The following is a 57,671-nucleotide window of genomic DNA, read 5'->3' on the forward strand; positions in this document are numbered from 1 at the left end:
CAGTGGGGGAGAGGCGACTGGTGACACTCGCATGTTTAGCCCCACCCATCCTTTGACCATTCCATATTTTGACCAACTCATATTTTGACCAACTCTTTTTTGCAGCCAACCTAGCTTTGCCCCATCTGTTTGCCCCGCCCCCTCGGTCACTCAGGTCGTCGCGGAAGCGGCTGTTCGTCCTACGTGCCGGCGTTCCATTGGTCCAACTTGGACGCGATAAAGTCGATCACGGCTTGTTGCTGCCGGTCGCCGCGGCCTTCGATGGTGATCGGTTCTCCGAACGCGAATCGCACTTTCTTTTGCGGGTCGATCGGACCGAGGTCCTTGAACCATTTGCCGTTGCCCCACGCATCGGTCTGCAAGGCGATCGGCACGACCGGGACCTTGGCCCGAGCCGCCAGCTTGACGCCGATCGAATTGAACGTCCCCGGATCAAAGGTGTCGCTACGGGTGGTCTGGGGAAACACGACGATCGAGATGCCTTGGGCAAGTCGCTCGGCCCCCTCCGTCATCACCCGCTTGAAGTCTTCGCGTGGGTTGTCACGTGAGACAGCGATGGGATTGCGTGTCCGCAGGATGTGGCGAAACACCGGATAGTCCATCAAGCTTTGTTTGACCACGAACGTCACGTCGCGAATCGGTTGGATGATGGCGGGCAGGACGATCGTCTCCAGCATGCTCATGTGGTTGCCGACAAACACGCAGGGGGTTGCCAAGTCTTTCACATGCCGCAGCCCCGTGATTTCGAATCGAACGCCGACCGATTCGAGCGTTTGCATGACTTCCAAGCTGGTTTCGCTCCAGCGCCGGTTTCCATACTTTCCCTGACGGGCGACGCGACTGGATCGATAAACGTTCCACGCGAACTGGCGATAGAAGCTGACGGTCGGAAAACTCCCTGCGATCCAGCGTTTCTTCCCATCGGCGGTCCGGTAATCACCGTCCTGATCGGACAGCAATTCATTGCAGTGTGGTGTCTCTGTTCCTGTCATGGTCATCAACGCGGGCGGCTATCGATCGTCCTGTGAAGCCGGGGCCGATGAAGCGGGTTGGTGAGCCCGGTCTTGGGTCGGCAGATCACGCGCTGAATCAGCGTCATGCTTCGTCGGTTCCCCTGGCTGCACCAGTTGAACCGTTCGCCGCTGACTTGGCAACGCCGCCGTCGGTCGTGACGTCTGCCCTGCCGTCTGGGCTGGACTGCCAAACAGCCGTCGCGCCAAACCGGCCTTGGCTTCCAACAGCAGACTGAACAGTGTCGGCACCAAAACCAGCGTGAAGATGGTGGACACCAACAGCCCGCCGAGCACGACGCTGCCCAGGCCGCGGTACAGTTCGCTCCCTGCACCGGGGAACAAGACCAGCGGAAACAATCCGAGCACGGTGGTCAACGTCGTCATGAAGATCGGACGAATCCGTGTCCGTACGCTCTCCAGAATCGCCACCCGCGGCGACATGGCGTCCTCACGCATGTGATTGAGCGACTGGTGCACAATCAGAATCGGATTGTTCACCACCGTACCGACCAGGATCACGAAACCGAGCATCGTCAGGATGTCCAGTTGCTGCGTCAGCTGGCCGGTCATCGACAAATAGACGTTCAACAGGTTGAGCCCCAGGATGCCCCCGACCGCCCCCAGCGGCACCGTCAAGATAATCACCAACGGATACAACCACGATTCGAACAATGCCGCCATCAGCAGGTACGTGATCAGGATCACCAACACAAACTGGCTGGTCAACACACTGATCAAGCTGTCAAGATTCCAGCCCGACCATTGGCCCAGGAACGTCGCCTGCATCTTGCTCAGCTTATCCGCGGTGCCGGCCAAGTTGACTTGATAACCGCCTCCGAGTTGACCGCTTTCGGTCAGCGGCTGCACGATCTCGCGTCTGATCTGCGCCATCGCATCTTCCAACGCGATTTCGGGCGGCGGAGACACTTCGATGGTGATCGCACGGACGCGTTCGCGGTGATTGACCTGTTCGGGACCGCTGGCCAAGTCGACATCCGCGAGGGCGGCCAACGGAATCAATTGTCCTGCCGGCGTCGCGATCGGCAACGCTTCAATTTCTTGCGTCGTGTCGGCGTATTCCAATTCACCGATGATCGTCAGGTCAATTTTCTTTCCATCCAGGTAGTAATCGCCGGCATAGGCACCGTCGATCAGACAGTTGGCCGAGAACCCGAGGTCACGACTGCTGACACCCATTTGGGCCGCCTGGACCAATTTGGGCGTGATGTGGATTTCCGGGCTGGACAAATCCAGGCTCGGAATCGGCCGTGCCTGAGCGGTCGGCATGATCTGCTTGACCTTGCCGATCGTCTGTCCCCCCAACGCGACCAACTTGATCAAATCCGGTCCGGTGATCTCAATCTCGATCGTCCGTCCGGCGGTCAGCCCTTGTTCGAACAGACTCGATTGCTTGGCGACGGCAAAGGTCCCCGGCATCGAAGCACCGACTTGTTGCACCAGCGGAACGAGTTCACCGGCGCGCTGGCCATCGTAGGCCCGAATGCCCATGAACACCTGCCGTCCGCGGGCGACAAAGAAAAAGTCACCGATGGCGGGGAAGTCCAATGCGGCGGCTTCGGGACTTTCGGGATCCACATCCCAGTAGGGACGCAGTGCGGTTTCGACGGTCTTGCCGGCTGCGGTCAACTGATCCAGGTTGTATCCCGGCGGCGGCAGCAAAATCCCGAACACCAGGTTGCGGTTTCCGGTCGGCAGATACTCGACCTTGGGCCAAAACGACCAACTGATTCCCACTGCCAGCAGAACCAACGTCGCAGCCACCCCAAGCCGGCGCAATACGCCGCGTTGGATCCAGTCATTGAATCCGACGGTGCCCCGAACAAAGGTTTCGCCCAACGCATGGACCGGCCACAAGATGAATTGTGTGATGCGATGGGTGTTTTGCCGCGAGGATGGGTCCGACAGGTCGTCACGATCGGGTTGGGACTGAAACAGCCGCGAGGCCGCGGTCGGAATCACCGACATCGAGATCAGCAACGACAACGCGACCGCGGCGCTGATCGCCAATGCGATGTCCCGGAACAGTTGCCCGGCTTCTTCCTGGACAAACACGATGGGCAAGAACACGGCAACCGTCGTGATCGTCGAGGCGGCGATCGCGCCCCAAACCTCTTGGGTTCCCCGCACGGCCGCGGTGACTGCGGATTCGCCCGATTTGAAATGGCGGTAGACGTTCTCCAGCACGACCACGGCGTTGTCGACCAGCATGCCCACCGCAAACGCCAACCCGGCCAAGCTGATCACGTTCAATGATCGGCCCAGCACACCCAGCACCAGGAACGATGCGATGATACTGGTCGGGATCGCCAACGCCACCACCAGCGCACCGCGGGCGAACCAGAACCCGGCAACCAGAATGATCGCGATACAGATCAAAAAGAACCAAGGCGACAGGTAGGCCGCCGCCAACGAGCTTGCGATGATCAACGGGATCGTCACGATCGTCCGCACGCCCAAGTGCAAAAACAGCATCAACACGATCATCGTCAACGCACCGCCGATGAAGATGTTCTGTTGCACCAACTCGATCGACGAGTAGATGTATTCGGTTTCGTCGTAGACCTGAGTCAGTTGCAGCCCCCGCGGTTTCAAAATATTTTCATCGATGTCCTGATTGGCGGCGCGTAAGCCGTCCATCACTTCCAACACGTTGGCATCGGTTTCGCGCAAACAGTTGATCGCGATACTGGACTCACCGAATCGTCGCACCAGTCCGTCGGGCTTCTTGTAACCCAATTCGACTTTGGCGACATCGCGGACGAAGACGGGTGCCCCGTTGGTGACCGACAACAACTGTTGCTCGACCTGTTCCGGGCTGCGGAATTGGCCCATCGCACGCACGACCCACCGCCGTTTGCCTTCCCAGAAATCTCCCGCCGACGTGTCTTTGTTTTGACCCTGCAAGACGTTCCGGACATCGGCCAACGTCAACTGCCTGGCGGCCAGTTTTTCGGGATCGACGATGACTTGCAATTCGTCTTCCAATCCGCCGATCACGTTGGACTGCGAAACGCCGGGAACCCGTTCAAACCGGGCTTCGATTTCGTCTTCGGCAAACCGTCTCAGCTTGGTCACGTCCAGACCCTCCGGCGGCAACAGTTCCTTGACCTCGGGGTGCTCCTTGGCCAACAACCTTAGCCTCAGCATGACCAGTCCCACATTGTGGGCGTGGCGTGCCGGCGCGAGTTTTTCGACCAATTCGGGATGCCGGTCTTCAAATGCCTGGAACTGTTCGTCGGTCGGGCGCCGCGTGCTCAAGATGAACCAGGCGATCGGCCGGTCGGAGGCATTGGCCGTCGTGATCACCGGTTCGTCGGAATCCTCGGGATACTCGGGCACCTGTTGCAGTCGGCTATTAACCTTCAGCAAGGCCTCTTCCATGTTGGTGCCGACCAGGAATTCGAGGGTGATGGTGCCTTTGGAATCTGCGCTCTCGGACGTCATCTTCGTGACACCTTCGACGCTCTTGAGCTGTTCCTCCTGCTCCATCGTGATTTCTTGCTCGACCTCTTGCGGGCTCGCCCCCGGCCAAGTCGTCTCGATGGTGATCGTGGGGATCTGGACTTCCGGCGTCAATTGCATCGGCATCCGCGTCAGTGCGACGACGCCGAACAGGGAGACCAGCAACACGGCGACGCTGACTTTGACCGGGTTTTTGACAAAGGCTTCAATCAGTGCCATGCTCGTTGCCTCCGTTTAAGTCGGCTCGAGCGGGCTGTGAAGGGGACGCAACGACGCGTGAGATCACGACGCTTTGCCCCGGCCGCAGGCGTTCGTTGCCTTCCACGACAACCCGCTGCCCCGCTTCGAGCGGACCTTTGGCTTGGATCAGATTCGGCATCGCGACGCCGACCTCGATCGGGACCGGCCGCACGCTGCCGCCGCGTTGATCGCCATCGACGACATAAACCAACGGCTGCGGGCCGCCCAAGACCAACGCGTTCTTGGGAACCATGATCGCACTCTGTTTCGGGCCGATGGGTAATTCGACGCGGGCATACATCCCGGCCTTGAGCAACGGCCCGTCGTCGGTGATCGTGTTCTTGACGCGAATCTTGACGGGAAAGGTTCTGGACTTCGCGTCGGCTTGGGGAATGACAATGGAGATCTCGCCGGTGAAGACCTCGTCGGGAAGCGCGGGCACATCGACGCGGACGGTCGCCCCCGGTTTGATGTGTGCGGCGTGTTGCTCGACGACGTAGGCCAGGACTTCGACTTCGTCCAACGCCACCACCTCCATCACCGGGTCGCCACTGGTGACCCATGTGCCTTCATCGACGTGCTCGACGACCACGTAACCGTCGAACCGCGACATGACAGTGTATTTTTTGATCCGGTCCTTGATGCGATCCACCATCGCTTGCTGATAAGCGACCTGTGCCCGCGCCTGGGCGATCCGCTCCGGCCGCGGCCCTTCGACGATCAGATCGTATGCGGCCTTGAGCTCCTGGTAGACCTGTTCGGACTGGCTGGCCCGAGCCTTGACCTGTTCATATTCTTCCGGCGATGCGGAATTCGATGTCCGCAGCTGTTGCAAGCGAGTCAATTGCGCCCGGCCGAACTCCATGTCCGCTTTAGCGCCCAACATCTTTGCCTTGGCTTGTTCAATCTCGTTGGGTCGCGACCCCGCCTCCAGTTCGGCAAGCTCTTGGTTTCGCAAATCCAGTTCGGCTTCGGCGGCGGCGAGTTCCAATTCGATCGTCGCGGTCAGCAATTTGGCCAGTGGCGCGCCCTCCGCGACGCGTTCCCCTTCGTGAACGACCAGTTCGACCACGCGTCCGTCGACGGCGCTGCCCACGACGGCACGCTTGAGCGGCATCACGGTGGCAACGAACGCTTGGCCGGCGGCGACATCCATCTGCACCACTTCGGCGACGGCCACCGGTGCGGGCGGCGGCTGTTGCGCGTGCGCGTCGTGCATGCCGACAGTCACCGCGAGCAAGAAGAGTGCAATTCGAAAGACACGAGAGCGTTTCATATTCATCAGCTCGGACAATTTGGATGCGTCATGGAACGTGGAAACATGCCGACGCCATGGGTGGTGGGGAATTCGCAGCCAGCTATCGGTCGGACAACTCCGTCGGCGGTGTCAGCAACAGGTTTTCGTGAACCCGGCCGAGTAGTTTTTTGAGCGTGGCTTGCTGTCGATCGGTCAATCCATCGGTGGCCCGTGCGCGAATGCCTTTGGCACACTCGACGATCTTGGCCCAAACCGGTTTCGATTTCGCCGTTGCGCCGATCAACTTGCGGCGACGATCGGTCGGGCAGGGGCGACGCCGGATCAACCCGTCGCGTTCCATCCGATCGAGAATGCGAACCAACGTCGGCGGCTCGATCATCATCTTGCCGGCCAACTCGGCCTGCGAAAGCTCGCCTTCCAATGCCAGCCAACCGAGCACTTGCGACTGGCGGAACGTGATTCCGTAGGGCACCAAGGCGTCATTGAACGCGCGGTGGTAACGCTGCGTCGTCACGGTCAGCCAGTAACCGATGCTCTCGTCAAAATCATAGTCCAACACGGGCCGACTCCGGAGCCGAGACAATTCGTTAGCCTGCTAACTATTAGCGTTGCGGCACAATCGCTTGTCAAGTCATCGCGCCCCGCTTTGGAGGGATTCGATTCGGTCCGTGGGATCGCCTCGGCGCTGAGTGCCGTCATCTGAATTGCCCGGTAAGCTACAATCCGGCCCCGAACGACATCCCACCGTCATCCAGGAGATATGACCATGAGCGACCGCCTGAAAGTTGTTGGAATCAATTTTGATCATTTTCACATGGGTGACCTGTTGCGTATGGCGCACGAGCATCCGGGGGTCGAACTGGTGGGGATCTGCGATGAACATCCCGAACGCATGCGGGATGCAATGAAGAGCTTCCAGATACCGCAGGACAGGGTGCATACCGATCCGCAAACGTTGTTTGATTCGACGCCGGCTGACTTGGCGATCCTGTGTCCGGCCGCTTCGAAACACGGTGATTGGGTGGAACGGATCGCGCCGTTCGGCTGCGACCTGTTGGTCGAAAAACCCTTCGCCGGATCACTGGCCGAGGCCGATCGGATGATCGCCGCGTGCCAGTCGGCCGACGTCCGCCTGGCGATCAATTGGCCCTTGGCCTGGGTCGCGTCTCACCGGATGGCCAAACGCTTGATCGACGAGGGGCGAATCGGCCAGTGCATTGAGGTGCACTACTATGGCGGCAACCGCGGCCCGCTCTGGCACGTGGCCGATAAAGTCGAACGGACGGCTGAGCAGGTCCAGCAAGCCAAACCGACCAGCTGGTTTTACAAGCAGAGTCACGGCGGAGGATCGTTGCTCGATTACCTCGGTTATGGCACCACGCTGGGAACCTGGTACATGGATGGGCGGCGACCGATCGAAGTCACCGCGATGGTCGACCGGCCCGCCGGATTGGAAGTCGACGAACACAGCGTGGTCGTGGCTCGCTATGAAACCGGGCTCTCCAAATTCGAGACCCGCTGGGGAACCTTCACCGATCCCTGGACGCATCAACCCCAACCCAAGTGCGGCTTTGTCCTGGTCGGCACCGAAGGGACGATCTCCAGCTACGACTATGAAACCTCGATGCGGGTGCAAACGCGTGATTGCCCCGAAGGCCGGTTGATCCAGCCAGATCGGTTGGTGGCGCCCCAGCAAAATCCGATCCAGTACATGGTGGACGTGATTCAGAACAACCGCCAAATCGACGGCCCCTTGTCGACCCGGATCAGTCGCATCGGCCAGCAAATCGTCGACGCCGCCGTGCTCAGCGCCCAGGAACAACGCACGGTTCCCCTGGCTGAGTGATCTCAACCTCGTCGACGTGGCCACGGGTGGTTCCGTCCTCACGACAATGATTTCCGACACTGCAGGAGGTTTTAGCGACAGAGCGAGATCTCAATACCGCTAAATCGACGGCCCGCTCGCGCCGTTCCGCGAACAACTTGGACACTTTGGAAGCGGAGTCGAATTGCACGCAAAATCTTCACATCGGGGAAGTTCTCGATTGCGGCATCAGCCCACGACCCGCAACAAGAGAACGACGGCGTTTATTCCGCCAGTCTCTGAAACGCCCTGATTCACGCATTGTTTTGATCGCCCAACGTGATTTAAATCGTTCTGAACGCAAATCAATCGATTGACGTGGCGGAGTCAATTTTCAAACGTGAGAAAAGACGGAAGCAATGGAATTACTCATGCCGAAGCGCCGGTTTCTTGACCGGCTCCCCGAGAAATCCAGTTCGCGGTCCCGAGTGGTCGCCTCACTGATATGGCGATTGCTGGAATCCGGTCCCGCCTCACTGGGGATCTGTTGCCTGCTGATCGCATTTGTCTCGGTGCACGATGCAGCGTTGATCGTCACGAATCATGAAGTGATCTATGAGATGGAACAGAACCCGATCGGGGTCTGGTTGCTCGATCTGCAAGACGGCCAGGTGTGGCTGTTTGTGACGGTCAAGTTGATCTGCACGGCGCTCGTTTGTGCCGTACTGATCACGCTGTACAAACACCAGCGGCGAATGGCGATGACCGTTGCCGCAAGCTTGGTTTGTTTTCAGCTGTCTCTGCTCTGTTACTTATCGGTTGCCTGAGAAGGTTTAAACCGATGCGAATACAGAGACCGTGGATGACCTGGAAACACGTGACGGACTTCGTCGCGTTGTGGGGTCTGCTGCTCGGCGGAGTACTCGTGCTCGCCGGCGCCGAAGCCATCGTGATTTGGGGGACCGGCTTTCGATATCAGCCCGTCACCGAAACTCGGTCGGTGTGGTTCGAGGACCTGTCCTTCAACCGGTCTACCGGCATGGCGGCGGTCGTCGTTCGTTCCAAATTGAACGCGCAGACCGAGGGGATCAAGTCGGATATCGTCTTGATGAACCTCAAGACGCACGAAGCCATCTCGCTTAACGCGTATCATCTCCAACCTTATGCAGTGGCGCTGTCCCCCGACGCGTCAACGATCGCGGTGGTCGGCGCCGACGCGAAGGTTCGGTTGTTGACCGGCGTGACGCCGATGGCCCATGCCAAGATGATGGCGGAAATCAAAACCATCGACGGGGCGACGATTCACGACCCCATCCAGGTGCTGTTCTCACCCGACGGCGAAAAACTGGCAGCCATCAACGACAATGATGTCTGGGTTTGGAGCTTGACCGAAAACCGTTTGCTTCATCAGTACCCCCATCGACACGTGACACACGCGGGAACCCAAAAGGCACTGGCCTTCTCCGCCGATTCCCAACGCATCCTATCAGGGAATGTCGACGGAGGCATTTCGATTCGAGACCTCAAATCGGGCAAAATCTTGAAGCGGATCGCATCGAGCGAACGTTCGATCTTCGACGCCGAATACTTTGAACAAGGTCGATTTCTGATGGTGATGAACAACGGCGCACCGCACGAAATTTCGCTCTATCCCGTTGAATCCGGGCCTGCCAATGCAGACAAACGCCGTTGGGCCTGCAGAGCATCCGCACCGGTCGTGGCGATCGACGAGCGGGGAGACTGGGCGGCCATCGCATCGTACCGTCACGGCAAGCACCTGATTTGCATCCTCGATCTGCAGACGGGAACCGAACAATGCGTTCTGCCAGCGCACACCACTCCGATCATGGGATTGGCAACCAGCGACCGAACGCTGTATTCCTGGGATTCAGGTGGGACCATCCTCGAATGGGACATGGATGCTAAAACTCGCACACGCTCCTTCTCGGTGCTCGAGTGGGTGTTGAATTCGGTTGAAACCACTCCGGCCGTGCCATGAACCTCGGCAGCCGGCCCCCCCTTAAAGACTAAACTGTTGCTCGGTCACCGGGCGGGGCTCCTCTGCACTACAATCGCCATCCAAAGACTTCGTCAATCACGAGGAGATGGGTCATGGCGCAGAGGGATCGCAGCAGGATGAAATGGTTGACCAACGGGCTGGCCATCGATTGGCGAATGCGATCCTTGGGCCGCCCACTTGCTGCCAGCCCACTTGCTGCCAGCCCGCGACGACGCCGACTCGTCGGCGAACCATTGGAACCGCGACATCTGCTTGCGATCCTGGCCGCCGCAACGAGCGGTGACGCCATGCCGGGACTGCCATTGAGCGCTGGGAAACCGTTATTCCTGGGTCTTCACCTGCAACTGCTGCAACCGCATCGCATGTTGACCGGCGAGCTTCGAGTGCCGAGCCGCCAGATCGCCACGCCCGCGTGACTGATAGATGGCGGCCAGAAAACGGTGCGCGCTGACGTGTTGCGGAGCCAGCTCAATCGTCTTGTTCAGCGATTCAATCGCCTGCTCGGTGTTTCCCGAGTTCTGCTCCGAAACACCCAATTGAAAATAGTCAAACGGCTCGCTCTGCAACTCCGTGACTTCGCGATAGTACTTCGCCGCTTCGGCGAATTCGCGGCGCTGGTAGGCGAGATTGGCGAGCAGACGCAGTGATTCCAATCGCGGACGCGAGGGCACTCGCTCACTGGCCACCACTTCCCTTGCCAGGTCCTGGGCGATCGCCGACTGTCCCTGCGAACGAGCCAACATGGCCAGGATGGTGGTCGCATCGGCGTCCGCATGGCCCGCGTTCTTGACTTCAATCAGGGCTTTGGCGGCTTCGATGCCATAGTCTCGGAAATTCGGATTGCCGGGATCTTCTTGGGCGACCTGGAACTTGGCGAGCGCTTCGCAACGTTTGCGAACCATGCCCGGCAACTCGGCGACATCCAAGACCGGGCTCAACCCAACCGCCGGTTCGACACTGGTTGCTTGCCCGCTGTGAATGCCGATGCGGTGGTGATGAAACGCCGTGTGGGGAACCTCGGTGCCCTGGGCGGGCATGTGGCATTGGCTGCAGTCGTTCTGCGCCTTTTCGACCCGTTTGGCATGCGGCTCACCACAGGACTGATCGGTGTGGCAAGACAAACAGATCTTTCGATAGTGCTCGATCGTCGATTCGGCCGGAACGGTTTGGTGCGGATTGTGACAGGTGATGCAGGTCAGCGACTCGGTTTGCTGATAGCACTTGCTCATGTGCAACTGCTCCACATGTCCCACGACGCGCATCGTGTCATCGCCGAGACGATATTGGTAATCGATCCGAAAGTCGGTCAACGGCAACCCGGGTCGATAGTCCCATTCATCTTTGTTGGCCAACATCGCTTTGCCGGCGGCCTGCAAATGACATTGTTGACAGATGGCTTCGGAAAGCTCGCGTGAGAGTCTGGACGGATTGACGATCGTGTTGTCTGCCCCCGCAAACTTCGGGTTCTCGCGGTATCGGGCGACGTGTTTTTCACCTGGTCCGTGACAACGCTCGCATCCGATTTTCTCTTCCAGAATCGAAAACTCATTCGGGTTGCCGTTCTTGCGATCGATGTCGCCGACGTGGCAAAAGAAACACTCCGAACTCAGCTTGCGTCCGAATCCGGGATGAAAGGGCACATCATAGCCGGGCGACATGGCCCACTTCCCCGTGTCCTGGTACCAAGACAACGGAGATTGGCCGAAATGCGATCCGTCATGATAGACATAGCTTTTTCCGTGCGTTCCCGAGCCGAGCGTGAAGACGATCGGGTGTTCGGTTCGGGCCAATTCCTCGCCGTCGGGACCGCGAAGGATCTCGCGATGAATCAGGTCGTCGCCGCGACGCAACACCTGATAGTCGTTGCCGGACGCTTCGTGATGAAACGTCGCCGAGGAAACCTCTTTGTCCGGATCGACTCGCTCCATCGATTCGCTGTGCTTGGTATCCAGATACGTTAAGTGTTCGGCCTCATGGCACTGAGCGCACGTTTTTGTCCCCACATACCCGACGGCCGGATCCGTGTTGGTCGGTGGTTCGGCAAGACCGCGGACGGAAATGCCAAAGAACACGATGAATACGCCTGAGATGATTCGGGCAATCAAGGGTATCGATCCGCGGATGGAAGAAAAGCGACAGAAAAAGTAAACCGCAAGTCTAACAGCTGGAAATTCGACATCTCAAGTTTTTTGTTGCCGACTTCGATGAAGTGTTCCGCCACACTCGCCCGATGAGACATCCGGGCACACAGCCTTTTGCAGGGCCACTTGCGATCTGCCCAGCAAAAACGCCCGGTCCTTGGGGGCCCTGCCGTTGAAGGATCACGCCATCGGCGGGAACGAAGAATCGGGCGAGAGTACGTCCTAAGACCCAATGCCGGCATACATTTGCAACACCAGAATTGTATCCATGTATCCGTGCGCAAGAATCGTGACCCAGAGATTCCGCCGAACCACGACGTAGGAAATCCCCAACGCCAATCCCATGAAGCTGGCCTGGACCATTCCGGCGAGCCCCCAGTCCGAGTGGACCAGGCCGAACACGATGGAACTGGAGACGATGGCCAACCACCCAGCCGTCCTTCCACCTGCCCCCAACTCGGATATTCGTGTGATCATGAATCCCCGATAAATGACTTCTTCAGCGAATGTCGAGACGATGTACACAGATGCCAAGGCGAGGATCGTCAAGGTGAGATTGCCGCGGAGGTAATCGTACTGACTCATGTCTGCCCGCTCCGGAATGCCAAGCAGATTCGCCATCAGAATCGCGGCAAACACAAAAGCTACAATCGCGGCAACAAACACGACAATCGATTGCAAGAAGACACGGATCGCGGAACGCCAGCGAGAAAGACTTTGGTCCAGCCCCAAGTGCGTCCAACTTTGCCCGCGCAATCGCAGTCCCCAGTACACGATCGCCAGCATCAACAGATTGGCAGCCCAGACGCTGCCGATCGATGCGACCGGAGTCTGCCCGAATGTGTTGCTGGCAAGTAAGATCACCGCGATGCCGCTCGCAAACACGACAGCCACTTCAACCAAGCCCGCCCACTTGCTGGCAACCAGCACCCGACCGAGCCGTGTCGCGCCCACACTTGTGTCTTGCATCGCATCGCCCATGGTCAAAGGTCGTCAATCACCGCTCGCGTTGGTCTGCAAATTTGGCGAGCCGTTCCGACTTGTCAAATTGAGTTTTCAGCAGGACATTTAGCGACTCAAGTTTTCCAGCACTTCGTCACACCATGCCAACCTTGCCTCGATCGCATGAATGCCGTGTCGCAACGTCAGTAGAAAGATGTTGCAGTGCACGGCCCGACTCTTGTCCGAGGAATTCGCTATCTCGAAAATTCTGCTTAGATCATCTGGGTACGTTTCATCGCGAATCGCCTGACGAAGCACGTTCTCTGATTGTCGATACTCATCGAGCATGCCCTGCTGTTGTGCTCGATATTCGTTGATCAGCCGAACACTCTGGTCGGCCGGCAACTTACAACTCAAAAAGAACTTCAGTTGCAACTCATTCCGAACGATCGGCGCGTCAGTCGGTTCGCTCAGCCAGTCGCTGAAGGCCCGTTGTCCCTTGCGGGTGATGGCATACACAAATCGCTGTCTCTGGCCGGTGATCCGTTTTTCTTTTTTTGTGGCCATACCGTCTCGAACCAACTGTTCCAACGTTGGATAGATCTGGCCGTAGTTTTCATTCCAAAAGTGCGACAAGCCGACATCGACCATTTTCTTGATGTCATAGCCCGACATCGGCTTCCAGGTCAGCAGCCCAAGCACCGCGAATTTTGTTTTTTGTTTCGACGCCATTCGCCCAGTATATATCAAACTGATATATCATGCAATCGCGCTCCGGCAGAAGACTAAAACCGGCCCCGGGGCGATGCCCAAGACGATGGGTGTGAACGGCCGTTGCCCGAAACCGCCCACTCAAACCTCATCTGACACGCAAAAGGCGTGTAGGCCTCTTCTCTGACGAGCGTTTCGTTGTGCCACCAGTCCTCGTTTCCCGACCTGTCGATCTGTGTGTGGAAATCCCCGTCACCTGACACCAGCCCTCGAAACACGTCGAACCCCTGGCGAGTCGGCAGAAACGGCGCCCGGTAACCGAGGTGCCATTTCCCAAAGCAACCGGTGGCATACCCCTTTTCTCTCAGCCGCTCTGCGATGGTCTCCGCTTCCAGCGGAAGACCGTGCTGACGCTGCGTGGTCCCGGACAGGGCACCATCAAACATACCCCCGAAACGCTGCGGATAAAGTCCGGTCAGCAATGACGCGCGAGTCGGGCTGCACATCGCGCCCGCGGAATGAAAGTCCGTCAATCGCATCCCGGATGCGGCGAGCGCATCGATATTCGGCGTGTCGTGAACCTTGCTGCCGCAACAGCCCAGATCGCCGTATCCCAGGTCATCTGCCACGATCAGAATAATGAACGGATGAGCTTTGCTCCGGTTGCCCCTGAGCGACGCACGGTAGTACCATCGCCTGCATGAAAACAAGACATTCGACAAGCATGATTGCTCTGACCATTTACTTCTTCTCCGGCGAGTGACGTGTCAACGTTTCGCTTTGGTGTAGCCGTTCGCACTTGTGCTTGCTTCACTCGCGGATCGCGCCGTAGGGCAGGGCTCCCATCCAATGGTAATGGGGGTAGTGCCAAAACAGATCCTCCTGAACCCGTGGGGCCTGCGGATCTTTCGGGTCGGGCAGTATAATCGACTCGTCCGCGTCGTGACTTCCCACCAGTGATCAGCCTGCCGCTCGAGATAGGGATCTTTCAGTGAATGTATTCACTCACGCATTTTGCTTCTCACTCGCCATCCTCTTCGCGTTGCCCGGCATGGGACAAACCGCAGAGCCTCCCGAACCTTCGAATCCTGGCCATCGTTCCGACGCCCCGCCTCCTAACATTTTGCTGCTCTTGGCGGATGATCTCGGTTACGAAGCCCTCGGCTGCTATGGCGGTAAAGACTTCAACACGCCGCACCTCGATCGACTCGCCGCACAGGGAATGCGATTCAGCCGCGCGTACACCAGCCCCGTTTGCACTCCGTCGCGGATGAGTCTTTACACAGGCGCGTACGTGTCGCGTCACGGTTATTTCGATGTGCTGCCCGTCCACCTAGGGACGAAGAAGGCCGTCGATTTCCGCCGACGCTGGACGACCTATCCGCAGCTGCTGCGCAACGCCGGCTTTCTGACGTCCGTGACCGGCAAGTGGCAACTCGCGACGCTGGAATTTCATCCTGAGCACTGTCGCGATGCCGGTTTCGACTCCTGGTGCGTTTGGCAAATCTGGCGTCAAGGAGCCAAAACGACGCGTTATTGGAAGCCGTGCTTCAACCACGACGGACGCGTTCGTGAAGACATCGCTGACCGTTTCGGCCCCGACGTGTTGGCCGACTACGTGATCGACCAGATGCGGACGGCGGCCCAAGCCAAGCGTCCGTTCTACATTCACCACAACATGTTACTGCCGCACTGGCCGATCATCCAGACGCCAGACGACAAAGCGGAATCCACACCCTCATCCCTAAGCGGCATGATCGCCTACATGGACAAATTGTGCGGCCGGATCCTCGACGAGGTCGACCGGTTGGGAATTGCCGAAAACACGATGGTGATCTTCATGGGTGACAACGGCACGGACTCAAAAACGCCGCGAACAACGACAGCCGGCGAAGTTCGTGGCGGCAAAACGGATCTCAACGACGCCGGCACCCACATTCCGCTGATCTGCCGACAGCCGGGCAGAATCGAGGCAGGGACAGTGGCCGACGACCTGATCGACATGGCCGACTGGTTCCCGACCCTTTGCGAACTCGCCGGCGTTGAAGTTCCCGCCGATCTCCCGCTGGACGGTGTGTCCTTTGCGAGTCGACTTGATGGCGGACAGCCATCGCCGCGTCGTTGGGTGACGGGCGGTATTCACGGCACCGTCAGCGTGTATGACGGCCAATGGCGAGTGACCACCGGCTCCACCGGCTCCACCGGCTCCAGCGGCATCCTCGACGCCCGCCATCTTCCCCGCGAGACGATCTTGGAAACCGCACCCGACGGTTCCGCCGACAACATCTCTCGACTGCGCGCCGCAGCCGCGTCAATCTCAAAGTAATCCGTTGCTGCAGATGACCCGACGCTGAGGGACCGTCCACCAATAAGTTGCCGCTTTAGCGGAACGGCACAAGCCAGCTTGAAATGCCCCTGAAAGCCCGGAGGGCTCGCGCCCTACCGCTACAAGTCAATCAGCGCCCTACCGCTACAAGTCAATCAGAAAACAAGTGGGACAGGCGCCGACGCCTATTTTCCGTTCGACCCAGGCCGTAGGTGTGCCTGTCCCAGCTCGATGCCTGCGCACCGAAACTGTTTTTCGATGTGGTCCAACACCTTGGGGTCGTGTAGATCATTCGATTCATTGGCGATGATCAACGCCTCGGCCAGCAACCGGCTGACTTTTTGGCCAAAGCTTCGGCCGTCGCCGGGGTCTTCCGCGACCCCGATTCCGGGACAGATCGCTTTGGTGAACAATGGAATTCCCGACGAAAGACGAAACGAGGATCGATCGACTAGTGCTTTGACACAGCGAATCACCCCATCAACATCGCGCTTTTCAACGTACAACACCAACGCATCGCGTCGCCCGAACAACCTGGGATGATTCAGGCATTTGATTCGGAACGGAATCAAGCTGCGATTGAGACAAAGCGTCAACGCCTGGATGACATCGAACACCGAGTGCTGATCGCAATGGAAATAAAATCGAACTTGGTTCCCCTCCTTGTATTCATTCGGCAACGTCTCACTGAATGCGAAATAATAGTACGGCAGACACGTGCGATCTTCACGCTTGAGACGCATCACATTCAACGGCTGCATCTGCCATCGGTTAAAGCCCGGACGGACAGGCAACCATCCCGGTTGCAACGTTCCGCGGGTCTGATTGGCGCTGGACAGTCGCTCGACGAACCACGGGTCAGGCACCAAGTCGACTGGGACGCGATACGGTGCTTCGTCGGGGTCGCGACAATAGGCGGCAAAGTAAATCACCAGCGTCAGGGCATCGATCAGTTTCTCGCGCGGCGTGGCCGGGGAACCCTGCAATGGCGAGACAACTGCTGGATCGACCTGATGAACTTTTCCTGAGAACGCGAAGGTGGAGTCAGAGATGATTTCGAGACGCTTCGCGATCGCAAGCAATCGATCCTGCAAACGGGGCTGGGCTACTTCGTCTTGACTGATCGAGCGGGCTGTTGACCTGTGAAGCCCAGGTCTGGCAAAGGGCTGACACAGCATCTTGCGACTCGTTTCAATCAACCGGAACGAAAAGACCCCGGGGGTTTTTAAATGGAAATCGCGTTCCATGGCGGTCTGAATCAATCGTGATGCACAAAACCGATTGACGCGTTCGGCAAAGCTTGTGTCACATGGGCCGCTGCAGTGCTGGGTATACGAGTCAAAAAACACATCGGCGGCTTCACGTAGATCGGGTGCGTGATCGGATGCCGACGTGAGTGATCGCTCGATGGAGCACGCGATGTAGGACTGCAGCATGCCGGCGACATCCCAGGCGGGGTCCCCCGATGCGGCGAGTTCCCAATCGACGAGGGTGACGCGGGAATCCGAATCGGGATCCACCATCACGTTGTCCCACTTCAGATCACCATGGATGATCGTTGCGTCGCGCCACAGCGTTTGATTGCGCTGCAACTCCTCAAACAACGGAGCGTCTTGTTGGATCGTCCGGACGATTGCAGCGTAGGCGGGGCCGGCTTGAGACGCGTAGCTCACCGGAGCCTGCAGACGAATCGCAACCGGCAACGTCGCGCGAAGGCGTCCCCGTTGGGCGTCGTTGGCCGGATCGCGTCCACCGTTGTGGAGTTGTGCCAAGGCCTCGCCCACGGTCGATGACCACGCGATCAATCGTTGAGGCCGGCTGTTGATCGGTCCAGTCGTGGACAGGTCAAACAAGTTTTTCCCGTCGACGGACTCCATGATCAGAACATGGCGTGAGCGATCGACATCGACCAACCGCGGGACGAATTCCCGTAGTGAAGACCAGCTCTGCTGGCGATGAAACAAATCCAGGATCGATGCTTCGACTTCCTGGTCGGCGATCAAGGTTGGGTCAAGCGAACGAATCTGCTTGACGAACAACCCCGATCCATTCTGGTTTCGAACGATAAAGTTGCGGTTTCGCCCAACGGTTGGTGAAATCTCGACGGTTGGTGAAATCTCGCAGGTTGGTGACATGAAGTCACTCGTTTCGAACCCATCGCAATGTTCCCGATGCCCGCGGCGACGCAGATACGCCGGCAGGGTGGAGGGCGAAAGCAACAACGGATCACCAAACGGTCATCGGGTGCGGTCCCGGTTGCTGCTGCATGTAGGGGTTTTGCCCAGGATACTGATAACCCATCGGCGGCCCCTGCATCTGACCGGGTCCGCCACCTGTTCCTTGCTGCGGTGCCCCGGCAGCAATCGCCGCGCATTGGGCAGCCATTGCAGCGTGATGAGCGGCCATCGCGGCGTGCTGTGCCGCATGTAACGCCGCTTGGGCTCGTTCGTCGCTCATAAATCACTCTCTCAATTTGGGTGGAAAGAAAATGAAACCAATCAATAACGGTTTCGATAAACCATGAGGTGGGCGCATTCTAATCCGGCCGACGCCAGTTTGGGGGGGAGAGTGAAGAAATCGCAAATTGAGCGAAGTGGGCCGCTTGCTGGGCGAGGCGGGCAGATTGTTGGGCTTGCGCGGCGATGTCCGTCGTCTCAGTAGGTGGATCCTCCGGTTTGCGTTCCGGCCGCTTGGCCAACTCTCGTTTCACTCCCTCGAACAAGGCTCGGCCGACGGGAACGCCGTGGCCGGTGCATGCGTCCCAACCGATGCCGGATTTAAAAAAGCCGTTGCTGCCTTCGGTGATATCACGGAAGGCATCGGTGCCGGCCAAGCGATACAAGATCGGATGGATGAATCCGACGCGGCGCCCGAGACCTTGATTGATCCTCGCGATCAACGCCGCCCAAAGTGGCGCCGAGGCACTCGTGCCGCCGCTGTAGTCCCACCTGCCGGCAAGCAGCGTGTGGTAGCCGCTGGCCAGTGACGCGTTGGCCGCAACATCCGGCAAGCCCCGCCCATCGAAGTCGTCTTGCTGACTGGGCATTGAGGGAAGCTTGATTTGACATTGATAGTCGGGACATTTGAACTCTCGACTGCGGCCGCCGGCAGTGGCAAGACGGCATTGATCGAGATCATTCCAGGCGTATTCTCTGACAATATTGCCGTCGGTCGTTTCAATTTCGGTCCCACCACAGGCCAAAACATAAGGCGAACTGGCGGGGAAGTTGACGTGCGGGCTGGTCGGCCGTGTTCGGATCACGTCGAAGTCTCGCGATGCAGAACCGGCATCACCGGATGCCGCACAGATCGTGATCCCCATCAACGAAGCCCGTGCAAACAGTGAGTTGGCCAACTGCATTGGGCGAGACGCCAAGGTGGCTTCTGCAGAACCATAGCTGATCGAAACCACCGACGGACGGTTCTGCGAATGCAACGCGTGGGTCAACGCCGTCAGGTAGGGTTGCCGGGCGTTGGGGTGCAATCGAAAAACGACCAGCTTCGCACCCGGTGCGATACTACCGGCGACCTGCAGATCAAGCGTTAATTCGAGATCATTTGCGTACTCGGCGATTTGCTGAGCGTTCCAAGTCTTGTCCGGCGGGCCAGGCGGAGAAGCGGCACGCGGGTACTGTTGCCCGATCGGCTCCACGATGATCTCTGGAGGCGTGATGCCCTGCACGCGGAAGTACGTCTCCATGTCGGACCGATGAAATTGCCCGCCCAGCGAGATGATGCCGATCGTTTCGCCGGATCCATCAAACTGTTCAGGAAAGTCATACAGCCGCGCGATCTTTGACGGAAAGTGGATGCGATAGCCGGGTGGAATCGGTTCGTCGTTGGAGCTGCGTGGCGGGGCATAGTCGGGTCCGAATGGGTCGGCCCCCATCCTCTCTTCCGATCGGTATTCCGCACGCGCTTCGGCGCAGACCACCGGGGCATCACCGCCTTCCTCAGGGCCCGTCCACGTCGCGTCGGAATCCACGCTCACACTTTGGCTCGCGACCGGTGAAATGCCGGACGGATCCACCCAGGCCAACGCCTCGGACCGAACGATGTCCGGCGGCGCGTCTTCGGGTTCGGGCCACGCCGCCGGCAGTGCGTCCGGCGGCAGGTCTGGCTCATCGAGTTCGACCTCCTTGATGTTCTCTTCGATGCGAATTCGCCCGAGGGTTCCAATGCTGTCCAGCCCACCGACGGCCTCGATGATTCCGTCCAGCGCTCGTGGGACGAACACATCGCCGTGGTGCCCAAAGAATTTTCCGCGGCGACAATCAAACCGCTTCAACGCAACCTGAAAGGCTTCGCTACACTGCGCGACCGTGCCCTGGGCATGAACCACGCAGCGTCCGGCAAAGGGTTCGATCAAATCAAAGCCGACGCCTTGGCAGAAGTCCACGACGGCATCGATGTCCTCGTCGCTGGAACCAAATTGTTCTTCGAACTGCTCCAGTGAAAGCACTTCGTCCGCGAGCGTCTCGGCCCGGTCCTCGCTCAGCGCGGGTGCATCGGTTCGAGGACGAACATAAATGGTGATCACCAGGGAGCGATTCGGATCGGCGTCACCCAATTCGCGGACGTCCTGTGGCATCGGAACGGCACTGCCTTCCAGCGGCACCCAATCCGATTCGGCGTCAGTTGAATTCGGGGACTCGTCGGAGCTGGTCACAATGGGGTTCCTCGTCCTGGAGGTGAGACGCTGATCAAGGCTGCGTGAAAACCAATTCCGGAGAACCGCTCGCCGTGCTGAACGATTTGATGCACTATAGTAGAGCAAGACTCTGAATTCCAACGTTTAACAGAGCACGCCAACGCTTCCAGAAAGGTTTTCCAGAGTGAACGAATCGATCGATGCTGCTGTCGCTGCTTGGCGTGAGGCACTGGGACAGGCGAACGTCGTGACGTCGGCCGAATCGCTGGACCGGGCATCGACCGCGACGTTTCCGACCAATGCATCGGTTGTTGCGATTCTGCGCCCCGGCACTCATGACGAGGTGCGAGAATCGTTGCGGATCGCAAACCGATTTGAGCTGCCGGTCTACCCGACCAGTCGCGGTTGCAATTGGGGGCTCGGTTCCTCCGTCCCCACACGCGACGCCGTGCTGTTGGACCTGTCTCGGATGAACCGAATCGTGGACTTCGACCCGCGGTTGGGTTTCTTGGTAGTAGAACCCGGCGTGACGTTCCAACAGGCGAGTGAATTTCTGCGTGATCAGCAATCGACGTTCTTCCTGCCGGTCCCCGGAGGCCCGCCCCAGGGAAGTCTGATCGGAAACGTCGCCGAGCGGGGTGAAGCCGCCGGGCCCTACGGCCAGCGAGCCGACTTCGTTGCCAACATGCAGGCGGTGCTTGCCAACGGGGACTGCGTTCACACCGGTTTTGGACGCTTCTCCAACGCGAGTGCAAAGCAGCTTCATCGCGACGGTGTCGGCCCAAACCTGGAAGGGTTGTTCACGCAGTCCAACCTGGCCGTGATCACTCAACTGACGGTTTGGTTGACGCCCTCTCCCCAAGTTCTCAAACCGTTCATGGCACGCATCGGTCGACGGGATGAACTGAACCAAGCCATCGACACGTCTCGTGAATTGTTACTCCATCGTGTCGTCGAGACCAACGGAATCGGTTTGTGGAACAGCCATAAGATGGCGTCGACGATGGGCGGTTACCCGTGGCAGGCCATGGACGGAAAAACCCCCGTGGACATCGAAAGGTTCCCGAGCGAACCGTGGCTGATCGGCGGGGCGATTTATGCTGCCAGCCCCGAAATCGCCGATGCGACCGCCAAGCTTGTGCAGCAGAGGCTCAATGCGGTGACAAGCGATTGGCAATGGGGCGATTCGAATGATTCGCAGAACGTCTATTTGGGTGTGCCCACCGAACACAACATTCGCTCGGCGTACTGGCGAAAGAAAGGCGGATTGCCGACGCACATCAACCCGGATCGCGACCGATGCGGTTTGATTTGGATGTGCTTTGCCGTCCCACTGGTGGGCCAAGAACTGGTCGACGTCATCAACGCCGTGGAGCCCGTCGCCTTGCAACATGGCTTTGAACCCAATCTGGGAATGAACTGCGTCAACGGACGTTGCGCCCATTTGTACCTTTCGATCATCTACGATCGCGAGATTGCCGGCGAAGATAAACGTGCGGTCGCGTGCCATGACCAGGTCATGACGCTGCTACGTGACCTCGGGCATCTGCCGTATCGCTTGACGCTGTTGTCCATGGATTCCCTGCCAAAATCTCAGGATGATCATGATCGCTGCGTGCAGTCGATCAAGCGGGCGTTGGATCCCAAATCGATCCTCGCCCCGGGACGCTACGACGTTGTCCCAGACTGAATCAGGTCGACGTCGGTTCGGCTTTGGCGGAAATCAGTAACGAACCCAAAATCTCGGGATCTTCGCCGTCGCAAAATGGCACGTGACGAGGCGGTTGGAACCCGGCTTGCACCAACAGTCGAGTCGTTTGAGGCACCGAGTAGGCATCGCCTTCGTTCCACATGTGGAATGCCACCAGCGCGCCCAACGCCGGTTGCGTGCGGCCACCGTCGGTGAACAGGTCACGCACCACCAAACGTCCGCTCGCACCCAGCGCGGCGTGACAGGCGGAGAAGATTGACTGGACGGACGATTCGTCGAACAGATGGATCGTGTGGGAGAGCAAGATCACGTCATACGGTCCGCCATAGCATCCATCGGTGACCGAACCCGGACGCAACTTGATTCGATCGGCCAGTTGAGCATCGCTGACGTTCTGATGGGCGAAACGCAACGCATCATCCAGATCCAAAATCGTCGCGTTCAAGTGCGGGTATCGTTTGCACGCCGCGATCGCATAGCAGCCCGGGCCGCCGCCCAAATCGAGCAGCGTCTGATCTCGATCAAGCTGCATGGTTTCGGCGATCCGGTCGGCCGACAGATGTGCCATCCGATCCATGGCCGCCATGTAGTGTCGCCATTGGTCCGCGGTGGTCGCCGGTCGCACAGGCCCACCAAACCGCAAATGATTCATTAACAACGAAATCGGTTTGCTTTCGAATTGGTCGGTGAAAAAATCGACGAATTCTCCGAAGGACTGGGCATTTCTTCCGAGTAGGCTTTGCCGTGCGAGCTCGGTCAATTCGTAATCGTCGCCCAGACGCCGGACCAAATCCATCGTTTCCAACGTGACGAGCAGCTTGCGCAGTCCGGTTGCCTGGACGCCGAGCGTGTTCGACAAGCCCGTCACATCACAGGTTCTGTCAGCCAAGGCGGCAAACAATCCCAATCGGTGAGCGATCGCCAGACTGCGTGCACGCATTTGACCGGCAAGCAGGTCTTCGATGTAGCGACTCGGCGAAAGGGACTCGTCAGACATAATCCATTCTGGGCACGAAAAGCGATCGGATGTTTGGCGAACGGTAAAGTAGAATCATAGGTCGCCGATCGACGTTTCCGTGACCATTTACAAAACTTCCGTCCTGCTTTCGAGATTCGGAGCATGTTGAATCCTCGCGTCGCTCTGGTATCGATGCCGTGGCACAGCACCAACATGCCGTCGATTCAATTGGGAATCAACCAGGCGTTGTTATCGGAACACGACATCGAGACGACGAGTCACTCGTTCTACCTGGAATGGTCCCGGTTCCTCGCCCAACGCGTCTATCATCGCGAAGAAATGCTGGCCGGAATCGAGTCGGTCAGCGACACGTTTCACGGTGTCGGCTTGGGAGAGTGGATCTTCGGCGTGCCGCCACTGTTTCCCAGCGACCCAAAGTTCGACGCGGAGTATTACCGTTTTCTTGTCCAGAAACGCATCCCGGCGAGAGTCATCGACAGCGCCTTTGCGGTGCGGAATTGGGTGCCGGAGTTCCTCAATCAATGCGTCTCAGAGATCCTGGCCCAGTCGCCGGGCGTGGTAGGCTTCACCACGATGTTCAGCCAAAACATCGCCTCGCTCGTTTTGGCGAAACAACTCAAGATGCACGACAACGATTTGAAAGTTGTCTTCGGTGGGGCCAATTGCCAGGGCGAGATGGGAGCGGCACTGTTTCGACGCTTTCCGTTCATCGATGCCGTCGTCCGGGGCGAATCGGAAGGGGTTTTTCCCGAACTGATCCAAAACTGGCAATCCGGCAACAGCCCGTCGGAATTGCCGGGAATCTGTCTGCGGGATTCGGATGTCCAGCGAATCAACCCGGCCGCTTCGAACGCGTCCTTCACCATGGCCGACGTGCCTGGGCCGGACTATGACGAGTATTTTCAGCGACTGGTCCGACACCCGCTTCAACCGATCATCGACCCGCAGATTCAACTACCGGTTGAATCGTCACGAGGATGTTGGTGGGGCGAAAAATCTCACTGCACGTTTTGTGGGCTCAACGGCGCCACGATGTCCTTTCGGTCCAAGCCGGCGGAACAATTCCATGACCAACTGATGGATCTTTCGCAGCGTTATCGTCGACTCAAATTCTTCTCCGTCGACAATATTTTGGACATGAACTACCACCGTGAACTGCTGCCACGGTTGGCGGAGTCACCGATCGACTTTCAATTGTTCTTCGAAGTCAAAGCGAACCTGCGCAAGTCACAACTGCGGTTGATGCGTGACGCTGGCATTCGAACCATTCAGCCGGGGATCGAAAGTTTCAGCACACCCATTTTAAAACTGATCCGCAAGGGAACGACGGCCCTGCAAAACATCCGGCTGCTGAAGTACTGTGCCGAGTTGGGTGTCGATGTGGTTTGGAATGTGATTTACGGATTCCCCAACGAACCGATCGCGGAATACGAATCGATGGCGGCCGCCGCACCCTCGCTTGTGCATCTACAGCCACCGCGAATGGTGCGGTTGGTGATCGACCGCTACAGCCCTTACCATGCGGATCCGAGTTCACACGGTTTACAAATCACCGGGCCGGCGGAATTCTATGCGTACATCTATCGGGAAAAGGCATCCGATCTGGCCGATCTGGCGTACCATTTTGAAGCGGTGCATGCCGATGGTCGCGATCCGGAACACTACACGCAATCGTTAAAAGCGGCGATCGAAAACTGGGGCAACCGATACACGACGCATCCCAGTCGATTAACCCTGCGACTCGGCCCCGGATTCGTTCGAATCAACGATCACCGATTCGAACGACCCTCGGAAGTCATCTTGGAGGGAATCGAGGCGGCGGTGTATCAGGCCATCCAGCACGGGGGCAATGCCGAGTCCGTGAGTCGACAGCTTGTCGAATCCCAAGAGTTACACGTTTCCGCAACGCAGGTGCGCGACGTGCTGGAAGGATTCAAGGCCCAGTCACTCGTCTTTGCGGACGACGATCGATTCCTCGCCTTGGCCGTCAACGTTCATGACAAGGGCGCCGACGAATCCGATGCCGGTTTGGGCCAGCAACCGCTGGTGTTTAGCCTTTAGGCGATTCTCGGGTCGCTGCGACGCAGCGACAGCGGCGGCTAAAGCCTGCACGCCAGCGCACGTTGGTGTCTAGCCTTTAGGCGATTCTCGGTCGCTGCTACGCAGAGACAGTGAGCGGCTAAAGCCTGCACACCAGCGCACGTTGGTGTCTAGCCTTTAGGCGATTCTCGGGTCGCTGCTACGCAGCGACAGTGAGCGGCTAAAGCCTGCACACCAGCGCACGTTGGTGTTTAGCCTTTAGGCGATTCCCGGGTCGCTGCTACGCAGCGACAGTAAGCGGCTAAAGCCTGCACACCAACACTCATGCCGGTGTCATTCGGGGCAGACATCCAACGTTTAAACGTTGACAGAGCACTAATACGTGAACTCGGTTGCGAGATAGAAGTTCGCACCGGGTTGCGACACACTGCCAATCGAGGTTGCAGTGTTCGCTGGCAATCCTGGCAGGAACGTCAGCTCTCGACCGGCGGGATCGAGGTGGGTCCGGTACTGATTGTCTCCAAAATTCTCCACGCCCGCGTGCAGCGTGACCGAGCTCGTCGGACGCCAGTAGCCACGCAGGTCAAAGATGCTGTATCCAGGCGTGCGAACCTCGCCGAGCGAGTGGGCGACGAGACTTTGACCGGCGACAAACAAGGCGGAGATTTCCAGGCCCCATGGAGAATGCTGGTCGCAACCGTTGTTCAAGCGGATTCCGACGCGAGATTGCAGGGGCAACATGTTCGGCAGCGCTTCACTTTCCGTGCCGGCCAACAAACTGCGCAATTCTGATCCCGGAGGATCAAAGGCACTGGCGGCCGCATTCGACGTCCGTGTCCGATCCCGCCCCTGGGTGTAAGACGCCGTCACAAACCCGTTCGTTCGCTTGGTCAAATCCATTTCGCCGTCGAAGTCAAAGCCGACCAGCGTTGCCAGATCCGTGTTGACGGTTTGAAAGGCATAGAAATCGGGAGACAATGCATCGAAGGTGATGTAGTTTTCAATCCAAGCGGCGAAACCATTGACCCGAGCGCGATACCAGCCCTTGTCGGTCGCCAACGACGCGTTGAGCTGATAGCGGCGTTCCGGCTCGAGATTCGGATTGCCGAACAAGATAGAGAACGTTTGCTGGGGAAAGATCGTCGAGATGTGTTGGAACGAATACAGTTCCGTCATCGTCGGTGCACGCATGCCATAACCGAACCCGATGCCGGTGGTCCAATCCGAATTGAGCTGGTAATCGGCGTCGACGTAAACGGATCCCAGCCCGAACGAACGGTCAAAGTCGCCCAATAACAAGTCGTCCAATTCCGCCTGCACGCCCGGAAACGTCAGGACATTGCCGGTGCCTGGGTCAATCACGTTGACGGGGTCACCGTTGGGGTTGTAAACGAACGGAAATTCTCCGTTGGGCCCATTCAGAACCAATGGACCAGACAATCCACCCACTTGGTCGACGACGGTTTTCGCATTCGTCTCGACAACGTCAACACGGCCGCCGACACTGACGGTCAATCGATCCGTCACGCGGCGAATACGTTCCATGAACACCCCCGGGTTGGCCCAATACGCTTCGGGCACAGGACCATTCACCTCCGCCGATGCGTCGTTGCCGTTGATAAACGGCGGAGATAGAAGCGGCAGTTCCGAGAACTGATTCACTTCCTGAGTCAAATAGCGCAGGTCGCTTCCCACGGTCGTCACGCTGTCCTCGGAAATCCAATCGCCCGAGAGCGAGTAGCCGGTGGACATGTTGCGGGCGTTGGATCGGATTGGACCGATGTTCGTCCCCAAGAACGGGATCGCCTCACGCTTGGCCTCCGAGTTGGCGTTCCCGTTCAAGCTGGTTTCGTTGTACCAGGTATTGAATGTCAGAACGTCGAAGATTCCGGAATCCTCCACCACGTAATTGGCGTCGATCCCGTGAGTCCGCAGGTGGCCGATATCCAACAGTTGCGTCGGCACCTCGACGTCGTTGAGTTCCAACCAGATGTAGCTGACTTCCAGGTGCCGATACGGTGTCAGGTCGCATCCGAACGCGATGTCGACGTCTTGTGATTGATAACTGGATAGATATTCATCGCCGTTTCCGTCGTGGTAATCGCTTCCCGAACGTTTGCCGTAGCCGATGCGGAATCCGTAATCTTGGTTGCCTCCCCAAACGGACTGACGGCCGTACCATTGTTCGCCATTACTTTTGTATTCGGCCGTCGAACTGCCGTGAGACTCGAATCCGTTTTCATAGCGCGGTGACTGCATCACTTGAAAGTCGATGAAATCAAATCCGGGACCGTAGCGAGCCGCGAACGGACCCTTGATGATGATCACGTCCTCCAGAATGCGTGAATCAATTTTGTTCAAGACGGTGTCCAAATCCTGTCGGGCGGGAAACCAATAGGATCCCGAGGCAATCAGCTGACCGACCGTGCTGCCGTGCACCTTGGTGTCGGTGATGATTGGAGACCGACTCTTGGCCTGGACGCCCGGTGCCGTGATCGACTTTCCAAGCAGGTTGCCCGCGTCCGTGGAGACTCGGAACTTGGCTTCGGATCCGAACACGACATCCGACCGCGAACGCGAGTAGCGACGTCTGCGTGAGGAAAGCAAACTGGTGTCGCGCGAGGCAAGAATCGTGTCGGCGAATTCCCTCGCCTGGGGCGTCAACCCGATCGGACTTTCAAAGGTCTGGGGCGCGGGGACCAACGGAGTCGTCTGGTCGACTTGAAACAGAACCTGGTCAACCAGAGCGTCCGCCGCGTCGGCTGGTTCGATCGTGTGGTCGGAGAAAGCGGGGGTCGCCCCAGACGCATTCGTATCTGCGTCACCGATCTCACCCACGATCACGTCGACAAGCTCCCCTCGTTGCTCTTGAGGCGCAGTCGCCGAACGCGGCGGTCCTGCCACCGCGGCGTTGCCTGCAATCACCGTGGCAACGGCAAGGACGATCGCCCCGACATCGGTAAAAGGCAGTTGGAACAAACCTGAGGCAATCCAATTGCGGCAGAAAATACGTTGTCTCGGCATCAGGTTTCTTCGAGATGAGTCGGCAAGTCACGCACGGTGTTCGCTGTCAAACCGCTGCCCGCCGCGTACGGTGGTAACGGTTAGGACGCTTATCCCTCATCTTCGGCCTGGGGAACACCAAATGCGACTCTTTCCCGTGCAATCGATTTTAACGTGCTAGCTTGCCTGGATTCGCAGTTGCTAGCACTCCGGTCCGGCGAGACGTTGCAAGACGCTGGCGGGGCGACCTATTGACGTCACCGTCCTGGCAGGAGGGTCGAGCGGAGCGAGGAGAGGTCGAACGGTTAATCGCGGTGTTCATTTCGCCGGCCAGGGTCGCCTCTCGAGTACTCCGTGTCACCTTGCGTTTCGGGTAGACGGTAGTGGACGAGGCGACGAGGCCTCTGCCAATACGCCCACTGCGGAGGACTCGTCGCCTCGTCCACTGCGGAGGACTCGTCGCCTCGTCCACTACCCGATAATTGAGCTGACATCTAATACTTGTGTTCCGTCAACTCTTTGGTTAAGTGTGCCGCGAAAAAAAGGGGCACCCATGTACTTTCCGCACCACGTTTTGCCGCGCCTTCATCTGAACGACGCTGACCTCAGCGCACCGATTACCTCAGCGCGGCGGCGCGGCTTGGTCGTCGGGACCGGTGATCGCTTGTTCGGCGCGTCGACGCAGCGTCAACAACTCGATGCGCCCCGGGCACTGTGACTCCATCAATTCGATGGCTTTGCCAAGCGTTACCGATGCCCTTTCCGAGTTGGCGGTCTGTTGCAGCGCGATGGCGAGCACAAACAAGTCGAAGGGAGACGGCTGGATTCGCAACTGCACCGCCGCTTCGGCCTCGTCCAACGCCTGGTTGCCGTCGCCATCGGCCAGATACGCGACGGCCAATGAATAACGGAAATCGGGATTCAGTTCGTCTTGATCACGAAGCTCACGGGCCAATTGGATGGCACGTTGGGGGTCGCGAATCTGCTCGGCCGAGCACTCCGTCAGCACGCGGATCAACGCCCGTCGGTACTTGGGCGAATCGGGCAACTGCTCACGGAGACGAAGCGATTGTCGATAATGAGGCAACGCCGCGATCAGTTTGTCTTCGCTGGCAAGCAGTTCGGCAAGATAAAAATGACACCACGCGAGGGCGTCGCGGTAACGCACCTGGGTTGTGCCGGCGTCGACGACAGCCGTCAACTCGTCGATGACCTCACTCAGTAGCGCGTGTGCTTCTGCCGTTTTGCCTTGCAAGCTCTTCGTCTTGGCCAGTCCCATGCGACTGATCGCAACGTCACCCCGATATCGAATCAGATCGGGGAAGTCTTCGCTCAGCCAGGTGAATTCTTCGATCCCGCCGTTGAACGCCGTTTCCGCCATGCCGTGCTCATTGAGATCTCTCAAAACCATCGCCAACATCACCAAACACTGCGCTTTGGCTTCGCGATAGACCGCGACTTGGGGATAGGTCTGCGACAGCGAGATGAGTTCTGACACCGCTTGGTCCAAATGAACTTTCGCATCGCGACTGCGAGAGGAAAGGTGAAGCATCTGGGCGATGTTCACCCGCCCTGTGGCCACACTTTGCCGATACTTGGGCATCCCCGGACGCTGATTGAGCAGGACAAGGTAATCCTCCACCGACGACTGATAGGCGTCGAGCGGCCCGTCATCGTCGCCCGACAACCGCAATGAATTCCCCAGCAGCACGCGGGTGAGCGCCAAGCCTTCTCGATAGGAGATTTGCTCGGGGGCTTGGGCGATCAGACGCTTGAACTCGGATTCCGCGTGGCGTAGTCGCTCGGCGGCTTGTTGATCGTCACCGGTGACTTGCAAGAGTTGTGCGACTTCGCGGCCGCACATCGCCAGCCCTTCGCGAGCACGAAGGTCGTCCGGTGCTTCGTCACGGATCCGAGCAAAGCCTGCTTCCGCGGCGGCGAACATCTCCGCCGCTTCACCGATTCGATCGACCTGCACCAACAGTTCGGCGTAATTGTACCGGGCACCGGCAAGATCGATCTGGGCGTTGCGTTGCAAATCCGGATCGGAATGCGGTTGATCGAAGGCGCTGACGGCTTGCTGGAAGTACTGTTCGGCTTTCTCGGCGTCGCCGATCGACATGGAGAGGAGCGCTCGACGAACCCAAACATTTGCCAGGTCGATGTTCCAGCTCGTGTCCTCGGGATGTTGTTGTTTCAGCAGCTCCAGGTTTTGCTCGGCAATCTGATAATGCCCGTCGGCTGCATCATGTTCGTGCATCGTCCGGCGCAGGTCAGCCAATCGGATCCGCGTGCGTGCCGCTTCGCGACGCAGTTGCGGATCGTCTCCATCGATTTTTAGTAGCTCTTCGTAATCCTCTGCCGCGGACTGCAATAGGCCAGCCCGCACCGCGCTGGTGGCCGGAAAGACAGCCAGCACCTCGCTCACGCCTGACAACGAGCGGTCGATCGCATCTTGGGCACGGCGAAATTGTTGCAGCGCGAGTCTTTTTGCGGCTTGCTCTGCGTTCAAGGACTCGGTCGCCAGCACAAGTGCTTGTTGTTCTTTTCGCAACGACTCGGCGACATGATTTTTGGCGTTCGTTGTGACCGCAGCGATCGCGAAACCGGCCACGGACGCGACCAGCAAGACGCCTGCCATCGCAAGGCTCAAGGTTCGATGATGGCGAAACCACCGCGACGCTTTCTCGAGTGCCGTGTCTTGATAAGCCGAAACCGGTTCATCGGCCAGCCAACGTTGGATGTCGCCGGCAAGTGCTTCGGCTGACTGGTAGCGTTCATTTCGCGATCGAGCCATCGCTTTGGCGCAGATCGCATCGAGAGCCCGGGGCGCCGTCGGAACGACCGAACGGACCGTCGGCGTGGGGAACACACGAATGCGACGCAACAAGTCGTGGGCGGTGTCTTTGGTGTCGGCTGGGCGAGTCGTTTCGTGCGGCGATTTTCCGGTCAGCATCGCGAACAGGATCGCCCCTAACCCATAAATGTCCGTCAACTCGTCGTTCAAACTCACCCGACCGGAAGCTTGCTCGGGCGACATGTAGGCGGGTGTTCCCAACGCTTGTCCTTCTCGCGTGAAGCTAACGGAGTGTTCGTCGTCAAACACAACCGCGTCCATGTCCACGTCTTCTCGGGGTGCTTCATCAAGCTTCTTGGCCAATCCCCAATCGACCACAATCACTTCACCGAAGTCGCCCAACATGATGTTGCTGGGTTTGAGGTCGCGGTGAATGATGCGGCGGGAGTGCGCGTAGCCGATCCCATGGCAAATCGACACAAAGATGCCCAGCAAAGTCCGCAACTCCATCGCATCGATTTCCGCGGGCGGCCGACGACGGTTGGCGCTCCGCAGGTGGTCGCCGAGTGTTTTGCCACGCAAGAAACGCATGGTGTAAAACGGCTGGTCTTCCTGATTGGGCGAAAGTTCGTAGACCGGAACAATGTTCGGATGCTCGAGCTGGCCGGTGATCTGAGCTTCGCGAATCAGCTTCTTGTATCGATTCTTTGTCTGACGCTTGCCGGGCAAGACCTCTTTGAGTGCGACTTCCCGGTTAAGGATCGAATCGCGTGCCAGCCAGACACATCCCAGGCCACCGCGCCCATGTTCTCGCGTCAACCGGTAACGGTTGCGGGTGCGGGGCCGCGATTCGAGCGTTTCGAACAAATCCGACTCGTCGCCTCCCTCGCCGATGGCTCCCTCGGAGGACCGAGTCGCATCGTCAGATTCCCCCATCGTGCCCGGCGAAGGAGTATCGATCGTTTCCTCGTGACTTCCCCGTTGCGTCTTGGAAGGGACCGCCGTGTCTTTGCCAACCGAAGTGGAATCGGCGAGCAGGAGTCGATCGATTTCACGCTCGATGTCTGCTTGCTGCTCTGCCGTCAGAATCGACTGTTCACGCAACATCTCAATCAACCGCTGGCCGGAACTCTCCTCCAGTTGTCGGGCCAATTCCTCGAGACGCTCGGTGTCGATTACCCCCATTCGCACGGCGAGGACAACGAACAAAAACTCACGTTTCACGTTCACGGGAGGCACCAAACCGTACGAAAATCTCGACGAAACCGGGGCTGCGAGTATAACGGCCGTTCCCCCCCGCGGATATCCGCCGCCCGACGGCGTCCAATGGCACGTCCTGTGGTCCTGGACGTTAGGAAAACGGAGATCAATGGACCGCGTTTCGTCTGGGGTTACAACTGGATTAAGCAAATGAGAGATCGCCGTCCCCTAGCATCTTAGTGATGCATGGACCGAGAAGAACGAAACGACCGGATGAGGCAGGGGCCGATTCGCATTACCCTGAACAGCGGTGACACCGCCGATATTCTGAGTCGAGAAATGGTCACCGTCGGCTCCATGACGGCAGTCGTACTGGTGCGAGGCGAGGATGGCCAATACCGACACCATGTCTATCCCCTGGTCACCATGAGCAAGATTGAGCAATTGGAGGCGGCGCAGTAGCCACAGCGACAACGGCAGGGTTGAGGGAAAGCAGCTGCCCAGGTTTGCTCCATTTTCCTGTCAACTATTTTCCTGTCTCCCCTCTCCGAGCCCCAATTTTCTGCCCGCTATTTCTCTGCCAATCGTTTAGCAGCTTCCGTTGGGCATCGGCCAGCACCAATCGAATGCCCCCCAAACATTTCTTGCATCTTCCGTACCCGCGCGGCGCTGCGATGGCAATGCGCCGCGGTTATCCTTCACTCATCTAAGTCCAGCCGAAGAGAAGAGGAGCCCTCCCGTTGAAATTCTTAAAACGTCTCGTGGCCAAGCAAGAACTGCCCTCCACCTTGACTGACCGACTGTGGGGGCAGGAAGTGTTCGACGTCAACGTGACAGCGTTATCGACCAAGAGTTTGGACGTGTATTGGAAGGCGACGTCGAACGAATGGCGTCGCAAGGAGGGCGAACGTCATCTCTACGAATATCGGACCGATGTGACGCTTGTGTCGGACACTGAGAATCGTGCTCCGCATGCGATGCGCGTCGAAATCGCCGGAAAGGTGATTGGGCATTTGGGGCATTCCGACGCCCTTCAAATCTACCGTCGGTTGAACGATTTGGGATACAGCCAAATCCACTCCATCTGCCAGGCCAAGTTGGTCGGACGCACCGGCCACTGGGACGTAAAACTTGATTTGGATCTTCAGTTGTCCGATATCAGGTCCGCACGGCCAAAGCCCAACAACTAGCTGATGAGCGACAGAGCGGCACGGCGACAAGTGGTCATTTCCGTGTCCCTGGTTGGCTCCATTTTCTTGTCAACCAGTTTCCTGTCTCCCATCTCCGAGCGTCTTTTTCCTGCCCTCCATTTTTCTGACACTCCTTCCGCAACCCCCGCTGAGAATCGGCCAGAACCCATCGCCCGTCTCCATCATTTTGCCCCGCATCATTCTGCCCTCCTTCCGGCGACATCCATGGATGAGCCGCTGGATTCCACGGGATCCGAGGGGCATTGCATCACCACCCGTTGCATGAACCCCTGTCAATCGTCGATACTTCCGCGATCATGACGAGCTAATCGGGGGGGGGACGCAATGCTGGCACGACTGAAGACGTTTACTTTGTTGGGCATCGAGGCGATGCCGGTCGACGTCGAAGTCGACATCTCCCCAGCCGCGATGCCGAAAACGATTCTCGTCGGATTGCCCGACACGGCCGTCAAAGAATCCACCCACCGCGTCGAACGGGCAATCGTCAACAGCGGCTTCACCCGGCCACACGACCGCGTCGTGATCAATTTGGCCCCGGCGAACCTTCTAGTGCCAAACACAGTTTCTCGCCCGCAACCGGGAAGATTTCGACACAATCTAAGAATGATTTCTTGGCGGTGTATCGAAAGTTCACGACGATGCTATCGACAACACCCCGCAACGCTTCCGCCCTAGCTGGCCCTTCGTCGTTTGCAATCGTCAGAGCGTGCCGCAAAGCCTTTTGACGTGCCGCAACTTCTCCCGCAACCTCGCGGTAGGGAATCGCTAGGTCTTCCGCTTCCGCTTTCAACGCTTCGATTTGCGTTTGCAATCCTTCCATCTTGGCGTTGGCCCGGTCTTGCAACGCGGGAGACAATCGAGCGAAGCCCGATAGCATCGCGTCTAGCTCTTGTTCCTTCGCGTCAATCTCAGCGTCAAGGTTTGGCGGTTCGTAGGCTTCGTGAATGTTGAGCCATGCTGTCCACGCGTCACCGCTAACGTGTTGGACCCAATCGTCCGGCACGTAGTCCGTCATCCGTGCCCATAGTTTCATTTGCTCCGCGTATGCCTTGTTGAATTCTTCGCCCGCGAATTTCCTAACCGTGTTCTCTGGCGGTTCGGCTAGTTCCACTAGCTGCGGGTCCACTTCCTCAAGATACTTTTCAACCAGTGCCTCTAACACTGAATGCTTGACGCGATGGCAACGACAACCGGTTGGATTCTCTTTGCCGAACGTGTTGTAGTTTCCGCAGATGTAGGAACCGTAGGTAGTCCGCCCTTGAGGGGCACACGCAACCATCGGTTTACCGCAACCACCACAAACCAAAAAACGCTTTAACCAAAGATTCGCCACTTGTGACGGTCGCTTTGCTTTCTGACTTGACGCGGATAGCTTCTCTTGGACCTTGTCCCACACGTCACCGGTTACGATCGGTTCGAATTCAACGCTATCGGGTTGCACAAATTCGGACGGGTCACGCCGACGCGTTTTCTTGTCGGTCACGTCTTGTATCTGTCCGTTAACGTATTCCTTGAAGCGAGGGCGTCCGCGTTTGTTCCATGCAGGTAACCCGACATAGACCGGATTCGCCAAGAGCGACCGAACGCCTACCTTGTTCCAATTGTTGTTGTACGCGTTGACGATTCCCGCATCGTTCAAACGCGTTGCGATTTTGTGCGGTGAGATATCTTCGGTGGCGTACCAACCGAATATCTGACGGATAACGCCAAGACGTTTTTCACAACCCGGACGAAATCGTAGTTCGTCCGTCGGGTCTGACGCTGGCATGTTGCCGCGTCCGTTGAATTGCTCTTTCCGACCGTCGGGATAGATTCGCGTTCGCTCTGTTTGGCTATGCCATCGAACACGCCACTTTTCGGAACCGTTCGCGAAGCAAACAACGTCCAAGCCGTAGGGAGCGACACCGCCCGGATACAGTCCCGCTTTCGCGGTCTTGACCAAACCGCCGACGCTTCGCGTTGCCTTTTCCTTTTGTTCCCGGGTACTGGTCAACGCTCCGATAGTGTTGGTCAAAATCGTTGCGTCATCGTCGGCAGTCAAATTGCCCTGGGATACTGACCACAATTCACAGTTATTTTCTCTCAGCAAAGTTACGAATTGACCAAATTGGTAAACGTCTTTCGTACCGAACCGATCTTGTGAATCGACAATTATTTGTCGAATTAGTCCAGATTCGACCGCCTTCAATAGCTTCTGAAATTCCGGGCGTTTCGCTGCTTGGTCGCGTGGGTTCTTCCCTTCCGAGTCTTCGAACCAATGCCCAATGGTGCTATCGGTGCGGACTGCCCAATCCGTGATGGATTGGCGTTGACGTTGAACGTCCTGCTTGTCGGAGGAAACGCGAATGTAGGCGGCAATCATAATACGCGGTCGTGTTGGGTCTGGAATGGTCCACCTAAACCATAGTTCGCACCCGCAGACCGGCGTCAGACGATAGCGACCGATTCGAGCGGTGCGGGACGGCCTGCCAAATTGCCCAGACCTCCCAGGGTGCCCGTATCGCCACCAAGGGGCCTAGCGTCGCCTGTGTGCTCGTTCGATCGGAAACGTGAACGGGGAGTCACCCTTACGCCGAAGGGCGCTAGAGAGCGTCTCAGGAGATCGCCAACCCGGTCCCGATAGACGGCAAGGGTGAGGATGAAGGTGAAGGCACGCTTAAAACACCTGTTTTCCCGTGTTTCGCGGCGTATTTCTCGATTTGTGCCCGAAAATGAGTCACAACTCTAACACTCAAAAAATACATATACCACTTTGATCTTTATAAGTTGTTAAAGGTATATGTATTGGTTTTGGGGTTTGAGTAACGCGGGCGTTATTTTCAGGGTCCGTAAATGTGCCTTCATTTAGGTGGTTTTCACCGGAATCGCCAAATTCGGTCTTCGAGTGGGTACCCCACTCGCAACCGCTCGAAAGTCGAGAGGGTACCACTCGCAGCCAAAAACCAATCTCATCACTTGGGGTCTATCGGGACCGGGTGTAGCTCCATTGGGTGGTAGGCATTGCTGCCAAAATGGCAGCCCGCCCGCTACGGCCGCCCGCAAAATCCTCAACTCCCAGACATTCGGCCCAGACAATAGCACCGTTGCAACACGCACTATCGGTACAACCCGAACCCTAGCAGATTGTGACGGTCATCCGGCCCGAACCATCAGCACAATCGGCACTTGCCGTCACAATCGACCCAATCAGAACGCCGGACAATCGGAACGATCGGAGCGGGTGACGATCATTCTGATTGTGACGCCCGCAGATTCATCCCAATCGGAACCCGCCGTCACGACCGGCCCGATCGGTGCGGGCAGAGAATTAAGCGTTGCCTGCACAACCTGGATTGGCACTCAGAAAGTTTCCGGGAATTCTCGGAATTTGCTTGACTCAGCCGCACATAATAATAGTGACCAAGTCTGGTTGGCGTTTGTCGGTTCGGAAATTCTGGTGCATTCTGCACTCTCCGAACCCTAATTCAGAGAAATTCAAAGATATCTCGGATTTTGCTTGACTCCGCCGCACCTATTAAGGGTGACGAGGGCTTGTTTCAGCCATCGACGAATTCTTGACCATTCAACCCAACAAGAGAAACACCATGTCAAACGAAATCCCACAAGAGACAGAAAAACCGCAAGCCGACAGCCAACCAACGATTGAGGAACAAAACGCAATCCTTCGTGCTGAGAATCGCTTTCTTCAAGAGCAGTTGTCGGAACGTGGATTGAGCGAACCGGCGGAACAAGCCGTCCGCTTTGCTGTCCGTGAAGTTGTGGAACAATCCAAACCGCAGCTACCGGACCCCGTCAATTGTTCAGACGCGGAATACTTCCAACACCGCGATGAACTGATCAAGAAACACAACTTGCGAAGAAAGAACTACGGCTATTGATAACAACCAGAGAGGCAACATGAAGAATCGACAACGACCGTTCCCCATAACCGCTGAGACGCCCGACGGCGTGACCAAAACGCTTTTCTTGGCTGACTGGTCGCGTGTGTTGAACGTGCCTTACAACACGCTACACGAACGTATGAAGCAAGGCTTATCGGATGACGAAATCTTGAACACGCGAGACCGAAGGAAAGCCAAGGCAATCACGGTAACCGTGGACGGTCGCGAGTTGACTTTGTCCGAATGGTCGAAGATTGCAGGCGTCCCACGTCAAACGATCGTCACGCGATTGCGACGCGGTAAGACCGGGAGGGCGGCAATCTATGGGGCCTGAAATCACAATCGGCAATTGGACCAAATCACTTAGTTGGTGGTGCCGTCACTTCAAAATCAGACCGTCACACGTCCGAACACGATTACGGCAGGGACTCCCGCACCCTCAAGCCGTGTTTGGTGTGTCCCGCACCAATCGTGCCACAAGAGCAACTAGCGTCCGTATCGGTGCAATCGAAATGCCCGCTTCCAAGTGGGCAGCAAAGACAGGACAGCGAACGACGGACGTTGCAACACGTCTTGCGTCCGGTATCGACCCGGTCGCAGCGATCTTTCATTGACCGCGTGAACTGAGACTCGCGGTTGGAATCGCCCGTCGTGTCGGGCGATTCCCGAACATCACCACGCAACAGATTTTCGCACGTCTACGCGTATGGTGTGGTCCCGTGCCCTTGGAAACGAGGGTGCGGGCAATCTTCCAGAGGTTGGGTGGTGATGCGGCACGGACGCCGCAACGTCCAAGGGAGGCAACATGCAATTGACATTGAACAACGAAACGAAAAGCGTAATCGAGTGGGCAAAGCACCTTCACGTTAATCCCAATACGATACGCGGCCGCCTAAAACGGGGTTGGTCGATCGAACGGACATTGACCACACCAACGCTCTATTCACTTATCAAACAGCACACGACAGCGTAGCTGTCGATCGAAATCCCGATTGATCCCGGGTAGCCGTCTGTCGAGTTGGCAGGTACTCGACAGGCGGTGTTTTACTTGTCAAACCTTGCGGAGATTCTGAATATGCGAATCGCAAAGATTCCTCTTTCATCAAGAAAATACCCCGGACTCTACACGTACGTTGACGCTGATCTTGCCGATACGATCGGTTCGGTCAAGTGGCATCCTCACGTCCAAAAACACACAACGTACGCAACTCGCAAAGTTGAGATAGACGGCAAGCGTACTACTCGGTCACTGCACCGAGAAGTGATGCGGATTCGCGGGATTCAATGCCCTGAACAAGTTGACCATGCCGATGGTTGTGGATTGAACAACCTTTCATTCAACTTGTCTGCGGTAAGTGCCCAAGAGAATAGCCGTGGAAAGCGTAAGCGAGGTGTATCGGATTTCATCGGCGTTTGCTGGGAAATGGGGCGAGGCAAGTGGAAAGCCGCTATTCGCGATTCCCGGGGCGTCAGCCGAAATCTCGGTAGGTTTTCTGACGAAGTCCAAGCCGCAAAGGCTTACGATGCGAAGGCACGCGAATTGTACGGGCCGAAAGCGAAAGTCAATTTCCCCGATTGGCGTATCCAAATTGTCGACAGCAAAACCGACGAATCGAAAGCAATTGTCAGCTTTCATCCCCAAAGCAAATCAGCGATAGCCAACCACTCGGCATTCGTCGCAAACACGTTCCCCTTGGAGTGGTGTTGTGTTTGCTGATCTTTCGAAACGTCAAAGACACGTCTTCAAAAAGTCACCGGATGCGGAATTGCTCGCGATTGTCGGCCACCAAGGCGAACTATCAACTTGCCAAGACTGCGGGGACCAATTCATACCGCGTCGATCCGATCAAACGCGGTGCGTTCGCAATTGCAGGGGACGCGGTCGATATGGCATCAAGCGTTGCGTTGATTGCGGAGAGTGGTTCTCGCCCAACGATTGGCGGGTCAAGGCTTGCTTAACTTGCAACGCGTCAGCCAAGCCGATCGTAGGCAAGAATCGGCCCGAACAATGTCAGGCAATCATTGCCGACGATTGGGACGGGTTTTTGTCACACTATATGGCAATCGAGCCGGTCAAGCCCGTTGACTTGTTCAACGCGTGGTTTGAACCGATGCCGCTATTGGTCTGCCAATCCCGTTGGCGTTTGTTCATTCGGCAGCGGGCGAATAGCTGGAAACGGTTTGACAAATCGGGATACCATCCGGGCACCGTTCGAATGGTCGCAATGAATCTTGATCGATTGTTCCGCTCTGACTTCAAGCCGACGCGGGACGGGGTTTTAACGGTATCGGTCGACGTCGATTGATGACCGCGAAACTTTGATGCGGGCCATTAGATGACGCCCAGATAACGCCGTACAGTCTGCGTTGAAACGCTCATTGCGTTTGCAATCTCTTTGTACGTCAACCCTTGTTCGCGTAGCCGTCTGGCCCGCGTGGGCTTCTCTTTCGTCGTTCCAGACTTCCGACCGGAATACTTGCCCTCTTTCTTGGCAACAGCGATACCGGCGGCCTGTCGCTCGCGTCGCGTCTCTTGCTCCATTTCGGCAACAGCAAACAGAACCGATGCAATCAACTTTCCAGCGGCACCGCTGAAATCAAGTTGTTGAGTGATTGACACGACACGGACGCCACGTTGCAACCAGTCCGTTAGCGTATTGATACCGTCAGCCAACGAACGGCTTAGACGGTCCAGCTTGTAGACGATGACGCACTTGATCTTGCCAGCGAAGATATCGGACTGTAACCGCTTGAATCCGTCCCGCTGCAAGTTGTCTCCCGTTGACCGGTCGACGTAAACGGTTGCTTCCATCCCGTGCCCGTCGAGCCACTTTTGAATCTCGGAAAGTTGACCGGCTTCGTTCTGTCCGGTCGTCGATACTCGAATGTAAATTGCGTTCATGTTGTTCCTCTTTAGTTGTACACAAAGAGTATACCCTAAACGTACGATAAATGTTGTCGCGTTTTTGCGGGAAATAGCCGTGATTTCCGGGGTGATTTCGCCGCAACCCTAAATGTACACTTCGGGTTTGGCTGTGCCGGTTGCAGCGGTTCTGCGGGCTGTGCCGACTGTGCCCGTTCCACTGGTTGCACGGGTGTTACTGGTTGCACCGCTGTTGCGGGTCGTGCTGGTTGTCCAGTTCTACTGATAGTAGAGAAAGAGACGGCGGGACCGGTCGTAGGGGTGGGTGGGGGTGTGACACTTGCGAGGATGATACGGGTGGTGCGGGATATACTGGCGGCCCTATGCTGTCTCGCAAACTCGGAAATTAGTGCCCGAGCGATCGCTTGATCATATCCTCAATGGACGATGCTGGTTCGAGATTTGATTCGTCGGCAACCACCTCAAAGAGTCGTCGTAGCCACTCATTTGCGTGCATGGGCAAGACATGAAAGCAGCAAGTCGCGGGCCCGAAGGAACCCCTAGCACCGTCAGACAAGACTTCGGGATGGTCGTTGAGATACGATTGGTGTAGGGCAGACAAGTCCGATTTGACGTTAGTTCGAATGTTCCGCGAATTGACTAAGTCAACTTCGATCCGAATGCGACCCTTGTCCCGCTTCGCTGTGAACAGAATCGACCCATGATCAAAAGTAAGACGTGTCCCGCTAAGTGCGTCAGCGAGTTTCGGCGGATTTGCCATTATCGTTCCTGAAATCGAATGAGTTGACTGATTAATCGCTATCTCTGAAAGCGTACCAATATGTGGAGCGGGGAGGGGGTAAGAAACGTTGCCCGCTCCACAAGTGCCGATGGAACCGAACCGAAACGCAATCAATCAAATTTCGCCGTGAGAAATTCAATCCTCTTTATCGCCTTGCTCGTTTGCGGTTGCCCAGCACCAACCACACCGCTACCGGGCAACGTCGGCACCGTCTCGCGTGTGATGGATGGGGACACGGTCAAGCTAACGCAAGCGGGCGGGACAGAATTAACCATCCGTTTAGAGGGCATAGACGCCCCAGAGAAAGCCCAACGGTTCGGGAGCGAGTCAACGCAGTGGCTAGCGGACGCGACGGAAGGCGAAGCCGTCCGCGTTGTTGCATCGGGAAACGATCGGTACGGGCGAACGCTCGCCCATCTTTACGTTGGTGACCGTTGGCTAAACCGTGAATTGGTCGCGTCGGGTTTGGCTTGGCATTACGTCAAGTACAACCAAGACACGCGACTAGCGACCGCCCAGAACGAAGCGAGGGCGAACCGTTTAGGAATCTGGCAAGACGCCCGCCGTGTCGCCCCGTGGGACTATCGGAACGGTCAACGGATCGAAACGGCGTTACCGGCTAACGTCGCGTCAACGCGGGAATCTGACGCTGTCGTCTACGTGACCGGTAGCGGGACGAAGTATCACCGGGAGGGCTGCCGGTATCTTGGCGAAAACGGAAAACCGATTCCGGTTAGCCGTGTGACGTCCGCCTACGAACCGTGCAAGGTTTGCAAGCCGTAGGCTTTCTCTATTGCGACGCAAACCCGTTTTGGGTTAATCCCAGAACAGGTTTATGGTTCGCTGTTTCGGGGATTGCCACGGATGACGAAATCAACGTTCACCGAACGTTACGACTACTTTCGAAAACTGCTTGTTGACGCTCGCCTATCCGCCAACTTAACGCAAGTTGAATTGGCTGATCGATTGCAGCGTCCGCAATCATTCGTTTCGAAGTATGAGCGTGCGGAACGTCGGATCGACGTTGTCGAATTCTTGGAGATCGCGGACGCGATCGGCATAGACCCTTTCGAGCTATTGAAGCAGTTAAAAGGGCACGCACGGAATGGACATTGAATGGACGGACTTTAACGGTGCGGGTGAGTTGTTGAGTGAGAAGTACGCCGATGAGTGGTTAGAACTTCACAGCGTGCTAACCGCGATGCCTCTACATTTGAAAGCGTCCGATCAGAAAGGCAAAGTAGGTACGCACATATTCAACCCCGTTGGAACCAACCAGTACATAAAACATCATCTATCGAAGCAAGGTTGGAAAACGAACATCCCGGTTCCAGCCGAACTTCGGTTTCTTGGAATCGACGTCGATTTGACGCGTGATGGTGTGGTCTTGGAGGTTCAATTTTCCAATTACCCGTTCCTCTTGAACAATGTCATTCGTTCTGAGTTGTTCTTTCGCACCGGTGCCGCGTTCACGTCCGGCAAGCTAGAAATGCTGATTGTCGTAACAAAAGCCGGAAGATTTCCAGCATCGAATAGCACGCTCTATTATGAACAAGCGATTACGCAACTTGCTGGGCTTGATAACCATAAAATTTTCGACGTACCCGTCCGCGTGGTCGGGCTGTTTTCCGAAGTCAATAGCGTGGTTCCTTGCGTTTACGGCAAGTATTCAGCGAAACGCTACTCCCGAACGATTGAGACGGAAGAACAGAAACGGTGCCAAGTCTTGGATGGTCACACCACCAACGGCAAATGGCGTTTGAACGTCCTCGAATGAATCAGAAAAGCGTTTTCACTTCGCTTTTCTTTCGCTTTTTGCCGTTCAAACCTTCATCAACGGGGCGTTCTTCGCCACGAAGATCAGCAGCAAACGAAGCTTCTTCATACGATAGTCGCGTTTCGAGTTCTTCTAGGTGGTGCTGCTCGGAATAGATTTTCGATTTCGTTCTGTCCGTCGCTTTCTTGCCGACTTGGACATCGAAACGATACTTATCAGCGGGTTCCCCGGTTTGCTCTACGTAATCACGAAGCGTTTTCAGATTCGGAAAACAACCGTTCTTGTCTGGCTGACCGGATAGCCTGCGTTTCGAGACTTCAATGTATCGATCGTCCAATTCCGCCCCGATGAAATTTCGTCCGTAGTCGCGAGCCACAACGGCAACCGTTCCGGTTCCCATATATGGGTCAAGCACAACTTCGCCTTTACGCGTTGTTGAAAGAACGATTCGTGCAATTAGGTCTTCGGGGAATTGGCAAGGGTGGATAGTCTGTTCTTCGTGGTTGTGCTTCACGTTACGGAAGATCCAAATATCAGCCGGATTCTTTCCGTCGGGATTGCATGACAATTCACCCTTTCGATCATCGTCGCGATAGTGTTTCTTGTTCTGCCACTTCTGAGGGACGCGAATTGCGTCAAGATTGAATAGATAATCGTCTGACTTGGTGAACCAAAGAATGGTTTCGTGCCGGGCTGAGAATTTACGTTTACCGTGTAACCCATGTTGGCGAACCCAAATGATTCGGTTTCTAGGCTTCATTCCCAAGTCTTCAAGAACGGGAAAGAACCGAATGTCCAAAGGGATCAAGATCCCCTTGTCCGAGTAAGAGCCGACTTGCCAGAAAATCGACCCTGTATCTTTCAAGACTCGGACACACTCGGTCAATACCTCGCGTTGCCCGTCCATGTAAATCGAAAGAGCGGTTTTCGATTCGTACTCTTTCCCAATGTTGTACGGCGGGGATGAAACGACTAGATCGACGCTTGAATCTGGTAGCGTCCGCAGATATTCGAGAGTGTCCCCGTGATGGATTGAATCTAGCTTTAGTTTCTTCCGTTTTGCCACAACAACGCCCTTTTCCTTTGCGTGCGGTTATCCCAAGATGGGTTATCGTAGCGGTTTGTTCGCAACCGTCAACCGACTTGGTTCTATGCAAGTTGTTGACACGTGCGGTCAAACGATTCAAACCATTCCGAAACACCGGAAACGACTGATTCGACGCCCGCGATGGTTTGCGGAATCACCGCAACACAAACCGCCCCGTTGTTGTCGATAAGCTTGATTCGGGTATCCGGGAAAGTTGACGGTTCGGCTTCATCCGGGCGGAGCGTGGGCTGAACGTCTCGCCGAAAATAAGAAAAGCGAGTCCGAGAAAATCGAGAGCGTTCAAGCTGCTGTGAATCTGATAATCGGGCCAGACAAGTGAGAACCATTCGCCGTGAAAGCTAGCCACTGCGATTGTTCAGTAAGCCCCAAAAAAATCGTCGGGCGGCTCTGGAACTTCGGAATTGGCGTTTATATCGCTGTCTTCCGGGTCTCTAATTCTCCAAACCAATGATCGAAAGTACCGACCTTCCCTTGCAACAGCGGGAGTCAAATCTTTAACACCCTCGCGTCCAGTTCTGCGTACTCGGAAAATTATCGAACATTCGCCTCGCCTCGCAATAATTCGTTCCCGAATATTCTCACGGTCGGTTCGCCCAGGCATCAATTCGGCAGCAAAGGTGTAGATGCGACTGGACGTCACGTAGCCGTCTCGCTCGACACCATTCAAAGCCTGGCCGGTAGCGGCTACGATGTCGTAGAGCGTAGAGTCATTGGTGATTCCAATGTCCTCCGTCCGAACCAAATGACGGCTATCCGTTGACTCGGCCCGGAGGTTCTCGGATAAAGCCCTAATCTCACTTGCTGCTGAATCACTCATATCGCCTGCCCGCACAATCCGCGTGTAGTAAGTATTGAGTTGCGAATCTAACGGCTTGTGGGGGGTATGTCAACCTTCCCGCCGTTTCTTGGCGTTCGCCTTTCGTGTCGCTGCCGCCTTTCGCACCGATTCCGCCCACGGTTGCCCGTAAATCGGTGATATTTCCGCCCATTCAAACCGCCTATACAACGTCTTTCGCAGTGTTTGGCACTGGAAACTTGCTCCCCGGTGATTTGCCCAAGCAGGCGGCGTCGTTCGACTTGCCGGTCGCCCTCGGAGTGCTGGCCGGCAGCGGGCAGTTGATCCCAGACCGGTTGGACCATTACGCGATCATCGGCGAGTTGGCTCTCGAAGGGCACACCCGTCCGGTCAAGGGAGGACTGTCGATCGCGATCGAAGCGGCCAAGAACGAGGGCCTGCGTGGGATCGTGTTGCCGGCCGAAAACGCGGGCGAAGCGGCGGTCGTGGAGGGGTTGGAAGTGATCCCGGTGGAGAGTCTTTCGCAAGCCGTCGCGTTTTTCGCCGGGGAGATCGACATCGCGCCGGCACCGAGTCGTCTGGAACAGCTGTTCGAAGAGTACAGTGCCTACGATGTCGACTTCGGCGACGTCCGCGGCCAAGAAGCAGCCAAACGCGCGGTCACACTCGCCGCCGCGGGGCGGCACAACCTGATCATGATCGGCCCGCCCGGTTCGGGAAAGACGATGTTGGCCAAACGCGTGCCAACAGTTTTGCCACAACTGAGTGCCCCCGAATCGATCGAGACGACTCGGATTTACAGTGCGCTCGGTCAGCTGCCGGCGGGTCAGCCGTTGCTCGCCCGGCGTCCGTTCCGTTCACCCCATCACACAATCAGCGATGCCGGACTGGTCGGCGGCGGAAGCCCTCCGTCGCCCGGCGAAATCAGCAAAGCCCACAACGGGATCTTGTTCCTGGACGAATTGCCCGAGTTCAACCGCAAGACACTCGAAGTGATGCGTCAACCGCTCGAAGACGGCATCGTCACGATCTCCCGCGCCCTCCGCAGCACCACGTTCCCGGCGGATTTCATGCTGATCGCGGCGGCCAACCCGTGTCCCTGCGGCTACCGCAGCGATCCCCGACGCAATTGCAATTGTACGCCGCCACAAGTCGAAAAATACATGAGTCGAATCTCGGGGCCGTTGATGGACCGAATCGACATACACATCGAAGTCCCTTCGGTACCGTTTGAAGAACTCTCGTCCTCGTCGGTCGCCGGGACATCCAGCCAAGCGATGCGTGCAGATGTTGAACGGGCTCGGCGTGTTCAAGCCGAACGCTTTGCCGACGGACCGTCGGGCGTGCGTTACAACGCCCAAATGACCAGCCGCCAAGTCCGGGAGCACTGCAGACTGGACAAGTCGTGTCAACAAATTTTGCGACACAGCGTCGAAGAGATGGGGCTTTCCGCCCGCGCCCACGACAAAATCTTACGCGTCTGCCGAACCATCGCCGACGTCGCCGGTGACGCCGATTTGAACGAGAACCATCTCGCCGAAGCGATCAATTATCGGAATCTCGATCGCGATTTGTGGGTTTAGGTAGACGGAAGAGAAGGATGGCAGAATGATTCGGGGCAGAATGATGTTGTGTGGACCGACGGGAAATCACCCGCGAGGGTACTCCCATCATTCTGCCACCATCATTCTGCCACCATCATTCTGCCACCATCATTCTGCCACCATCATTCTGCCACCCCATCATTCTGCCACCCCATCATTCTGCCAAATCGATTCTGCTTCTTATTCAGAGTCGCCCCATCCTCGCAGCGTGAACTTGGAGACGAGCAGCGCGTGTTGGGTGTTGCCTCCGGATGACTTTCGCGGTACCAGATGGGGAGGTCTTGGGTTTAAAAATTTTGGTGGTCAAAACAGAAGAGCCTTGCTCGGGGACGAATTCACGCCCAGCTCATTTTTTGACCAACCCATTTTTTGACCAACTCTGTTCGCAGCATGATCCCTCTCTGGCGTTTGCTTGCTGCGCAAACGCCGTCTCTCCCAGAGGGAGAGAATCTAAATGGGTTGCCAAACGCTGCCGTTATACAATCGCTGCTCCTTGCGGCGATTTTAATAATGTCTCGAGACCAAAGTTGTTCACCTGCGTAGGCGTCTAGGTAAGATGATGGCACCGACAGATTCGTGCTACCAGGAGAAATGCGCAATGGTCACTGAAAAACATGGCTTACCGCGGGCGCGAACGCGGAGTTGGCTGCGTTTCGGCTTTAGGTCGACGATGGTGCTGATACTGCTGTTCGCCATCGGCCTAGTGATAAAGACTTCACCATTGAGCACCACCCTGTCGTTCGATCGAATTGGATGATGGCAGCGGATCAGGAACACGAATCGTTGTTCGATGCTGCGGCCGGCGGCGATCAGGAGGCCGTTGGTCAGCTGTTCGACGCTCACCGTGAGCGGCTGTTGGTGATGATCCGCCTGCGTTTGGACCGGCGTCTGCAGCGGAGGGTCGACCCGGTCGACGTGCTACAGGATACGTTTCTGACAATCCAAAAAAAGCTTCCGAAGTATTTGAAGCATCCGGAGTTGCCGTTCTTCCTCTGGTTACGCTTGGAAACGGGGCAGACGCTGGTCGATCTCCACCGCTTTCATTTGGGTGCCCAGGCCCGCGATGTGGGACGAGAGATTTCACTGCACCGGGGCAAGTTACCATCCGTGGAATCGATCACACTTGCCGAACGTCTGTTGGGACGGCTCACGACGGCCAGCCAGGCCGCGATGCGAGTCGAGTTGAGGCAGCGAGTGCAGGATGCGATTAACGAACTGGAACCCGGAGCCCGAGAGTTGTTGGTGATGCGTCATTTCGAAGAACTGACCAATGGCGAAGTGGCACAGATTCTGGGGATCAGCCCGACGGCGGCTTACGGCCGTTACCTGCGTGCGGTCCGCCGTCTGCGGAAATCGCTGGAGCAGTTTCCGGGCGGATTGGAGGTGTTTTCGAAATGAGCGAAGTTGACCAGCGGGATGAGTTGATCGGTCGAATCGCGGACGAGTTCCTCCGTGATTGTCGCGCCGGTTGCGCCCCCGGCATTGAAACGCTGGTCAGCAAGCACCCTGAGTTTGCCGATGAACTTCGCGACTTGCTTCCCACGCTGGCAGTGATGGAACAGGTCAAGCTCTCCGACGAGGAGGAAGATTCCGACCACCTTCCCGCAGCGGACGAATCGATGGTCGATCGGAGACTGGGCGACTACCAGATCATTCGTCAGATCGGTCGCGGGGGAATGGGTATCGTTTACGAGGCCGAACAAATTTCACTCGGCCGTCGCGTCGCGATCAAGGTGATGCCGCGGCAATCGTCCTGGAGCGGGACTCAACGAACAAGATTTGAGCGTGAGGCCAAGGCGGCAGCACGTCTCCACCACACGAACATCGTTCCCGTTTTTGGTGTCGGTCAGGCTGAGGGGGTTCACTACTACGTGATGCAGTTGATCGTCGGCCAAGGGCTCGACGACGTGCTCGATCAGCTGAAGTCGATCGGACGGCGATCGGCCGACGAGATCGGCCACCGTTCGATATGGGAACACGTCGGTGGCGGCGAGGAGTCGGAGCAGACCGACCAGAATCCGAGCTCGCACTCGTCCGGGGCCGCGGTAGCGAGATCGGGATCACAGGGTGGAACCGGCTCAAGTACCGGTTCCTCGATTGATCCGTATTGGCGGAATGTCGCGCGGATCGGACTTCAGGTCAGTGATGCGCTCCATTACGCCCACACGCAGGGCGTCACCCACCGCGACATCAAACCGAGCAACCTGCTCCTGGACCATCACAACGATGTTTGGATCACCGATTTTGGACTGGCCAAGGCTGATGACGACGATGGGAAATTGACTCGTTCGGGAGATATTCTGGGCACGATTCGGTACATGCCGCCGGAGGCGTTCAGTGGCCGGTCGGATGGCCGGAGTGATGTTTATTCGTTGGGCATCACACTCTACGAAATGGCAACCTTGGTCCCGGCTTTCGATGCGGTGGATCGCCGAGAGCTGGTCAAGCAGGTGACGTCGGGACGACCGTTGCCCGTGTCCCGCGTCAACCGACAAGTCCCCAGAGATCTGGCAACCATCATCGAGAAGGCGATGGAATGCAGACCGGAAGACCGGTATGCCTCGGCCGGCAAGATGCGGGAAGATTTGCGTCGGTTTCTCAACGATGAGCCGATTCTTGCCCGTCGTGCGACGCTCGGCGAGCGTTGCGGCCGATGGGCAAGACAGAATCGTGGTCTCGCCGCGTCGCTCGCCGCGGTCGCCTCGCTGTTGCTGCTGATCGCTTTGGCCAGCAGCGGTGCGGCCATCTACTATTTTGATCAGGAGGAGCAACAGCGGCGGTTGTTCCAGCAGGCGCGGTCGGTCTCCAATGCGAACGAACAACTGTTGCACGAGCTTGAAGGTGCCCTCGATCAATCCCGGCAAGCGACCATCGACGCCGAGAACGCTCGCCAAACAGCGGAACGAGAATCGGAACGCACGAGCCGAAGTCTCTATTCGGCGAGCATGATCAATGCCGCCAATTCAATGGATCAGCACCGTGGATTTGCGCGTGCCCAGGAACTGCTTGACCAATGGCGGCCGACAGACCATCGCCCCGACCAACGGGGATGGGAATGGTTTTACATCCAAGCGTTTTGCAACCAGCATGATTTCATCCTTGACGGACACGACAGCGAAGTCCATGCGCTGGCGCTCGGTCCGCAACAGCAGTTGGCGTCGGCGGGGCGTGACGCCCAATTACTGATCTGGGATTTGCAATCTCGTCAAGTGCTCAGGCAAATTGATTCTCCCGTAGGACCGTTGAATTGCGTCAGCTGGGACGGTCCCAGGAACCGCATCGCGGTCGGCGGCTCGACGGGGATCGCGGTCTACGAAACCACGACATGGAAACGGATCTATCTGTCTCCAAGCCCGCTGACGATTTACGCACTTCGGTGGAGCCCTGATGGACGCTGGCTGGCAAGAATCGGCAGGGCACCCGCTTCCGCCGCCCCCGTGCCCCATTACTGTCTGCTTGATGCCGACACGTTCGACGTTGCCCAGGAATTGCCCGGCGTCTTGAACAGGAGCGTCCAGTTCACTTTTCAAATCGACTGGTCCGAAGATAGTCGTCTGCTTGCATATCCGGCGAAGAAGCAGGCCAGGGTCTGGGATCGTGATGCGGAACAATTACGATTTGAAACCAGCAAATCATGGGGCGAACTGCGAGCAGTACAGTTCCATCCGACCAACTCCAACGAAATCATCGTTTGTGGTCGTGACGGGGCCGTGAGACTCTGGGATTGGAATCGTCAGCAGATCGTGACGACGATGACGGCGCACACCCACGCGGCCGCCGCGGCGGCCTGGCACCCGAGCGGGCAGCGTGTGGCGACGGCTTCCTGGGATGGAACGGTGCGAATCTGGCAGTCGGAAACCGGAACGCTGCTTCGCACTCTCCACGGACACGAGCGTCACGTCTTCAACCTCCAGTGGGATTCCACTGGCGAGCATCTTTTTTCGACCGGCATGGACGGGGCGATTAAATGTTGGCGACCTGAAGCTGCGGTATGTCGTCGAGAGTTACCGGCGACAACGCACCCGGTGAGTTATTGCGGACTCAGTCCCGACGCGGACCGTGTCGCTTTGGCGTCGGATGTCGGAGAATTGATCCTACGTGACACGAACGATTGGCATGTGCTTGCCGAGGCGAAGCACGGTCGCTGCCGATTGAAAGCGATCGATTTCGCACCCGATGGCCGCCGGTTGGCCATCGTCGGCGGCGTTGGCACCGTTTACGATCCGGGACTGCTTCGGGTCTGGGATTCCAAGTTCGAATGGCCGACGCGTGAGATCCGACCTGACGCCACACTCCGTGCCGTCGACTGGAGCCCGGATGGAGAATGGATCGCGGTCGGTGGCGATGACGGATCGGTATCGATTTTCGATCCGAATTTGCAGCCATGCACCAGGACCATTGAACGGGAACCGGGCAGCATCTGGTCGCTCGCCTGGCGTCCCGATGCGAAAGAATTGGCAATCGGCGGAATCAGGTCGGGGCTGCGGGTGTGGGACTTTGAGACTCAGCAGACGCGTCGGTGGCATCAGCCGCAAGATTCGGTCATCGATGTCGCCTGGAGTCGCTCAGGAAAACAGCTGGCGGTTTCCACCACTGACAACCTGATCAAAATCCTGGATGCGGCCGACCTACGCCAGATCGCTCAGTTGCCCAAGCAATTTGAGACGGTCTACGCGCTAAAGTGGGGGCCGGGTGATCGTCGCCTGATGACGATCGATGCCCGAGGGACACTTTTGCTCTGGGATCCTGTCAGTTTGCAACGGACGCTTAAGTTAACCGTGGGGTCCGGAGAAGTGCGGGCGGTCGACTGGAGCGAGGACGGCGAGAAGATCATCGCGCCGCGCGAGAACAAGATCGTGCTCTGGGACGCATCGCGAGGATACGCCGCCGAATCAAAGGGTGAACGTCCTGCGACGAAGTAGGTTGAACCCGCGTTTTCCCGCATCCCCAAGTTTTCCAGACAAAGCGTCGGCGTCTCTGAATCGGAATTCGTTCCATCATTTCGTCTCTCATCGACACGGTACCAGCGCAGGGCCCGTAGGCTCGCGCCAAACGGCTGATTCAATCAACAGGCCGAGACAACACCGGCAGAAACAGTGGCGGGACGGCCACGATGCCGACCTCTCGCAAAAAAAAACACGCTCCCCGCCCGAAAAGGGGGATGAATCACGGCGGCGGTTCGCCGTGTAAGGGACTGGGGACCGGCGCGCTTCACCGCTGCGACGTTCACACGATCGGCGTCGATCGGTTCCCGATGCGACTCACCGACAATCCGGAAGATTTCGGAATCGGTGTGACCACTGGGCCCTTTTATCAACGAACCAACTCTCATGTCTACTTTCCAGTCAACCGCACACCGTCGTCGTCGCAAGCAAACCCGCCATCGCCGCAGCCGCGCCGAACAGCTTGAACGCCGCGATCTGCTTGCCGCATCGCTGAGTATCGGGGACGCGACCGTCGAGGAGGGCAACCCGGGCGGGGCACCGGCCGAGTTACAGTTTCCGATCACTCGAGGCGGGGACACCAGCGAGGAGTTGACGGTGACTTTCGAAATCTTCGCCGCCGGCGACGATTTGCCCACGGACGATGAGCGAGGCGCAGCTCAACGTGGGCTGGCGGCCGCCGGAGGCAACGATGCCGATTTCGTCGTTCCGGCCTTCCAGACGATCACGATCCCGGCCGGTTCGGCCAGCGAAACGTTAACCATCACGGTGAATCCCGATGTCGTCCCCGAAGGCGATGAACGACTGGAAGTGCGATTCAAGTCGGTTGTCGGTGAGGTGACGTTTGCGAGCGACGCGGACACACGGGCGACGGGAACGATCGTCAATGATGATCAGCCCAACGAACTTCTGGAACTACTCACGAGTCTCGACACGGAGGAGCGAGATCGTCTGATCGGGCACGTCAAGGACGGATTTGATGACACCTTCGCGGAAATCGTTGCCGGCATCGAAACTGCCATTGACGAGATTTCCGGGGTCCCCATCGTCGGTGGCCAACTCGCTGATGCAGTCGAGCCTGTGCTGACCGAAATCGAGGCGATTCAGACCGATTTGACGGAGTTGGTCGAGACGGTCTTTACTTCAACCAGCGAAAACTTGATCGCCGACTTCCAGAACGCGATGTTCGAGATCCTCGAACCGATCCTGATGGATAGCCCCGATGCGGGTACCGATATTTCGGCGAGCGACATTCTGCTCAGCTACGGCGCCGACGATCTTGATGGTCCAACCGGCGAGGGGGACGGGAATCCGGATCCAGGCACCAGCTGGGTCCAGTTCGACTTTCACCTCGGCCAACGCACCATCCAGGATCTGCCGTTTGAGTTCGATCTCGGTGCCGCCACCGCGTTGCCGGGTCTGGAAGCACTCGGATTGAGTGTCGATGCGTCGGACGGGTTACGATTCGACTTGCAGTGGAACCTGCGATACGGCTTTGGGCTCAGTCAGCGCTACGGAATCGATCCAAACTTTGACCTCGACTACTTCTACGTGAACTCCGGCGCGGTCGATGTCACTGGAACGCCGGTGGAAGAGTTCCGCGCCTCGATCGACATCAAGTCCGCGCCCGCCAAAGACGGCGATGGCTTTGATGTGCTCAGCACCGATGCTGGACTGAAAGCCGACGCGACGATCGGTTTGCTGGCGGCAAAAGTTGAAGATGGGATTCCCTTTGCCGTCGACATCACCGCCGAGCAGGGGTTTGACTTTGGCGGCAGCGAGACGGAGGCCGAATTCACCTTGGTGATTGACGCGGGTGGAGAGGAGCCGGTGGAGGTCGACATCACAGGTCTCGCGCTGCCGACCGGGGCCGACGATGATCTGGCTGGCGCGCTCGAGAACCTGGGTACCTTTCTGATCGATCTGCAAGCGGAATTGATTGCGCAGCTGGAAGGCAAGTTCAACGACGTCGAGACGACAATGGGCGAAGGCCAAACGGCGCTCGTCCCGGTCACCGTGTCGCTCGATTTTGGCAGCATCAACGGTTTTGCCAACCCGGACCTGCCGACCACGCCCTCGATTGTGCTCAGTGCGGAAATCCCGCAAATCTCATCGATGACGATCATTGGCGGTGGTGAACTTGGCTTTGCCGAAAGCAACCTCGGCAGTCTGCTCGATCCCGGTCCGTTCGGCCAATTCGATGACGGGCGGAGTGCCGCGTTAGGATTTGATGCCTCGCCGTTTGATGAATCGGACTTCACGACCGCCAGCAGCGAAGTCGTGCCGGGCCGGTTCCGGTTGCGTGCCGGCGCCGCAGCCCCGGCGAGCGGGCTGTTGCGGCAGGACACCGAATTCACGCTGGTGCTCAACAATGGCCAGGGCGCCGAATCCGAAGAGCGGATCCTGATCTCGATCGGCGAGGAACAGAATCGAGACATCAAGTCGCTGCGAGACCAGCTGAACACCAAGAGTCTGGAATCGGTCTTCCGCGACACGATCAATCAGGCGATCAGTCAACAGCAGAAGAACAATGCGTACGAGACGATTGACGTTCAGATCGATGACGAAGGATTCTTTGTTCTGACGTCGCGGGGCGATGCAGACAACCCGGGGCCGACACTGGACATCGACTATCCCTCGACCGACCAGTCCAAGATTTCGGTGGTGTTTACCGTCGACATCGACGACCCGAACTGGACGCTGTTCAACCAACGACAGAATCCTAATGACCAGGCGTTTCTCGATCGTGTGACCCGCGGCGACATCCAGGACGCGAAGAAGATCACCGATCGTTTTCAACCCGAAGCCGAAGCCTCGGTGGCATTAAAACTGCACACCACCGCCGACTTGAACGCGTTGATTGACGAAGCCGGCGACTCGATCCCGAGTCTCCCCTTGGTCGACGGCGGGTTGTTGCTGCCCCAAATTGAATTCGACTTCGTGTTGGACGCAACCGCATCAGCAAAGTTTAAAAACCCCACAAATCCCAGCGACGAGGCGGGTGAAAAACGCTACACCAACGAACTCGAAACGCTGAAATTCGAGAATGTCACCATCGACATCGGAAGCTTGCTGGAAACGTTTGTCGAGCCGATTGCCAACGTCCTTGGCGCGGCATTGGGCCCCGTCTCCGAGATTGTCGGCGGCCTGGGCGGCGGCAGTTTCTTGAACGAGAACCTTCCTATTTTGAAGGACATTCCCGGCAATAACTTTAAGTCGCTTCTCGACTTTCTCGGCGATGCGAATCTTGATGATTTGAATGCTTTTCGACAAGCTTTGGGATCCCTGGTGGAGATTTCATCCGCGGTCGAAGGCCTGCTCGAAGACTTCGAAGATCGAGCGATCGCGCTCGGCTGTTTCGAGTATGCCAAGCTGAACGAGCAGGCTGAGAGTCGAACACTGATCCCCTGCGCCGCGGCCTCGGCCATCGATTCGGCGACCAGCGTGGAAGCCACGCAATTCATCAACGCCTACAACCAAGCGACCAACACCACGGGCGGCATCCGCCCCGATTTCATCTTTCCGACCAACTTCGTCAAACTTCTCAGTGGCGAAGACGCCGATTTGGTCAGTTTGAACCTGCCTGCGCTCGACATCACTGCGGAAAAGGACATCAACTTGGACGTGGGCGTTGCGGAGGCCGACATCAAGTTTAAAGCCGAGGTCAGCACCAATCTTGCCCTCGTTTACGATTCGGTGGGATTGCGTCGCGTTGTCGATGCGATTCGAAAAGACGACGAACCGATTTGGGAGGACCTGCTCAAAGGTCTCTACATCCGCAGCCAAGACGGCAAAGAGATTGAGGTTACGATCAGCGGCGATGGGCAGGTCGGTGTGGATGTCGAACTCGCCAGTGGCAATGTCGTCGCCGAGGCCGATGGGAGCGTCAGTCTGGATATTGTCGATCCAAACGAGGACGGCGCGCTGCGGCTCGACGAGATCGAAAGTTTGACCGGCGGTGATCTATCCAAAGTCTTCTGCCTGTTCGACGCTGCGGCCAGTTTCAACGGGAAAATTGATGTCAGACTGGAGTTTTTTGGCTTTGCGGGAAGCCTGGGTGATCTCGGGGGAGAAGACATCTCCGAAGTTAACGTGGACTGGAACCTCAGCGACATCCTGGGCAGTACATGCAGCACACCCGAGCCTGTCTTGGCGTCGTCAAGGAGCGGAGGCCGTGTGATTCAAATTCACACCGGGCCATTCGCACGGGATCGGCGGGCCGGTGATGTGAGTGATGAAGATGGCCCCGCCGAAATCAAAGTGGTCGAGGACGATAACAAAATCATCGTGACAGGCTTTGGCGGACGCACGGAGGTGCCATTTGACAGCAGTCTCAATCCCACCATCGCAATCGCAGGCGGTCCCTTCGGCGATACATTTGATCTCTCGGACGTTCGCACATTGTCGATTCAGATGGACGGCCGAGGGGGCAGCGATCTCCTGCTCGGTGGACGCGCAAACGATGTGATCGAAGGCGGTGATGGAAGCGACGAAATCGATCCCGGTTCGGGTGACGATTTGGTCTTCACCGGTACTGGAACCAACCTCGTCTTCTCCAGTAGTGGTGCCGACACGATCGACGCGAGCGAGAATTCAAGCAGCGACGGTTTCCAATACATCGGTGGTGGCAGCCATGCTAACGAAGGCGACACCGTCATCGGTTCTGCCGCCGACGATACGATCACGGCGACCAACGTCGAAGGCGGCGACGGTGATGACACCATCCGGGGATCGGGTACCGGTGGAACACTTCATGGCGGCGCCGGTAACGACACCATCTATGGAGGAGACGGAAACCAAACCCTAATTGGCGGTCCCGGTGAGGACTCGCTCGATGGTGGCCCTGGTGAAGACAGTCTGCTCGGCGGTGAAGACGACGATCAATTGATCTCCGGATATGGCGATGTGCTGGTCGATGGTGGCAGTGGCACCGACGAAATGATGGTCGACTTAGCAGTCGAATTAACGGGCTTGAATGTCACCGGTATCGACGTCACGCTCGGCGCCGGCAGCTATTCGGCCAAGTCCATCGGCGGATCGTTTGATGAACTGACAACCATTTACTCTGGTGTCGAAGAAATGGACTTCTCTACAGGCAATGAAAGTGACTCAATCACGATCAACGGTGCCAATGTGCCTGCATCGATTTCAGCGGGCGCCGGAGAAGACACCTTCCATTTGATTTCCAATGCTGCTGAAGTGGAACTCAACGCCGGAGCAGACAACGACGAGTTGGTGATCAACCGCAGCGGCCAGATCGACCCGATCGACGCGCTGTTACGACCGCGTCGGATCAGTGGCTTCGGGGCGGCCGACGTGACACTGTTCGGTAACAGCCTGGAGAAGATCACGATGACCTTGGGTGATGGCGACGACCGAGTGCGTTTGGTCGTCCCTTCGGCAGAAACAAGGATCAACGGAGGTGGCGGAGACGCGGACACGGTTATCGTCGACAGCCTTCAGGCCAGATCGAGGATCACCGCCGAGCAGGTGTTCTTGGAAATCGACAGCACCCCCAGCGGTATCCGAGACGAATTCGGAGAGGTCGGATTGCTGCTTGTCACCGCCGATCGCTTGTGGGTTGATAACCGAGACAACACCAATGCCCTGGACTTCTCGGTCAAGAACCGAGACGTTTTAGTGGCAGGGCTCGACGGTTCGCTGATCGAAAACATCTCCGGGGTCGGCCGAGTCGAATTCCTCGGCTCCACCGCGGCGGCAACCCAGGACACGCTGGAGGTGATCGACACGGCCGAATCGACCAAGACGTTTCGCATCGAAAACGACGTGGTCGAGGTGTATCAGGGCAGCGATGTTCTGGTGTTCGAAGCCGAATCGTCGGGCATTAACCTGGAGTATCCCGTCACGCCGCAACTCGATGGCCCGTTTCATGTCTTGTTCTCAGAAGGGACGAACCCCAACAATCCCGGCAAACATGCGTACGTTATCGACGGTTCGCGGATCAGTGTTTTCGACGTCGTTCGCAGCTCTAGTTACCGATTGCTCCCGTCGCGATCCACGCCCACGCCGTTCAGTATCAATGTGAATACGGACGCGGTCTTCGACCCCAGTGGACGGTTCCTTTTCATCACCGGAAATTTTGTCGATCCAGATGGCAGCCAGTCTAGCATCAACAAGATTGCGATTTACGAACGAGACGTGGTGACCGGTGAGCTGACCTTGGTTGAGACAGTCGATGCCATTGAACCGGCACCAAAAGGTCGGATCGAAATCGCAGACATCCAAGTCGCCGACGACTATGTCTTCCTGGCCATTGAAGAACTAGATGACCCCAACGGTAGTGCGACACGCGTGTATCGCTTCGACCGTGAACGAAATTCCCAGAGCGAACTTACGGGTAAGTTGA

The 57,671-nt window shown here is 57.3% G+C and carries 35 protein-coding genes and 1 pseudogene (1 of these 36 running past the window's edge); 19 read left to right on the forward strand and 17 right to left on the reverse strand.

What is annotated here, in order from left to right; genetic code table 11:
- Window positions 1-179 precede the first annotated feature (179 nt).
- From TBK1r_RS16820 to TBK1r_RS16835, 4 genes are all read right to left on the reverse strand, one after another.
- Window positions 180-992 (reverse strand): lysophospholipid acyltransferase family protein, encoded by an 813-nt coding sequence (locus TBK1r_RS16820; RefSeq protein WP_145212917.1) that lies wholly within the window; start codon window positions 990-992, stop codon window positions 180-182.
- Window positions 993-1,010: 18 nt separating this feature from the next.
- Complete coding sequence (locus tag TBK1r_RS16825; protein ID WP_145212920.1) at window positions 1,011-4,715, reverse strand: efflux RND transporter permease subunit; 3,705 nt, start codon at window positions 4,713-4,715, stop codon at window positions 1,011-1,013.
- Entirely contained in the window at window positions 4,702-6,012 is a 1,311-nt protein-coding gene (locus TBK1r_RS16830; RefSeq protein ID WP_419581428.1) for an efflux RND transporter periplasmic adaptor subunit, read from the reverse strand. The genes TBK1r_RS16825 and TBK1r_RS16830 overlap by 14 nt, the downstream gene beginning before the upstream one ends.
- 82 nt (window positions 6,013-6,094) lie before the next feature.
- Window positions 6,095-6,553, reverse strand: a complete 459-nt coding sequence (locus TBK1r_RS16835) for a MarR family winged helix-turn-helix transcriptional regulator (RefSeq protein WP_145212923.1) — start codon at window positions 6,551-6,553, stop codon at window positions 6,095-6,097.
- A gap of 207 nt (window positions 6,554-6,760) precedes the next feature.
- Between TBK1r_RS16835 and TBK1r_RS16840 the strand changes: the two genes are divergently transcribed.
- The 3 genes from TBK1r_RS16840 to TBK1r_RS16850 all read left to right on the forward strand — a co-directional run bounded on the left by TBK1r_RS16840 (window position 6,761) and on the right by TBK1r_RS16850 (window position 9,797).
- Window positions 6,761-7,840 (forward strand): Gfo/Idh/MocA family protein, encoded by a 1,080-nt coding sequence (locus TBK1r_RS16840; protein WP_145212927.1) that lies wholly within the window; start codon window positions 6,761-6,763, stop codon window positions 7,838-7,840.
- A 389-nt stretch (window positions 7,841-8,229) separates the two neighbouring features.
- Window positions 8,230-8,625 carry a hypothetical protein gene (locus tag TBK1r_RS16845; protein WP_145212930.1) on the forward strand — a complete coding sequence of 132 codons (396 nt, stop codon included), beginning with the start codon at window positions 8,230-8,232 and terminating at the stop codon, window positions 8,623-8,625.
- Window positions 8,626-8,660: 35 nt separating this feature from the next.
- Complete coding sequence (locus TBK1r_RS16850) at window positions 8,661-9,797, forward strand: WD40 repeat domain-containing protein (RefSeq protein ID WP_145212933.1); 1,137 nt, start codon at window positions 8,661-8,663, stop codon at window positions 9,795-9,797.
- Between the two features lie 341 nt (window positions 9,798-10,138).
- On the opposite strand, the gene TBK1r_RS16855 is transcribed toward TBK1r_RS16850, so the two are convergent.
- The 4 genes from TBK1r_RS16855 to TBK1r_RS16870 all read right to left on the reverse strand — a co-directional run bounded on the left by TBK1r_RS16855 (window position 10,139) and on the right by TBK1r_RS16870 (window position 14,334).
- Complete coding sequence (locus TBK1r_RS16855; protein WP_145212937.1) at window positions 10,139-11,923, reverse strand: tetratricopeptide repeat protein; 1,785 nt, start codon at window positions 11,921-11,923, stop codon at window positions 10,139-10,141.
- A 258-nt stretch (window positions 11,924-12,181) separates the two neighbouring features.
- The gene (locus TBK1r_RS16860; protein WP_419581429.1) at window positions 12,182-12,928 is read right to left on the reverse strand and encodes a CPBP family intramembrane glutamic endopeptidase; all 747 of its coding nucleotides are present in this window, start codon (window positions 12,926-12,928) and stop codon (window positions 12,182-12,184) included.
- Between the two features lie 99 nt (window positions 12,929-13,027).
- Window positions 13,028-13,633, reverse strand: a complete 606-nt coding sequence (locus tag TBK1r_RS16865) for a PadR family transcriptional regulator (protein ID WP_145212943.1) — start codon at window positions 13,631-13,633, stop codon at window positions 13,028-13,030.
- Between the two features lie 53 nt (window positions 13,634-13,686).
- Window positions 13,687-14,334, reverse strand: coding sequence for a sulfatase-like hydrolase/transferase (locus TBK1r_RS16870; RefSeq protein ID WP_145212946.1), 648 nt, complete (start codon window positions 14,332-14,334; stop codon window positions 13,687-13,689).
- Window positions 14,335-14,603: 269 nt separating this feature from the next.
- Here TBK1r_RS16870 and TBK1r_RS16875 point away from each other — a divergent pair, with 269 nt between their 5' ends.
- Window positions 14,604-15,938 carry a sulfatase-like hydrolase/transferase gene (locus TBK1r_RS16875; protein WP_419581430.1) on the forward strand — a complete coding sequence of 445 codons (1,335 nt, stop codon included), beginning with the start codon at window positions 14,604-14,606 and terminating at the stop codon, window positions 15,936-15,938.
- A 185-nt stretch (window positions 15,939-16,123) separates the two neighbouring features.
- Here TBK1r_RS16875 and TBK1r_RS16880 read toward each other — a convergent pair whose 3' ends face one another.
- The 3 genes from TBK1r_RS16880 to TBK1r_RS16890 all read right to left on the reverse strand — a co-directional run bounded on the left by TBK1r_RS16880 (window position 16,124) and on the right by TBK1r_RS16890 (window position 20,607).
- Window positions 16,124-18,073 (reverse strand): T3SS effector HopA1 family protein, encoded by a 1,950-nt coding sequence (locus TBK1r_RS16880; RefSeq protein ID WP_145212949.1) that lies wholly within the window; start codon window positions 18,071-18,073, stop codon window positions 16,124-16,126.
- A gap of 91 nt (window positions 18,074-18,164) precedes the next feature.
- Entirely contained in the window at window positions 18,165-18,395 is a 231-nt protein-coding gene (locus tag TBK1r_RS16885; protein WP_145212952.1) for a hypothetical protein, read from the reverse strand.
- A gap of 79 nt (window positions 18,396-18,474) precedes the next feature.
- A complete protein-coding gene (locus TBK1r_RS16890; protein WP_145212955.1) occupies window positions 18,475-20,607 on the reverse strand; it encodes a S53 family peptidase in 2,133 nt (710 codons plus the stop codon).
- Window positions 20,608-20,773: 166 nt separating this feature from the next.
- Between TBK1r_RS16890 and TBK1r_RS16895 the strand changes: the two genes are divergently transcribed.
- A complete protein-coding gene (locus TBK1r_RS16895; protein WP_145212958.1) occupies window positions 20,774-22,279 on the forward strand; it encodes an FAD-binding oxidoreductase in 1,506 nt (501 codons plus the stop codon).
- Window position 22,280: 1 nt separating this feature from the next.
- On the opposite strand, the gene TBK1r_RS16900 is transcribed toward TBK1r_RS16895, so the two are convergent.
- Complete coding sequence (locus TBK1r_RS16900; protein WP_145212961.1) at window positions 22,281-23,297, reverse strand: methyltransferase; 1,017 nt, start codon at window positions 23,295-23,297, stop codon at window positions 22,281-22,283.
- A 123-nt stretch (window positions 23,298-23,420) separates the two neighbouring features.
- Between TBK1r_RS16900 and TBK1r_RS16905 the strand changes: the two genes are divergently transcribed.
- The gene (locus TBK1r_RS16905) at window positions 23,421-25,340 is read left to right on the forward strand and encodes a RiPP maturation radical SAM C-methyltransferase (protein ID WP_145212964.1); all 1,920 of its coding nucleotides are present in this window, start codon (window positions 23,421-23,423) and stop codon (window positions 25,338-25,340) included.
- Between the two features lie 354 nt (window positions 25,341-25,694).
- Here the strand turns inward: TBK1r_RS16905 and TBK1r_RS16910 are convergent, their stop codons facing one another.
- Both TBK1r_RS16910 and TBK1r_RS16915 read right to left on the reverse strand, forming a co-directional pair.
- On the reverse strand, window positions 25,695-28,298 hold the full coding sequence (locus tag TBK1r_RS16910) for a TonB-dependent receptor domain-containing protein (protein ID WP_419581431.1): 2,604 nt from the start codon (window positions 28,296-28,298) through the stop codon (window positions 25,695-25,697).
- Window positions 28,299-28,944: 646 nt separating this feature from the next.
- A complete protein-coding gene (locus TBK1r_RS16915) occupies window positions 28,945-32,349 on the reverse strand; it encodes a serine/threonine-protein kinase (RefSeq protein WP_145212970.1) in 3,405 nt (1,134 codons plus the stop codon).
- A gap of 216 nt (window positions 32,350-32,565) precedes the next feature.
- Between TBK1r_RS16915 and TBK1r_RS16920 the strand changes: the two genes are divergently transcribed.
- The 3 genes from TBK1r_RS16920 (at window position 32,566) to TBK1r_RS39450 (ending at window position 34,205) form a co-directional block, all read left to right on the forward strand.
- On the forward strand, window positions 32,566-32,781 hold the full coding sequence (locus TBK1r_RS16920) for a hypothetical protein (protein WP_145212974.1): 216 nt from the start codon (window positions 32,566-32,568) through the stop codon (window positions 32,779-32,781).
- 278 nt (window positions 32,782-33,059) lie between these two features.
- Window positions 33,060-33,509, forward strand: coding sequence for a hypothetical protein (locus TBK1r_RS16925; RefSeq protein WP_145212977.1), 450 nt, complete (start codon window positions 33,060-33,062; stop codon window positions 33,507-33,509).
- A gap of 429 nt (window positions 33,510-33,938) precedes the next feature.
- Window positions 33,939-34,205: a magnesium chelatase domain-containing protein gene (locus tag TBK1r_RS39450; RefSeq protein WP_473772521.1), complete on the forward strand. Its 267-nt coding sequence runs from the start codon at window positions 33,939-33,941 to the stop codon at window positions 34,203-34,205.
- A 469-nt stretch (window positions 34,206-34,674) separates the two neighbouring features.
- On the opposite strand, the pseudogene TBK1r_RS38605 reads toward TBK1r_RS39450, so the two are convergent.
- Window positions 34,675-35,892, reverse strand: a pseudogene (locus TBK1r_RS38605) (recombinase family protein); the annotation flags it as partial.
- 1,222 nt (window positions 35,893-37,114) lie between these two features.
- Here TBK1r_RS38605 and TBK1r_RS16950 point away from each other — a divergent pair.
- The 3 genes from TBK1r_RS16950 to TBK1r_RS16960 all read left to right on the forward strand — a co-directional run bounded on the left by TBK1r_RS16950 (window position 37,115) and on the right by TBK1r_RS16960 (window position 39,717).
- On the forward strand, window positions 37,115-37,408 hold the full coding sequence (locus tag TBK1r_RS16950) for a hypothetical protein (RefSeq protein WP_145212980.1): 294 nt from the start codon (window positions 37,115-37,117) through the stop codon (window positions 37,406-37,408).
- Window positions 37,409-37,427: 19 nt separating this feature from the next.
- Window positions 37,428-37,745: a hypothetical protein gene (locus tag TBK1r_RS16955; RefSeq protein ID WP_145212983.1), complete on the forward strand. Its 318-nt coding sequence runs from the start codon at window positions 37,428-37,430 to the stop codon at window positions 37,743-37,745.
- 1,711 nt (window positions 37,746-39,456) lie between these two features.
- Entirely contained in the window at window positions 39,457-39,717 is a 261-nt protein-coding gene (locus TBK1r_RS16960) for a hypothetical protein (RefSeq protein WP_145212986.1), read from the forward strand.
- A 26-nt stretch (window positions 39,718-39,743) separates the two neighbouring features.
- On the opposite strand, the gene TBK1r_RS16965 is transcribed toward TBK1r_RS16960, so the two are convergent.
- Complete coding sequence (locus TBK1r_RS16965) at window positions 39,744-40,313, reverse strand: recombinase family protein (RefSeq protein WP_145212989.1); 570 nt, start codon at window positions 40,311-40,313, stop codon at window positions 39,744-39,746.
- Between the two features lie 889 nt (window positions 40,314-41,202).
- On the opposite strand from TBK1r_RS16965, the gene TBK1r_RS16970 reads away from it, so the two are divergent.
- The 3 genes from TBK1r_RS16970 (at window position 41,203) to TBK1r_RS16980 (ending at window position 42,853) form a co-directional block, all read left to right on the forward strand.
- The gene (locus TBK1r_RS16970) at window positions 41,203-41,859 is read left to right on the forward strand and encodes a thermonuclease family protein (protein WP_419581433.1); all 657 of its coding nucleotides are present in this window, start codon (window positions 41,203-41,205) and stop codon (window positions 41,857-41,859) included.
- A gap of 81 nt (window positions 41,860-41,940) precedes the next feature.
- Window positions 41,941-42,192: a helix-turn-helix domain-containing protein gene (locus TBK1r_RS16975; protein WP_145212992.1), complete on the forward strand. Its 252-nt coding sequence runs from the start codon at window positions 41,941-41,943 to the stop codon at window positions 42,190-42,192.
- Window positions 42,182-42,853, forward strand: a complete 672-nt coding sequence (locus TBK1r_RS16980) for a BglII/BstYI family type II restriction endonuclease (RefSeq protein ID WP_145212995.1) — start codon at window positions 42,182-42,184, stop codon at window positions 42,851-42,853. Before TBK1r_RS16975 ends, TBK1r_RS16980 begins: the two co-directional genes overlap by 11 nt.
- Before the next feature lies 1 nt (window position 42,854).
- Here TBK1r_RS16980 and TBK1r_RS16985 read toward each other — a convergent pair whose 3' ends face one another.
- A complete protein-coding gene (locus TBK1r_RS16985) occupies window positions 42,855-43,919 on the reverse strand; it encodes a DNA-methyltransferase (RefSeq protein ID WP_145212998.1) in 1,065 nt (354 codons plus the stop codon).
- Window positions 43,920-44,978: 1,059 nt separating this feature from the next.
- On the opposite strand from TBK1r_RS16985, the gene TBK1r_RS16990 reads away from it, so the two are divergent.
- From TBK1r_RS16990 to TBK1r_RS17005, 4 genes are all read left to right on the forward strand, one after another.
- On the forward strand, window positions 44,979-46,340 hold the full coding sequence (locus TBK1r_RS16990; RefSeq protein ID WP_419581434.1) for a YifB family Mg chelatase-like AAA ATPase: 1,362 nt from the start codon (window positions 44,979-44,981) through the stop codon (window positions 46,338-46,340).
- Window positions 46,341-47,114: 774 nt separating this feature from the next.
- The gene (locus TBK1r_RS16995) at window positions 47,115-47,759 is read left to right on the forward strand and encodes an RNA polymerase sigma factor (protein ID WP_419581435.1); all 645 of its coding nucleotides are present in this window, start codon (window positions 47,115-47,117) and stop codon (window positions 47,757-47,759) included.
- Complete coding sequence (locus tag TBK1r_RS17000) at window positions 47,756-51,283, forward strand: protein kinase domain-containing protein (protein WP_145213002.1); 3,528 nt, start codon at window positions 47,756-47,758, stop codon at window positions 51,281-51,283. The genes TBK1r_RS16995 and TBK1r_RS17000 overlap by 4 nt, the downstream gene beginning before the upstream one ends.
- 408 nt (window positions 51,284-51,691) lie before the next feature.
- Window positions 51,692-57,671: the 5' portion of a PKD domain-containing protein gene (locus TBK1r_RS17005; RefSeq protein WP_145213005.1), read on the forward strand. 5,840 nt of this gene lie beyond the right edge of the window; only the first 5,980 of its 11,820 coding nucleotides appear in the window; it begins with the start codon at window positions 51,692-51,694; its stop codon lies off the right edge, out of view.

It is taken from the genome of Stieleria magnilauensis, from assembly GCA_007753675.1.
Lineage (GTDB): Bacteria > Planctomycetota > Planctomycetia > Pirellulales > Pirellulaceae > Stieleria > Stieleria magnilauensis.

What these genes read in the sequence shown, in the direction of transcription:
- TBK1r_RS16820 (WP_145212917.1), bottom strand. Translation starts at nt 992, where the DNA reads ATGACAGGAACAGAGACACCACACTGCAATGAATTGCTGTCCGATCAG.
- TBK1r_RS16825 (WP_145212920.1), bottom strand. Translation starts at nt 4,715, where the DNA reads ATGGCACTGATTGAAGCCTTTGTCAAAAACCCGGTCAAAGTCAGCGTC.
- TBK1r_RS16830 (WP_419581428.1), bottom strand. Translation starts at nt 6,012, where the DNA reads ATGAAACGCTCTCGTGTCTTTCGAATTGCACTCTTCTTGCTCGCGGTG.
- TBK1r_RS16840 (WP_145212927.1), top strand. Translation starts at nt 6,761, where the DNA reads ATGAGCGACCGCCTGAAAGTTGTTGGAATCAATTTTGATCATTTTCAC.
- TBK1r_RS16845 (WP_145212930.1), top strand. Translation starts at nt 8,230, where the DNA reads ATGCCGAAGCGCCGGTTTCTTGACCGGCTCCCCGAGAAATCCAGTTCG.
- TBK1r_RS16850 (WP_145212933.1), top strand. Translation starts at nt 8,661, where the DNA reads ATGACCTGGAAACACGTGACGGACTTCGTCGCGTTGTGGGGTCTGCTG.
- TBK1r_RS16860 (WP_419581429.1), bottom strand. Translation starts at nt 12,928, where the DNA reads ATGCAAGACACAAGTGTGGGCGCGACACGGCTCGGTCGGGTGCTGGTT.
- TBK1r_RS16865 (WP_145212943.1), bottom strand. Translation starts at nt 13,633, where the DNA reads ATGGCGTCGAAACAAAAAACAAAATTCGCGGTGCTTGGGCTGCTGACC.
- TBK1r_RS16880 (WP_145212949.1), bottom strand. Translation starts at nt 18,073, where the DNA reads ATGTCACCAACCTGCGAGATTTCACCAACCGTCGAGATTTCACCAACC.
- TBK1r_RS16885 (WP_145212952.1), bottom strand. Translation starts at nt 18,395, where the DNA reads ATGAGCGACGAACGAGCCCAAGCGGCGTTACATGCGGCACAGCACGCC.
- TBK1r_RS16900 (WP_145212961.1), bottom strand. Translation starts at nt 23,297, where the DNA reads ATGTCTGACGAGTCCCTTTCGCCGAGTCGCTACATCGAAGACCTGCTT.
- TBK1r_RS16905 (WP_145212964.1), top strand. Translation starts at nt 23,421, where the DNA reads ATGTTGAATCCTCGCGTCGCTCTGGTATCGATGCCGTGGCACAGCACC.
- TBK1r_RS16920 (WP_145212974.1), top strand. Translation starts at nt 32,566, where the DNA reads ATGGACCGAGAAGAACGAAACGACCGGATGAGGCAGGGGCCGATTCGC.
- TBK1r_RS39450 (WP_473772521.1), top strand. Translation starts at nt 33,939, where the DNA reads ATGCCGAAAACGATTCTCGTCGGATTGCCCGACACGGCCGTCAAAGAA.
- TBK1r_RS16950 (WP_145212980.1), top strand. Translation starts at nt 37,115, where the DNA reads ATGTCAAACGAAATCCCACAAGAGACAGAAAAACCGCAAGCCGACAGC.
- TBK1r_RS16955 (WP_145212983.1), top strand. Translation starts at nt 37,428, where the DNA reads ATGAAGAATCGACAACGACCGTTCCCCATAACCGCTGAGACGCCCGAC.
- TBK1r_RS16965 (WP_145212989.1), bottom strand. Translation starts at nt 40,313, where the DNA reads ATGAACGCAATTTACATTCGAGTATCGACGACCGGACAGAACGAAGCC.
- TBK1r_RS16975 (WP_145212992.1), top strand. Translation starts at nt 41,941, where the DNA reads ATGACGAAATCAACGTTCACCGAACGTTACGACTACTTTCGAAAACTG.
- TBK1r_RS16980 (WP_145212995.1), top strand. Translation starts at nt 42,182, where the DNA reads ATGGACATTGAATGGACGGACTTTAACGGTGCGGGTGAGTTGTTGAGT.
- TBK1r_RS16995 (WP_419581435.1), top strand. Translation starts at nt 47,115, where the DNA reads ATGATGGCAGCGGATCAGGAACACGAATCGTTGTTCGATGCTGCGGCC.
- TBK1r_RS17000 (WP_145213002.1), top strand. Translation starts at nt 47,756, where the DNA reads ATGAGCGAAGTTGACCAGCGGGATGAGTTGATCGGTCGAATCGCGGAC.